The organism is Caulobacter sp. 10L414, from assembly GCF_056395525.1.
In genome coordinates this window covers 1-57,671 of record NZ_JBFTJR010000018.1, presented here as the reverse complement: position 1 = coordinate 57,671, position 57,671 = coordinate 1, and the positions used below count along the sequence as shown (strand labels likewise).

Below are 57,671 nucleotides of genomic sequence, written 5' to 3'. Positions count from 1 at the left end.
GTCGGTGATCGGGCCCGAGATCATGGCGCCCAGGCCGACCTCGTCGTCAGTGGTGGCCAGGGCGCTGACCTTGCCGGTCAACTCGCGGGTCGGGCCCGGCGTGACGATGTTGATCAGGCCGGCCGAGGCCGACTTGCCGTACAGCGTGCTCTGCGGGCCGCGCAGCACCTCGATCCGCTCGACGTCGGCCAGGTCGGCGAAGGCGCGGGCCTGGAAGGCGATCGGCACGTCGTCAACCACCACGGCGACGCTGGGCTCGACCCCCACCCCGAAGGCGAAGGTGCCCACGCCGCGGATCGAGACCGAGGCGTTCACGGGGTTGTCGGCCGGCCGCACGATCAGCGACGGGGCCACCTTGGTCAGGTCGGTGAACTCGCGCACGGCGGCGGCTTCCAGTTGGTCGCCGCCGATCACCTGCACGGCCATCGGCACGTCCTGGACGTTCTGCGAGCGCTTCTGGGCGGTGACGACGATCTCGCCGACGGCAAAGTCAGTGTTTGGCGCGTCATCGACCGTTTCCTGGGCGTGGGCGAGGCCTGCGAAGGCGGCCAGGGCGACCCCAGCCGAGATCCCGCCGAGCGCCGTCGTGTTGAAAAACCGCCGCATACCTGACTCCCACATTTTGAAGGGTTCTTCGACCCGATGGGAGTGCAAATAGAGATTGGTCAGGCCGATTGCAATAGCGGCCTGACCATGCGCCCTGGCCAAACTTGACCAAACCCTCTAGGAAGGTCGCAAGTACGATTTAGGGAGAAAGCCGCCCATGACGCCCAGCCGTCGCCAGCTCCTGGCCGGAGCCGCCCTGACCGCCAGCGCCGCCCTCGCGGTGCAGGCCCATGCACAGGAAAAGGCCGCCTCCCCGCCCCTGGCCGCTAGTGAAGAGCCGCTGCTGCTGTTCGCGCAGCACGACCGTCCGCGCGTCACGCTGGATGGTCTGTGGGCCTACATCCTCGACCAGAACGACTCCGCCTTCCGCAAGCCCAACGCCCGCCGCGCCTTCTGGCTGGACGAGGCCCAGCAGCCCGGCGGCCCCGTCGTCGAATACGACTGGAGCGCCTCGCCGCGCATGGAGATTCCCGGCGACTGGAACACCCGCGATCCGTCGCTGGAGTGGTACGACGGCCCGATCTACTTCCACCGCCGCTTCCAGGCCCCGGCCGACACCGGCGGCCGCCGCTTCCTCAGCTTCGAGGCGGTGAACTACGACGCCGTCGTCTGGCTGAACGGCCAGCAGATCGGCCGCCACGAGGGCGGCTTCACGCCCTTCGTCTTCGAGGTCACCGGCAAGCTGAAGCCGGGCGAGAACGTCGTGGTGCTGCGGGTCGACGACCGGGTGGGTCGCGAGACCCTGCCCTCGCTCGACTTCGACTGGAAGAACTACGGCGGGATCACCCGCTCGGTCTGGCTGGTGGAGACGCCCAAGACCCTCCTGCGCGACGCCTTCCTGCGGCTGGAAGGCGGCCAGATCGTCGCCGACCTGCGCGCCGACGGCCCGGCCGCCGCCGGCCTCGACGTCGCGGTCGCCATCGCCGGCCTGAACCTGACGCTGACCGGCAAGACCGGCCCCGACGGCCGCGCCCGCCTGTCGGCCAAGCCCCCGCGCGGGCTGAAGCTGTGGTCGCCCGAGGCGCCCACCCTCTATGAGGTGACCTTCAAGGCCGGCGAGGACGTGCGCCGCGACCGGATCGGCTTTCGCACGCTCGAGGCCCGCGGTCGCCAGATCCTGGTCAACGGCAAGGCCCGCTTCATCCGCGGCATCGCCCTGCACGAAGAGCCCCTGGGCGCCCAGGGCGGCCGGGTGATGACCCCGCCCGAGGCCCGCGCCCTCTTGGAAGAGGCCAAGGCCCTGGGCTGCGACATGGTCCGCCTGGCGCATTATCCGCACACGGAAAGCACCGTGCGCCTGTGCGATGAACTGGGCCTGCTGGTCTGGTCGGAGATCCCCGTCTACTGGGACGATGTCGCCTATGAGAGCCCCAGGACCCTGGCCCTGGCCCGCGCCATGGCCGCCGAGATGGTGGTGCGCGACCGCAACCGCGCCAGCGTCGCCTTCTGGTCGGTGGCCAACGAGACGCCCACCCACCAGGCCCGCACGACCTTCCTGCGCCACGTGGTCGCCGACATCCGCCGCCTGGATCCGACCCGCCTGCTGACGGCGGCCCTGAACAAGAACATCGACGTCGGCGGCGCCAAGGCCGGCCAGAACCAGTTCGTGGTCGACGACCCGCTGGCCCCCGACCTCGATGTCGTCGCCATCAACCAGTACGAGGGCTGGTACGGCCCGCGCACGCCCGACCAGGCCAAGACCGTGCGGTTCTCGAACCCGCACGACAAGCCGATGATGATGAGCGAGTTCGGCGCCGACGCCCTCTACGGCGAGCGCGGCCCCAAGGAGAACCGCTGGACCGAGGAGTACCAGGCCTGGGTGTTCGAGGAAACGCTGGCCCTGCTCGATCGCGACGGCTTCGTCGGCGTCAGCCCCTGGGTGCTGAAGGACTTCCGCTCGCCGCGCCGCTGGCACGCCCGCTACCAGGACTACTGGAACCGCAAGGGCCTGGTCAGCAACGAGGGCCGCCGCAAGCTGGCCTTCGAGACCCTGCGCCGCTACTACGCGGGCAAGACCTCGTGAGGACCGCCGCCCTTCTCGTCCTGGCCTTGCTGGCGCCCGCAACCGCGCTGGCCCAGGCCTTCGACGTCGCCGTCACGGTCGACGACCTGCCCGTGCACGGCGCCCTGCCGCCGGGCATGACCCGCCTGTCGATCGCCCGCACGCACATCGACCTCTTCAAGGCGCACGGCGTCGCCCAGGCCTTCGGCTTCGTCAATTCGATCAATACGACCGATGCGCAAGGCGACGCGGTGCTCGACGCCTGGCGAGCCGCCGGCCACCCGCTGGGCAACCACACCGCCAGCCACCTCAATCTCGAAAAGGCCGACACGCTGGAGGCCTGGATCGCCGACCTCGAGGCCGGCGAGCCGGCGGTGGCCCAGCGGATGAAGGGCCAGGACTGGCGGTATCTGAGGTTTCCCAACCTCACGGCCGGCACGCGCCCCGAGCGCCACCAGGGCGCGGCCTCCTATCTGGCCGCCCACGGCTACAAGGTCGCCCATGTCAGCCTCGCCTTCGACGACTGGAGCTACAGCGACGCCTACGCCCGCTGCCTGACCAAGGGCGACCATGCCGCCATCGGCCTGATGGAGGAGCAGTACCTGCGCGGCGTCGACGACGGGATCGCCCGCATGCGTGTGGTCTCCCAGGCGGTCTACGGCCGGATGATCCCGCAGGTGCTGCTCACCCACATCGGCGGCTGGTCGGCGCACATGCTCCCCCAGATGATGGACCGCCTGGACGCGGCTGGCGCCCGCTACGTCACGCTGCAGGACGCCCAGAAGGACCCGGCCTATGCGCAGGCGCAGGCCATTCCCGGAGGCGGCGGCATCATGGAGCGCACGGCCAAGGCCCGGGGGATCGCCCTGCCGGCGCCCGCCCCAACCGTCGAGCGCGTGGACCCCAAGAGCCTGTGCCGCTAGCGGCGCGGGCTCAGGCTCCGAACGCCTCGGCCATGCGCGGCCGGTCATAATCGAGCAGCCAGTCGTCGAAGCGGCGATAGAGCTCCAGGATCGGCTCCGGCGAGAGCGCCGTCACGTCCATGCCCCGGTCGTCATAGGCGTTGACGCAGACGCCGCGTTCCAGGTCGACCAGCTTGGACTGCACCGGCGCCTGCGGCGTCACGCCGATATCGTGCGCGATCTGGCTCCACAGCAGGATGTCGGCCTGGTCCCAGGTCAGGCGCACGGCGCGGTGGACCCAGGCCTCGGCCTCGTCGTCGGCCTCGTCGTCGGGCCAGACATAGCCCTTCCAGGTCGCCAGATGGGCCTTGGTCCTGACCCCCATCCTTTTCAGATGGCCAAAGGCGGTTCCCTTCGTCCAGCCGCGCCACTCGGCGCTCAGTTCCGCCCTGGGCTCGGGATTGGCGGCGATCACGCCGATCGGGGCGTCGGTCGGCAGCGCCGCGCGGGCCAGGATCCGTGCGCGGTCATAGCTGCTGGTGAACATCGTCACATGGGACCCGCTCTGGTTCAGCTCGAACCTGAGCCGATAGGGCGAGGCCCACAGTTCGCGTTCCCAGTCGGGGCCAAGAGACAAGGTCATGCCCCCGCTATAGGCGCCGTCGCCTGCGGCCAGCAACAGTCGCGCGCCCCGGTCGACCGCGCAAAAAAAGGCCGACCCGTCGTCTTGGTCGGCCGGAGGGGAACTATGAAGGTTGTGGTCGGCTCGCAGACGCCGAACACCCTCTCCTTCTACCGGAAGCCCCCGGTCGCCGCAACATCGGCCTGACCAATTTTCGCAACCTTCGCGCTAATAGCGCTGTCATCGCGAAATGAAAATCCATGAAACGTAACGACTTTCTATTGATCCATGGGTGATCCTCGCCTTCCTGTATCACCGACATTAGGAGCGCTCGGCGCAACCTGGTCAGACCAGTGAAACCCCTCCCCTTTGGGGAGGTGGCCCGAAGCGCGTGGCTGAGAAGTCGTGCCCGCCCCCAAAGGCACCTCCCCCTCTGGGGGAGGCGGTCGAAGGCCGGTGGGGGCCGTTTTCAGCTTCCGAGGCCATGGCGATCACCCAGCAACTCCCCCCACCGATCGCTGGCGCGATCGCCTCCCCCACAGGGGGAGGTCCGCGGTTCCAAGATCCTCCCCCTCTGGGGGAGGTGGCCCAGAGGGTCGGAGGGGGCAGCGCCGGCGCTAGACCCCCTCAATCGCTCCGCGACAGCTCCCCCAGAGGGGGAGCATCTGGACGCCGACCAAGATCCTCCCCCTTCGGGCGGGCAGCCGCAAAGCGGACGGAGGGGGCCCGCGCCCACAGCAAAAGGCCCTCCCCTGTTTCCAGGGAAGGGCCAGGAGCCGACCGGAACGGAGAGTTTTAGTTCCGGTAGGTGAAGCCGAGGGCGAAGCGCGAGCCGCCGTACTGGACCGACCAGGGATTGGCGCGGCCTTCGAAGCCGCGGTCGTCCGAGCCCACCGACAGGCGGGCGGCCTGCAGCAGGTTGCGGCCTTCCAGGTAGACCTCGAGGTTCTTGTTGATCCTCCGCGAGATCTTGGCGTCCAGGTACTCGTACTGCTCGGAGTAGTAGGGCTCGCTCGGATTGTACGGGAAGCGAACGTAGTTGCCGATGTTGGTGTTGGGCGCATTGGCCACCGGCGAGGCGCTGGTGTTGCCGCACGGCGAGATGCAGGACAGCACGCGGTCGCGGGTCTGGTAGGCGATACGCGCCTTGGTGACGCCGTCGTCATACCAGAACACCAGGTTGGCAAAGTACTTCGACTGGCCTTGCGGATCCAGCGCCTCGGCGGTCAGCGGGTCCATGTAGGTGACCGCATTGCCCGACTTGGTGGTCGAGATGTTGAAGTCCATGCCGGTCTTGCTGAGCTTCCACGGCAGGTAGGTGAAGGCCGTCCGCGCCACGAACTCCCAGCCCGACTGCACGTAGCCGGGGCCGTTCTCGTAGGTGGTCATGCCGAACTCGTAGTCCGAGAACTTCTTGCCGCCGGTGCCCGGGATCTCGATGTCGGTGCCTTCGAAGACGTTGGCGTTCTTGACCGGCACGGCCAGCGGCCCGCCGACCCGCACCTTCTGGCGGTAGTAGGCCAGGCTGAACGAGGTGTCCTTGTTGGGATACCACTCCAGGCTCGTGTTGTTCTTGGTCGCCTGATACGGCTTCAGGTCGGCGTTGCCGAAGGTGCCGCAGGTCATGTCCTGCTCGGAACCGTCGGCGTCGGCCACGCCGTCGCGACGCTCGTCATAGGTGCAGGTGCCGCCCGGCCACAGGTACTTCATCGCCGGCGGGGCGATGGTCTTGGCCCACGAATAGCGCAGCACGACCTTGTCGGGGATCGCCCAGACGGCGGCGTTGTAGGACGGCAGCCAGCCGGTATAGCTCTTGTTGATCGACACCGGACGGACCCGGCTGGTCGTCACGATGCCGGCCGCGAGGTTGGGGTTGTTGGGGTCGAAGGCCGGGGTCTTGAAGGTGGTGGCCAGGGTCACGTAGCCCGACCCCTCGACCTCGGTCTTGAACATCCGCGAACCCAGGTTGCCGCGGAACTCCATGCCGAACGGCAGGTCGTGCGCCAGGTCGGCCATCCAGTACCAGGAGGCCATCTTCTCCTCGGTCTCGTTGAACGGCTGCTGGTAGACCTTGCCGTCGCTGGCCGTGCACTCCTTGAGGCAGTCGAAGTTGTAGTTCACCGCGCCGGCCATCTGCGAAAAGGCCTTCTTGACGTCGATGCTGTCCCACAGCTCCAGGCCCGAGACGCCCTTGTAGCCCGGCATGAACTTGCCGGAGTTATGCTCGATCGAGCTCTGGAAGATGTCGATCAGCTGGGCCTGGGTCAGGGTCTCCAGGCCGTACAGGAAGTTGACGCCGGTGGTCGGGTTGGCGGCGTAGCCGTAGGCGCAGGCGTTGGCCGGCAGGGTCGAGGCCACGTTCGCGCAGGCCCGCACGTCGCCGCGCAGGGTCAGAGTCGGCACGAAGACGCCGGGGTCGGGCGAGTAACCGCCGCCGCCCCACGAATTGGCCGTGCCCTTACGATAGAGGACGCCCGCCTTGAAGCGCGTGAACAGCGGCATGTCGGGCAGGTAGGTGACGTCGAACTTCAGCTGGTCTTCGGCGCTCTCTACCTTCCGCGGATTGAAGACCAGACGATAGGCGTTCGAGTAGGCCGGCTGGCCCACTGCGGTCGGCGCGTTCAGCTGGGCGTAGTTGCGCATGTCGGTGTCATCGAAGGACGACGGCATGTCGATCGTCCAGATGCCGTTCTCCAGCGCCCGCATGGTCGCGTTGCCGTAGGTGTAGCTGCGCGAGAAGCGCAGGTCGGTGCGCGAGTAGTCGCTTTCGTTGCGACCGAAGATCAGGTCCATGGTCAGCGGACCGCGGTTGTAGTTGGCGCCGCCCGAGATGTAGTTCGTCTTCCAGATCTGGTCGTTCTGGATCTGGTCGATGCCCAGCGCGGCGTTGGTGATGTCGAACTGGGTCAGGTGATGGTTGCCGTCCATCTGGATGGAGCCCGGCACGATGTTGGCCGCCACGCCCATCAGCGGGAACGCGTTGTTGGTCACGCTCGAGCCCGGGGTGGTGTCGATCGTGAACGGCGCCGTCGGCATGCCCTGGTTGTAGATGTAGAAGCCGCCGCCCGGGATGGCCGAAAGAACGTTGGGCGTGCCGGCCGGGTAGAAGGTGTTGGTGACCAGCGAGGTCGCCGTCTGGTTCTGCGAGGCGGCGTACAGCGAGGTGATGCCGCCGCGGGTGCGCTGGCGGTTGTTCTCGTTCTGCTCGCGGTTGGCGACCTGGTACTTGGCGAAGATCGTCAGGTCGTCATTGACGCGGTAGTCGAAGCGCAGGTCCCAGGACAGGCGGTCTTCGTACTGGGTCAGGTTCTGGTCGCGCACCAGGTTGGGCGCGTAGTCGTTCCACTGGTTGAGACAGCTGATCTGGGCGTTGATCTGCGCGGCCTGGGCGGCCTGGCGGTTGGCGCCGTTGCTGCCGGCCACGATCGTGCCCAGCTGGGCGTCGGTCAGCGTCGGGAACGCGGCAAGACACTCAGCCTTGGTCTTGGCCGCGGCCGACTTGGTGTAGACGTCCAGCGGCGTGGGCGCGTTGAACGTGCCGCCGCCGACCATGGCCCACGAGGCGATCGGGTCGGTGGCGCCGACGCCGTTGGCGGTGGCCGGGTTGTAGCTGAAGGTCTTGTCCGGCGAATTGTCGAAGTCGGCGAAGCGCGTATAGCCCTGGGCGTTGTTCGAGCCGCCGTTGTTCAGCGCGTGGCTGTCGTTCAGGCGCTTGCTGTAGCTGATGTTGCCGATCACGCCGAGACGGTCGTCCAGGAACTTGCGCGAGGCGACCACGCCCAGTTCGGGCGAGGCCTTGCGCGACAGCGAGTTACCGGCGGCCGCGCCGCGGATCGACAGGTAGGGCTTCTTGAAGTCCAGGCCCGTGCGGGTCTGGATCTGGACGGTGGCGCCCAGGCCGCCCGGGGTCATGTCGGCCGTCTGGCCCTTGATGACGTCCAGGCTCTTGATCATCTCGGCCGGGAATTCGCGCAGGTCGGCGGCGCGACCGCCGCCGTCGCCGACGGCCAGGCTGAAGCCCGAGGCGGCAACGCCCATGCCGTCCAGTTCGACGCGGGTCAGGTCGGCGCCGTTGCCGCGGATCGAGACGCCGTCGCCTTCGCCGAAGCCGTTGCGCTCGATGGCGACGCCGGCGATGCGCGACATGGCTTCGTTGACGTTGCTGTCGGGGAACGAGCCGACGTCGTCGGCGACGATGGAGTCCTGGGCCGTCGCGCTGCGCTTCTTGCGCGCGATCGACGACTGCTGCGAGGCCCGCGCCCCGACGACGATGGCCTCGACTTCGGTCGGGGCTTCCACCGATCCGGAGGTCTTGACGGTTTCGGATTGTGCGACGGCTTGCTGGACCGGCCAGACGGCCGCGCTCAAGGCGATGATCGACACAGCCGCGGCCGTGCGGCCGCGCGCGCTGAAGCGCTTCATTACTTCCTCTCCCAAAGTCTTCTTATTCTCGCGGGGGGCGTCTTTGGCCGCCCGCCAGGCTCATGGACTGCAATCGGCGACGTCGCCCGGACGACCCCGCGTGGGGCTCGGCCGGGCCGTCGCTATGCGCCGGCCGGTACTGTCGTGATCATCGTTTCCTCCCGCCCTCCCTGACGGTCGAAGCCGTCAGGCCTTGCCATTTTTGGCCTGACCACTTTGTTGCATAACCGAGATACTCAGACAAGTTATTGTTATGATCAATGCGATAAGCAGGCTGTCAGGTATCGAGCTATGACAGCGTTGACATAGGCGGAGAGGAATTCCGTTCGAAAGCTCAAAAACTTCGACGAAACAACGAACAACGCTCGCTCAGGCGCCTTGGCCGGAGCGAGCGGTATGGCCACCCGCGGGAGCCATAAAAACTCCTACAAGTGGCCGATGTTTTTCTGAAAGCGACCTGAAACGGTCGAATCGATATGTCAGGCCTTGGCCCGGCCGGCGCTCGCATAGCCGCCGACCTCGGCCTCGTCGTCGATCACCCGGCCGGTTCCATCCTTCACCTGGCCAAGGATGCGAAGGTCGACGGCGTCGCGGTCCCAGGGCCGCGCGCCGGCGCCCGCCAGGACGTGACGCTCGATGGCCGAGGCCGGCAGGGCCTTCAGCCCTTCAGGCCACAGCGGCGCGGCCGACAGGCGCCGAACCCGCGGCAGCGGCGTCGTCGGCAGGACCCGCAGGTCCGGCATCGCCGCCCCGCCGGCATAGGCCGCACGGTTGTCATGGGCGTAGAGGTCGAGATCGCCCTGCCCCTCCACGATCAGGAACGGCAGGTCGGGTCTGGTGGAGGCGCCGCCGCGCACCACGTTGCCGACCAGCGCCAGCTGGCCGACCTGCCAGGCCCGCCCCTCCCATTCAGGAGCGTTCAGCGCGTAATGCATGGCCCGCGTGCCGGGGTCGTAGACCAGGTTGTTGACCGACACGGCGTGCACCGCGCCCTTGAACAGCTGGTTGCGCTCCAGATTGTGGGCGTAGAGGTTGCCCGCGATCAGCACCTGCGTGGCGTTGTCGTGGATCAGCGTGCCCTTGGAGTGCTCGCCCTTGACGTGGCTGGCGTGCGACAGCCCCTCGGAGACGATGTTGTTGCTGAAGGTGATCCGGTGCGAGGTCCCGGCGCGCCAGGACTCGACCGTGTCGCCGCCGTCGAACCGCGGCCCCGAGGCCGACAGGTTCTCGTCGGTGGCCCAGGCGATCGAGCAGTGGTCGACGATGACGTCGCGGGCCTTCCAGCAGGTGATCCCGTCCACCTCCCAGCCGCTGCGGTCCGCCGCCCCGTCGCGGCCCGCCCGCACCCGCAGGTGGCGCAGCACGACGTCGTGGCTCTCGACCTGGACGCCCCCGCGGATGAACGTGATCCCCGGAGACGGCGCGGTCTCGCCGGCCACGGTCAGGAACGGCTCGCGGATGCGGATGCTCTTGCGGCCCAGATCGATGACGCCGGCGACGTCGAACACCACCTTGCGCGGCCCCGAAGCCTCGACGGCGGCGCGGAACGAGCCGGGTCCGTCGGCGGCCAGGGTGGTGACGCGCAAGGTTCGCCCGCCCTCCCCGCCCTTGGCGCTTGCCCAGCCCAGGGCGACGAAGTCGGGCGCGGCCGCCCGCGTCGCCGTCGGCGCCAGCAGCACCGCTCCGGCGCCGGCCAGCACCGTCCGGCGATCCATCGGCATCAGCTTGGACATCTTCATCGCCAGCTCCTGGTCGACATGAAAAAGAAGCGGCGGAGGACCGCGAGATCCTCCGCCGAGGCCGCCTTCGAGCCCTGGGGAAAGCCGAAGGGGGTGGCCGCCGCGCGGAGGGGCGCGGCGACCAGTCTCGCGGCGCGCTAGTACTTGTAGCGCACGCCGATCCGGTAGTTGGGGCCGCTGCCGCCGTACGAGAGGATGACCGGGTCGTTGTAGACGAACCGCTCGGACTTCTCGTCGGTGATGTTCAGCGCCTCGAAGGTGATGCTGACCTGCTTCATCGGCTGGTAGCGCATCGAGAAGTCGACGTTCATCGTCGACTTGGCCCCTTCGAACTCGTTGATCAGCGGACCGTCGCAGGCCGAACCGTTGGCCTGCAGGCCCGGGTCGCAGTTGCCCGAGGCGATCGGATACTTGGTGTAGTACTGGTCGCGCTGGGCCATCGAGACCCGGGCGTTGAACTTCTTGGTCTCGTAATAGACGGTGAAGTTGATCCCCTTGGGCGAGGAGCCCAGCCACGGACCGGTGCCGTAGACCGGAGCCTTGGTCACCACGCCCGTCGTGGCGTTCACCGCGCCCGGGTCGAGGATGTACTTCAGCTCGGTGTCCAGCTTGGTCATGTTGAACTGGACGCCGAGGTTCTTGAAGTACCAGGGCAGGAAGGTGAAGTCCTGCTGGTAGCTGAACTCCCAGCCCTGCAGCACGCCGCCGGGCGCGTCGCGCACCTGGCGGGCCAGCATCACGTTGTCGGCGTCGATATAGGCGCGACGGAAGACGTCGCCGCCGGTCTCGCCTGGGAACTGCAGGCGCAGCTGGGCGATGGCGTCGGCGTCGAGGAATTCCGACAGCGGGGCCTCGTAGAAGACCGTCTGCGGGTAGGAGTCGATGTCCTTGCGGAAGTAGCCCAGGCTGATCAGGCCGCCTTCGGTGAAATACCATTCGGCGGCGACGTCGAAGGCCTTGCCGCGGAACGGCGAGAGCTTCGGGTTGCCGACGGTCAGGGTGCCGCCGGTGACCGAGCCGTCGCCCGGAATGCTGACGCCGGTGACGGCCGGCGACAGGTTGCCCAGCAGCGGACGGGCCATGACCTTGGCCGCCGCGACGCGGATATAGAGGTTGTCCAGCGCCTCCCAGGTCAGGTTACCGGACGGCAGGGTGTCGGTGTACTTGTTCTCGCCGCGGATCGGGCGGCCGGCCGTGGTCTCGCCCAGCGACTCCACTTCGGTCTCGGCCTGGCGGACGCCGAAATTGCCGAACAGGCGACGCCCGCCCCAGACCTGATAGTTGAAGCCGAACTGGGCGTAGTAGGCGAGGTTCTTCTCGGCCACCTCGAACGAGGCCGAGCGGTTGCGCTTCCGGGTGATGCGGAAGTCGCCGTACTTGTTGATGCAGTCGCAGTCGAAGCCGAACACGCTGCTGAAGGCCTCCAGGTTCGGCGCATAGAAGCGCGTGGTCGAGCCTTGCGGCACGTCCAGCCCCTGGCCGAACTCGATGACCTGGCCCAGCGAGGCGCTGGTCACGCCGGCCTCCTTCTCGGTCGGGTTCAGCAGGTCGTTGTTGCGCTCGTACTGGTCGGTCGAGAACTCGTACTTGCGGCCGGTGATCCCGAACTTGATCGTCCAGTTGTCGTCCAGCTCGTAGGCGACGTCGATCTTGCCGCCGTTATAGGTGTTCAGGGTGTTGCGCTTGTAGTGGCGCATCCCCGAGAAGCCCTTGACGATGCCCCACTTGTTGGGATCGGCCGCATCGAACCCGGCGTCGAAGCGCGGCATGCCCGAGGCCCCGCGCTCGTCGAAGATGAAGGGCTCCTGAGCGTCCATGTAGTTGAACTCGACCAGGGTGCCGGTGTTCTTGTTCTCCGACCGCGAGGCCCCGTACGAAGCGGTGGCCTTGAGCTTGTCGCTGAACTCGTGGGTCAGCTCGGCCGACACCTGGCGGAAGTCGGTGGTGTAGGCGCCGCGGTCGGCGCCCGAGCGCCAGTCGACGTTGCCCAGCTTCAGGTACTCGGCGTTCTGGCCCACCACCTCAGCGTCGAGCAGCTTCACCGACGGGCGGCCGATCAGGTCGCCGCGGAACGGCAGGCTGGCCGCGGGCCCCGCGTAACCGGGCGAGGACGGGTTGGTGTAGTACTCGTACGGATCCAGGTTGTAGGGGTTGTAGCTGTAGGTGTAGCCGCTGACCGGGTTCTGGCCGTAGAGTTGCTGGCCGCAGTCCTGGCCCGGGTTCAGGTCGGTCTCGGCCGTGAAGGTGCAGCCGCCGGGATAGAGCGCGCGACGCTGGGCGTCGGTCATGGCGCTGCCGTTGCGCGCCGTCGCGGTGGGCGTGTTGGCTCCGTACGAATAGCTGGCGTTGGTGTTGTTGCGGTTCAGCCCCACCGGCGACAGCTGGTAGTTGGTGCTGACGCTCTCGAACCGCGAATAAAGGCCATCGACCGTCAGCTTGGTGCGCGGGCCGATCTCGAACTGGAACGCGCCGGTCAGGCCCAGGCGCTCGGTTTCGACGTCGCGCTGGGCGATCGACGGCAAGGCCGGAAAGCGGATCTGGCTGTCGTTGCAGCCCGGCGAGGTCGGAGTCAGGCCGGTCACCGGCTGTCCGCTGGTCGCCGCGCAGTTGGGGTAGAGCTTGGCGTAGGCGGCCGGATCCGATCCCGTCATCTCCGCATAGGCCAGCGGATTGGCCAGCGGGTTGTAGTAGTTGGCCGGATTGGCCTTGTAGGCGTCCAGCGCCGCCCCCGTCAGGGTGGTCGGGATCAGGGCGGTGAACACCGTGCCGGTCGGCGCCGCGAAACCCGCCCGACCCGGCAGTTCGTCGCCGGTCCAGGTCGAGCCGCGATAGACGTAGTCGGACGAGCCGCCGCCGCGGGCGTAGGTGTCGTCCTCGGAGGTGCGCTTGGCGTAGGCGGCCGACAGCAGCAGGCCCACGCGCCCGTCGAACCAGCGGTTGGAAACCAGGCCCGTGATGCGCGGGCTGTGCTTCTTGCCGTTCTCGTAATAGCTGTCCTCGGCCGACAGGGCGAAGGCGCCCTTCTTGTAGTCGAACGGGCGGCCGGTGATCAGGTCGACGGTGGCGCCCAGCGAGCCCTCGTCGGCCTCGGCGGACGACGACTTGCGCACCCGCACCGAGCTGAACAGTTCCGAGGCGAAGGCGTTGAAGTCAAAGGCGCGCGAGCGGTTGGGGCTGGAGCCGGAATCGTTGCTGGCGCCCGTCGACAGGGCCTCCATATTGTTGATCCGCACCCGGCTGAAGTCGCCCGACAGGCCGCGCACGCTGATGGTGCGGCCCTCGCCGTTGTCGCGATCGATCGAGATGCCCGGCAGGCGCTGGAGCGACTCCGCCAGGTTGCTGTCGGGGAAGTCGGCGATGTCCTCGGCGTTGATGGCGTCGAGCATCACGTCCGAGTTCTTCTTGGTGTCGATGGCGCTGCGCAGGGCGGCGCGATAGCCGGTGACGACCACCTCGCTGACCGCATTGTCGGTGATCGGCTGGTCGGCCGGCGGCGGCGACGCGGCCTGGGCCAGCGCGACGGCCGGCGTCAGCAGCGCGGCCACCGTCAGGCTCGAAATTCCGGCCAGCAGCCGTGTGCGCGGCGGCGCCTTGCCCGTCTTGTGATTGGTCATCCCTATTTCCCTCCCAATTGTTGAGCGCGTCGCTCCGGACGCGTCGGCTTTGGCGCAAGCGCTCCCGTTCGCCGCGCCAGGGGCGCGGCGGCGAGAAAGCCCGCACTGATCTCTTGGTCTTCACGGACGGCGGCTGGCCGCCGTCCTGGTCTCGGCTCTAGGCGCTAGACATCGTCGCTCACCCTCCAGGGCTAGTGATCGGATCGGCCGCCAGCCAGTCCAGCGCATTGCTCAGCCAGCGCGTCTGGAGCGGGGCGACCATGTCGGGCAGGCGATGGACCAGCACCCGCGCCGCGCCCTTGCGCGCGGTGAAACTGGCCGCGCCGTTGTGGCGGTCGTGGTCGCGGCTGTAGGCGGCGATCACCTCGACGCCCTCCCCGTCGACCAGCAGGCCGTTCGAGGGCTGGCCCTCCACCTGGTGCAGCACGCTCATGGCCATGTCGGACGGGATGCCGGCGAAGGTCGGATGGCGCCGCACATAGTTCCAGTTGCCCATCCAGGGCGCCCGCAGGCCGCCGACCTGGCCGGCGTAGGTGAAGAGGCCAAGACCAGCCAGTTGCCTGGCCACGCCCTCGGCCAGGCCGTCCTCCTGCACCACCGCCAGCAGCGGCGTTCCGCTCGACACCGCGGCCAGCACCTCGGGGGGAAGCTCGCCCAGGACCAGTTGCGGCTTCTCGCCCTTCTTGGGCTGTGCCTCCAGGCCCGTCTGCTCGCCGACCTGGCGGCGGACGATCTCGTCGGCCTTCAGGCCCGAGGCGACGATCCCGTCGTAGCGGACGCCGGCTTTGAAGTCCTCGACCGCGACCCCGGCCTGCTTCTCCAGTTGGCTGCGCAGGCTCCTGGCGACGCCGGAGACGGCGATCTTCAACTTGCGACGCGAGCCACCGACCGGCGCGGCAATCCAGACCTCGCGATCGGACACCACCTCGCCCTTGCCGGCAAGGGCCACGCGGATCACATGCCGCCCTTCCCGCTCGAAGGCCGGCGCGCGCACGCTCTCGGCCACCAGCCACGACATCCGGTCGGCCTCGTGCGGGGGCGCCGGCCAGCGCCCCGCCGCTCGCGCCGCGCCATCCGGCCCGACGATGCTGAGCACCAGATCGCCGACAACCGGCCTGCCGGTGTCGTTGAACAGCCAGAGATCCAGTTCCGCCGCCTCGCCGGGCGCATAGGCCAGCTTGCGGGGCTTGGCCACGGCCAGGACCGGCCGCAGGCTCTGACTCATCAGAACCGGGTCAGCCTTGAAGCCGCGCAGGGCGTCGACGATCCCCGAATGGTTCTCGATCGCCGTGCTTTCCCAGCCCGAGATGGCCGCGACGTCGACCGTTTCACCCAGCCGGATGTTCTCCAGGTAGTTGCGCCAGGCCTCGTAGGCCTTGCGCCCCACCGACAGGAACAGCGCCTCGGTGGTCGGGAACGCCTTGCGGAAACCCCAGCGATCCAGATAGGCGCTGGTGGCCTCGACGATGACCTTGTGGTCCTCCAGGTCGTAGCTCTTGCCGCCCTTGGCCAGGATCTCGGCGACCATGGCCACGTGGTTGTCGGCCACGGCGCAGCCCTGCATCTCGCCGAACTCGACGATGAAGAGCTTGCCCTTCTGCATGTGGATGTAGTCGTCCTTGGACGCGTAGAACTTGTCGTACCACTGGTCGCCGGCGCCCTGGTGCTCGACCCACCAGCCGCCCCATTCCTCGACGTCCGAACGCAAGTAGTGGTCGTTGTACGGCAGGTACATCGCCTGGGCCGCGCCGCGCTTGACGAAGCCATCGTTGAGGATCACCGCCCGGCTGGGATCCAGGTCATGCATGGCCTTGAGCACGAACTGCACGTCGGGATTGGCCAGGTTCGCGCCGATCTCGTTCTGCAGGGTGTAGTGGGCCAGCGACGGATGCGACCGGAACGCCCGCACCATCGCCTGGCACTTCTCGACCATGAACTGGCGGCTGAATGCGTCGGCGGGATTGAGGCTCTCGCCCGGCTTGAGGTCGCGACCGATGGCGTGGCGGCCGCCGCCGGGCTCCATCACCCGCAGCAGGCCCATCTCGTCCATCGCCTGGAAGACCTCGGGCTTGCCGACGTTGCGGTGGAAGTGCAGCGCGTTCAGGCCCAGCGCATGGGCGGCGGCGACCTCGCGACGCGCCAGCTCCTTGGTCGGCCACAGGCCGTTGAAACCCCAGTAGCCCCAGGAGATCGCCGAATAGAGCCGGATGCGACGGCCGTTGAGGCGCAACAGGGCGTCGGTTCCAACGCCTTCGACGCCGAACCAGCGGAAGCCGAAGCGCACCTCACGCGTATCAACCTCGCCCCTGGCCTGCGCCCACGACAGGCGCAGCCGGTGCAGGCGCGGCGTATCGAGGTCCCAGAGCTCGGCCTTGGGCGCGGTGACCAAGAACCGGACCCGCAGGCGGCGGCCGCCCTCCAGGGCCTCCAGCCCTTCCAGCTTGATGTCGGCGGCGACGCTCACGCCCTTGTCGTCGACGAGGGTCGCCGAAGCCTTTGCGCGCAAGCCTTGCGGGTCGGCGGCCGGCTGCTCCAGCACCACGTCCATGAAGGCCGTGATCGTGCGCGGCTGCGGGGTGTTGAGCACCCAGGCATCGTCGATCCGGGCGGCCAGCGGATGCACGCTCAGCGTCATGCCGCGATCGAGACCACCAAAACCGTGCGAGGCGAACAGCTTGACCTTGCCCCAGACCATGGTGGTGCTGTCACGCCAGTCGAAGCGACCGCCGGGATTGGTGATGCGGATGGAAAGACGGTTGGCCTCGCCCGGCTTCATCGCCGCCGTCAGGTCGCAGGCGAACGGCAGTTCCGACATGATCGAGTAGCCGACCAGCCGCTCGTTGAGGAACACCTCGGCCCGCAGCCGCGCGCCGCGCAGGTTCAGCAGGACCCGCTTGCCCTTGGCGCCGGCGGGAATGTCGATCGTCCGCGACCACCAGGAAACGCCCTTGTAGGCGCCGTAGCGGGGCACGTCGTCGTCCTCGGCGTAGCGGTATTCGTCGGCGCCGTAGGGGCGCGAGGCGAACCTGCCCCAGAAGTGCTCTTCGACCGTGGTCGGCAGGCTGACGGTGATGGCGTCGGATGATCCGAGCGCGCCCCAGCCGCCGGTCGGCGGCTTGACCGGCAGGGCCGTCAGGTCGACGGCGCTGGGCAGGTGCAGCGCATCGTCCTTCCAGGACGCAGCCTGGTCGATCCAGAGACTCCAGCCCTCGTCGGGCACGGCCAGCAGGTCGGCGGCCGACGCCGGCGCGACCATGCCGGCCGCGGCCAGACCCGCGCCGCCGGCGGCCAGGAAGGAACGGCGATCCAGCTTCACGGCAGCACCTTCCGGCCCGAGACGTCGAAGCGGGCGGAAACCCCGGCGGGCTTGGCGAGGCCATGGCGCGACACCGGCTGTCCGCCGCCGATCCAGAGGTCGACCGGCCCCGCCTCGACGGCGCGCACGCCAGTGGCGTCGACGACGCTGAGCGCCGAAGGGTCGAGCTCGAAGGTCAGGGTCTTGGTCTCGCCGGCCTTGAGAGCGATCCGCTGAAAGCCCTTCAGCGAACGGATGGGCGCGCCGGCCGCGCCGCGCGAGACATAGAGCTGCGCGACCTCGTCGCCGTCGCTGCCGCCGGTGTTGGCGACATCGACACTGATCTTCATCGCTTCGCCGGCCTTCACCGACTTGGCCAACTTCGGCTGGCCGTAGGTGAAGCGGGTGAAGCTCAGCCCATGGCCGAACGGATAGAGCGCCTCGCCGCCGAAGTAGCGATAGGTGCGCCCGGCCATGCCGTAGTCCTTGAACGGCGGCAGCTGGTCGGCCGAGCGATAGAAGGTCAGCGGCAGACGGCCGGACGGGCTGAAGTCGCCGGCGATCAGGCCGGCGACGGCGTGTCCGCCCTCCCCGCCCGGATACCAGGCCTCGACGATGGCCGGCAGCTTCTCGTCGGCCCAGTTCACGGCCATGGCCGAACCGTTCATCAGCACCAGCACCACGGGCTTGCCGGTAGCGTGCAGGCCTTCCAGCAGGCTCTGCTGCGGCGCGGGCAGGTCGATGCGGGTGCGATCGCCGCCGGCGAAGCCCGGAGCGCGGACCGACATCTCCTCGCCTTCCAGCTTGGCGGTCAGGCCGCCGACGAACAGCACCAGATCCGCGTTCTTGGCCGCGGCGATCGCGGCCTCGGCGCCCTGGCTGGGCTTGCTCCAGGTCAGGCGCTGGTCACCGCGATCGCCATCCTGCCAGGCCTCGACGGTGATGGCGTGCGACCGGCCCGCGGTCAGGGCGACGGCGCCCTCGGGCGTGGCGTCGGCGGGGCGCTTCCAGGCGTCGACCACGACCTTGCCGTCGACGATCACCCGATAGCCGCCTTCGCCGCGCAGGGTGAAGCGATGGACGCCCGTCTCGGTCGGCTTGAGGAAGCCCGTCCAGCGGGTCGAGGTCTGGCGCTTTTCGCGCTGGGGGCGCCCCCACCCGACCTGGACGTTGGCGGCGCTTTCGACCTTGGCCTCACCGGCCAGGTCCAGACCCTGAAAGGTCTCGAGCTTCACGCCCTTGGCGGCGCAGGCCGCGTCAGAGCAGAGCGCGTCATTGGGCAGGGTGTTCATCGGCGCGCCGACCAGCCCCGTCCCCTCGACGAAGGTCACCTCGGCATCCGGATAGCGCGCGCGGATCCCGGCCAGCACCGTCACCGGCCTGGAGGGCGTGCCGTTGTAGTTGCCGACCAGGGCGTCGAGGCTGTCGGCGTTCGGACCGATCACCGCGATGCGCCTGGGCGCGGCCCTCAGCGGCAGCAGGCCGTCGTTCTTCAGCAGCACCATCGAGGCCTGGGCCGTCTTCAGCGACAGGGCGCGGTTGGCGGGCGTGTCGTTGTCGGCGGGCGTGATCTTCGAATAGGCGACATTGGCCGGCGGATCGAAGAGACCCAGCTTGATGCGGGCGACGAACAGGCGACGAACGGCCTGGTCGAGTTCCGCCTCGGTCAGCAGCCCTTTCTGCACAGCCTCCACGATCGGACCGATCTCGGCGCTCTTGTTGAGCCCGAACTCGGCGCAGATCAGGTCGGTGCCGGCCTTCAGGCTCACGGCCACGCCTTCGGCCGGCGTCTTGGCGTAGTTGTGCGAGGTCGGCAGGAAGACGTCGGCGATGGCGGCGCAGTCCGAGACCACGTGGCCCTTGAAGCCCCACTTGCCGCGCAGCGTGTCCTTCAGCAGGAAGTCGCTGGCGCAGGCCGGCACGCCGTCGACGGCGTTGTAGGCGCACATCACGGACTCGACCTTGCCGCGCTTCACCAGCGCCTCGAAGGCCGGCAGGTAGGTGTCGGCCAGATCGTGCTTGCTGGGATGGATGTCGTCGTGGTGCCGGTCGGCCTCAGGGCCGCTGTGCACGGCGAAGTGCTTGGCGGTGGCGGCGGTCTTGTAGTGCTTGGGATCTTCGCCCTGCAGGCCGTGGACGAAGGCGACGCCGAACTCGGCGGTCAGGTGCGGGTCCTCGCCCCAGGTCTCCTGCCCTCGACCCCAGCGCGGATCACGGAAGATATTGATGTTGGGCGACCAGACGGTCAGCCCCCGATACTGGCCGGAGCTTCCGTCGGCGCCGCGCTTTTCGACGTACTTGGCGCGAAACTCGGTGGCGATGGTGTCGGCCACGTTCTGGATCAGCGGAACGTCCCAGGTGGCGGCCATGCCGATGGCCTGCGGAAACACCGTGGCCTCGCCGGCCCGGGCCACGCCGTGCAAACCCTCGCTCCACCAGTTGAAGGCGGGCACGGAAAGGCGCGGAATACCCGGCGCGGCATGCTTCAGCTGGCCGGCCTTCTCCTCCAGCGTCATGCGCGAGACCAGATCGGCGGCGCGGGCCTCCGGCGACAGCGTCACGTCATGGAACGCGTCGGCGCCCGCCAGAGCGACGGCCGGCGCCGACGCCAGGGCCAACGCCAGAAACGAAACCACGCCGAAGCGACGGCTGCGGACGGATACGCTCATCAAACATCGCCTCGGGAAGAGTTCAGGTCGCGCAACAGCTTGCGATCGGGTCGGTAGACGACGGCGCGCTCGCCGCCGAGATCGGCGCGAACCCCGCTCATCGGATTGACGAGGCCGTAGCGGCGCTTGTCGCGGATTTCGAAACGCCCGACGCCGGGCAGGTCGACCACCTTGCCCTCCAGCAGGGCCTCGCGGATCTGGCGGCAGAGAGAACGGGTCAGCATGTCGCCGACATCCGCCTGGAAGGCCCGGGCGATATCGAGGACGGGCTCTTCGGCGGGCCGCTCGCCGCCGGCGGATCGGCCGTGCGATGTCGCGCTTGAGTCGCGCACAGAGCTGTTCATCGAACCGCCTCCCCTTCCCATGCCGCGGCCTTGTCGACCGTCTCGCCCGGTTAGCCACCGGTGTCATGATTGAAATAAGCATGTCGCAATCGACACGAAAAGAGAAAAAGGTACCGGTAACTTAAATAAATGCGGAGAATTTATCCGCTTTTCTTCCCGACACTAAACGACGCCTGGCAAGCAGCCATCCGCACAAGAAAAGCGTCAGGGACGCATAATTTTTCGCAGTCCATTGATCGTGCGGACTTTCGCCAGCATCGTCCGGCCAACCGGCGAGACCGGATGTTTGGGGAGACCCCGTGTCGAGGGCGGAGCGGCCAGAGGCTCGCGGCGACGATGCTGAGCATTGGGCCGAGCAGTGGAAAGACCGATCGGCCTATCGGCGCACCTATGCCCAGGACTGGGGCGACCTGTGCGCCTTCCTGCGCGCGCGGTTCGGCGCGGGCCCGCCCGACCCGGAGGATGTCGCCCAGCAGGCCTTCCTCAAGCTGGGGGAGCGCCCCTCCGACCGATCGCTGGAAAGCCCGCGCGCCTTCGTGTTCCGCGTCGCCATCAACCTGACCCTCGATGGCCGCCGTCGCCGCCAGCGCGCGGCGCGTCTGCTGGACGCCTCCACCCAGGCCCTGGAGCCGGACGACGCGCCCGACGTCGAGCGCGCCCTGATCGCGCGGGACGACCTGAAACTGCTTGAGAAGGTGGTCGCCGGCCTGCCGGATCGGCACCGCCGCTATCTGGCGGCCAGCCGCATCGAGGGCCTCAGCTTCGCCGAGATCGGGCGGCGCGAGGGCGTCTCCGAAGCCCTGGTGCGCAAGACCATCGACGAGACCACCGTCGTCTGCCAGCGCGCCCTGGCGCGCGGCGCCATCGACTACAAAGCCGACTACAGGGGCCTGTCGCGTGAACGCAACCGTCGATCCTGACTCGCCGATCGGCCAGGAGGCCCGGGCCTGGGCCCTGGCGGTGTTCGGCGAGCCGTTCCCGCCGGAGCGCTCGGCCGCGCTGCGCCGCTGGCTGGACGCCGACGAGACGCACCAGCGCGCCTACCGGGAAGCCGAAGCCGTCCTCCTGGCGCTGAGCGACCTGAACCTCATGGCGCGGCCGACCGAGGCCGCCCGACGCCTCGCCCCCAAGCGGACAGCGGCCTGGATCGGCGGGGTGACAGCGCTGGCCGCCTGCCTGGTCGCCGCGATCTTCGTCGCCGGCCCGCCGGCCCCGCTGGAAAGCGGCGTCCAGGCCCGACAGGTCGCCCTCAGGGACGGCAGCACGGCCGTCCTGGCCCCCGGCAGTCGCCTGGCCCAACCGTCGCGCTGGAACGACCGCCGCTACGTGCTGGAACGCGGCGAGGCCTTCTTCAGCGTGCGCAAGGCCGACGGCCGGCGTTTCCAGGTCGCGGTGGGCCAGGCCGAGATCGAGGTGCTGGGCACCCGCTTCGACGCCCGGCAAAGCGCGAGCGGCCAGGTCCGCGTGGCGGTCGAGGAAGGGCGCGTCGCCGTCTACGAAGGCAAGGCCCGGCGACAGGTCGCGCGCCTGGGCGCGGGCGACTACGTGATCGTCGAGAAGGGCCAGGCCGAAACGGGCCGACTGCCTGCACCCAACCAGGCCGCCGCCTGGCGCGCCGGGCGGCTGGCCTATGCCGACGCCCCGCTGGGCGACGTGATCGCCGACCTCGCCGCCAGGGGACACGGCGACCTCACGGTCACGCCGCGCGCCGCGGCGCTGCGCGTCACCGCCAGCTTCCAGCTCGAACAGGCCGACCGCTTCATCGCCAGCCTGCCTGAGATCCTGCCGGTCAGCGTCAGGACCGCCGACGGCCGGCGAACCATCGACGTTCGCCCCGAAAGCCCGTCTCGGCCGCGATGAAGGTCGTCCCCGCGATCGGGGTCATGGCCGCCGCCTGGTTGGCGACCGCGCCGGCCCTGGCGGCCGCGCCCGAACGGCGTTTCGCCTTCGACCAGCCGGCCCAGCCGCTGGCCACCGCGCTGCTGGCGGTGTCGGCCCGGACCGGCGCGGTGATCGCCGCCCCCGCGGCGATGACGGCCGGCCGCCGCGCGCCGGGCCTTTCGGGATCGATGCCGCTCGGCCAGGCCCTGCGAACCCTGCTGGCCGGCTCGGACCTGGACTTCTCGATCTCGGCTTCGGGCGTCGTGACCCTCAAACGCCGGACCGAGGCGATCTCCACCGCCCCGCCCTCGCCCGTTCGCCTCCCAGCCCCGCAGCCTGACGAGCCCACCCTCGTCACGCCGATCAGCGTGCTGGCCCGCCCCCTGGCCGAGCCCACGACGGAACAGGCGCGCGACGCGCCGGCCCAGGTCGACGTGCTGCTGGAGGATCAGCTTCGCGGCGCCGGCGCGCTCGGCCTCGGCGACGCCCTGCGGCAGATGCCGGGCGTGACGGCCGGACCGGAAGCCGGCGAGGCGCGCCAGATCGCCGTACGGGGCGTCGGCGGCCGCTTCACGCGGGTGCGGGTCAACGGCATGGAGACCCTGGCCACCTTCGGGGCCAGCAACGCCGTGGGCGGCACCAATCGCGGGCGAGCGTTCGACTACAACATCTTCGCCGCCGACCTGTTCAAGCAGGTGCGCCTGCAGAAGACCGCCTCGGCCGACGTCGACGAAGGCTCGCTCGGCGCGACGATCGACATGCGCACCCGCTCGCCCCTGGAACTGCCCGACCGCCATGCGGTGTTGATCGTCGAGGGCGGCTACCAGACCCTGTCGCGCGAGGCCCAGCCGCGACTGTCGGCGGTGCTGTCGCGCAGGGACGCCGCCGGCAGGCTGGGCGTGCTGGTCTCGGCCGCCTATTCGGGCCGCTCGGTGGTAGAGGCGGGCGCCAGCGCCGGCCAATGGGAGACCGGTCTCGCCGTCGCCCCGGGGTTCGGATCGGTGGCCGCGCCGCTCGACCTGGCGAGCGTCAACGCCGCCCTGCACGCCCGCATCCCCCGGCTGGAACTGATGGACATCGATCAGGATCGCCTGGGCCTGACGGGATCCCTAGAATGGCGCCCGGACGACGCCACCCGCATCGCCCTGGACACGATCTACGCCGAGCTCCGCTCCAGCCGCCGCGAGAACCTGCTGGAAAGCTTCACCTTCCGCACGCCTGGCGTCTGCGCGACGCCGCCGGATCCGCGCTGCGGCATCAACGCCGTCAAGGTCACACAGGCGGACATCGCCCTGTTCGGCGGCCGCAAGCCCGTGCTGATCGCCGGCAGGTTCGACGATGTCGACGTGCGCTCCGAGGCTCGCCGAGACGCATTGAACACGATCTTCCGCCAGACCACCCTGGCGGCCACCCATCGGTTCCGCGACGGCCTGGAAGGCCGGCTGCTGGCCGGGTTCAGCCGCTCGGACTTCAGCAATCCGGTCCAGCAGACGCTCTACCTGGAACAATTCGACGTCGACGGCTTCGCCTACGACTTCTCGGACAAGGATCGCCCCGCGCTCGATTTCGGCGACGCGGCCCTCGCTTCACCCGACGCCTGGACCATCAGCGAGTTCCGCTCCGATCCCAACTGGGTCGACAACAGCTATCGGTCGCTGGCGCTGGACCTGGAAAACCGCTCGGGTCCGCTGGACTGGCGCGTGGGCCTGCTGGCCAAGACCTACCGCAACGTCGGCTCGGCGCGCATGCGGTCCGACGGCGGCATCGGCAACATCAACGCCCAGCTTCCCGCCGGCCTGCAGGCCCTGCCCCTGGCCGACTATGTCCGGCTCGTCGGCCAGGGCGTCGACTTCGGCGTCGTCGGCGCGCCGGAGCGATGGCTGGCGATCGACACGACCGCGGCGCTGGCGGCCGCCTGCGCGCGGGACGGATGCTCGGGCTTCACGCTCGGCCCAGGCCCGGTCGCCGGGTTGAACTATGACGTCACCGAGCGTTCCGACGCGGGCTTCCTGCAACTGGCCCTTCCCCGCTCGCCTTCCCGCAGCTTCTGGGGCGAGGCGGGCCTGCGCGTGATCCACACCCGGCTGGAAGCCGCCAGCCTCGATGTCGGGCAGGACGCGGCGGCACGCTGGACCCGTGCGTCGAGCGACTACTGGTCCACCCTGCCGTCGCTGAACCTCGCCTGGAGCCCCTCGTCCGACGTGGTCCTTAGGTTTGGCGCGGCAAGAGTGATGGTGCGGCCCGACCTGATCAGCCTGCGCCCCGGCGTCAGCGTATCGACCACCGGCGCCAAGTCGGCCTCGTCGGGCAATCCCGACCTGCGCCCCACGCGCGCCGACGCCTTCGATCTGTCGGTGGACTGGCGCCCGCGTCCGGGCGTCCAGCTTTCGGCGGCGATCTACCGCAAGGCCATCGCCACCACGGTGCAGGGCACCAGCACCCGGCCCGCGCCCTTTTCGGCCAATCCGTTCGGGTTGCCCGACAGCGTCGCGGCCGCCGCCTGCGGCGCGGCGCCCGATTGCTCGCCCGGCTTGCCGATCTGGCAGTTCTCGCGGCCGATCAATTCGGGCCCGGGTCGGCTGACCGGCATGGAGGTCTCGTTCCGCGCCCCGCTCGGCCAGGCCTGGAGCGTGCAGGGTGCGGCGGCCTACACCCGAACGGTGGTGCGGCTGCTGGATCAGGCCGGCGTCTGGGTCGACATGCAGGACGCCCTGGGCGCACCGCGCGTGGCGGCCAATATCGGCCTCGCCTATCAGCGGCCCGGCCTGGAAGCGCGCGCCGCGCTCAGCCATCGCAGCCGCTATCTCGCCACCATCCCGGCCCCCAACGGCGGCGACGTCGACGGGGTCGACCCGCTCACCACCCTGGACGCCGCCGCGCGCCTGACGCTGTCGCCGCGCCTGACCCTGACCGCCGAGGCCGCCAACCTGACCGACGCCTACCAGCGCCAGTTCAGCGACCGCACGCTCATTCCGACCTATCGCCACCACACCGGGCGCGAGTTCCGACTGGGCCTGCGCTGGACGATGTAGTTCCGGGGCTCATCGGCGCAGATGACGGCAGCTCAACGACCAGCGCCTCATAGAGTGCTGCAGAATTACTCATAAGCGCCAGCCAGCGCCGTCGCGCGCGCGCAGACGATCTGAATATCCATCAAATTCAATGCACAAACAAATCTTCCATCAGCACTGGAAGACGAGCCTAAAGCGAACGCAGTTTTTCTGAATACCCACAGAGGCCGAGGCGGCACCCGAATACCACTCGGAGGCGACGCGATGCGCCGCTCTCCTTCTTTGGCGACTTCCCCGCGTTCACTTCCGGCCGCCGCCTCGGCGGCGGCCGCTTCTTGGGGAGGTCCTGGTACAGGGCGTTCTCAAACTTGGTCAGCCGTCGCTCGTTCATCACTCGCGCCTTCGCTCTCGGAGGCTTCGCCGCCGGCCATGCCGCCCTTCAGGGCCTGGGCCTGACATCCGCCGCCTTCGCGCAGGACGCGCCGGACCTGCCGCGCGACTTCGGCAAGGGCCGCTCGGCCATCGTGCTGGGCGCCGGGATCGCCGGCCTGGTCGCCGCCTACGAACTGGAGCGCGCCGGCTTTTCCGTCACCGTGGTCGAGGCCCGCGATCGCGTCGGCGGCCGCAACTGGACCATCCGCGGCGGCGACCGGGTGGAGACGCTGGAGCGCCCCGGCCAGACGGCCGGCTTCTCACCCGGCCTCTATTTCAACGCCGGCCCTGCCCGCCTGCCCAGCCATCACCAGGGCGTGCTGTCCTACGCCAAGGCCCTGGGCGTGCCGCTGGAGGTCGAGGTCAATTCCAGCCGCAGCAGCCTCCTGCAGTCCGACGCGGCGTTCGGCGGCAAGCCGATCCAGCAGCGCCAGGCGATCAACGACCTGCGTGGCGGCCTGTCCGAACTGCTGGCCAAGGCCACGCGCGGCGGCGGCCTGGACCAGGAACTGACCCCCGCCGACAGGGAGCGCCTGCTGGCCTTCCTGAAGACCTATGGCGATCTCGACGCCGGCGGCGCCTACAGGGGCTCCGAACGGTCCGGCTATGTCACCGCGCCCGGCGCGGCCGACCAGAAGGGCGTCGCCCGGCCGCCCCTGGCTCTGCGCGAACTGCTGTCCGACGAGACCCTGCCCTACGCCCTGTTCGAGGAGAACATCCTCATGCAGGCCACCATGCTGGAGCCGACCGGCGGCATGGACGCCATCCCCAAGGCGCTCGCCGAGGCGCTGAAGGGACCTGTGCTGCTGGGGACCGAGGTCACGGGCTTTCGCCAGACGCCGCAGGTCGCCGAAGTCGCCGTCCGTGATCGGAGGAACGGCGCCGCGCGCAAGCTGACCGCCGACTACCTCGTCGTCACCGTGCCGCTGCCGGTCCTGGCCAGGATCGCCAACGACCTGCCGGGCGAAGTCCAGGCCGCCGTCGCCGAGGTCAAGTATGACAACGCCACCAAGGTGGCTTTCGACGCGCCGCGCTTCTGGGAGGCCGAGCAGATCTATGGCGGCCTGTCGTTCGTCGGCGGCGAGACGACCCTGGTCTGGTACCCCAGCGGCGGCTTCCACCAGCCGCGCGGCCTGCTGGTCGGCGCCTATACCGTCGGCGCGGCGGCAAGGGCCTTCCAGGCGCGAGGCTTCGATGACCAGGTCGCCGTCACCCGCGCGGCGATCGACAAGCTTCACCCCGGCAAGGGTCGCGAGCTCGCCGCGCCGCTGGTGATCGACTGGAACCGCCAGGCCTTCACCCTCGGCCCGTGGATCCACTGGGAGGCCGACGGCAACGACCCGGCCGCCTATCGCCTGCTGAACCAGCCCCAGGGCCGGATCTTCCTGTCCGGCGCCCACCTCTCGCAACTGCCCAGCTGGCAGGAGGGCGGCGTCGCCGCCGCCCGTCGCACGGTCGGCCTGATCGCCCAGCGCGTCCGCGCCGATCGCCTCACCCTTTCCCGAACGGAGACCCGTCCATGATCCGCAAGCTCGCCTTCGCCCTCGTTCTGACCGCCGCCTTCGCGGCGGGCTCGGCAAACGCCGCCGAAATCCGCCGCGCGCCGTCATCGGGCGCGATCGCCATCACCCCTTCGGTGGCCGTGCCGGCCGGAACCGAGCTCGTCTTCCTCAGCGGGGCCCTGCCGGCGATCGCCGACAAGACCAGGCCCGGCACGGCCGAGGAACAGACCCGCTCGGTGCTGGCCAGGCTGGAAGCCGCGCTGAAGGCCGAGGGGCTTGGCCATGGCGACGTGGTCAAGGCCACCGTCTTCCTGGTCGGCGATCCGGCCAAGAACGGCGAGATCGACTTCGCGGGTCTCAACAAGGCCTGGGCCGAGGCCTTCGGCACGGCCGCCCAGCCCAACAAGCCGGCGCGCAGCACGGTGAAGGTGGCGGGCCTCGTCCTGCCCGGCGCCCTGGTCGAGATCGAGTTCGTCGCCGCCAAGACCCGCTGACGGGCCGCGCGACCACCAAACCCGCCGCGCGACGGGGCCGCTTCCCCGGCCGATCGCGCATCCCAACAATCTGAAGCTTTCATCGGGGGATAGGATGAAAACCCAAATTCTGGGCGCGTCGGCGCTCGCCTTGACCACGGCCCTGTGGGGCGGGATCGCGGTCGCCGATCCTGCGCCGGAACCGGCCTCGCCGGACATCGCCTCGGTCGAGGCCGTGATCGTCACCGGCACGCGCCAGAGCGGCGTCCGCGCCGTCGACAGCGCAGCGCCCGTGCAGGTCATCGGCGACGAAGCCCTGGCCCGCACCGGCCAGACCGACCTGCGCCTGGCGATCAGCAACCTCGTGCCCTCGTTCACCGCCCAGGCCTTCGGCGGCGATGCGGCCAACCTGACCCTGTCGGCGCGCCTGCGCGGGGTCAGCGCCAACCAGACCCTGGTTCTGATCAACGGCAAGCGCCGCCACGGCACCGCCAATCTCGCCGTGCTGGCCGGGGCCTATCAGGGCTCGGCGGCGGCCGACCTCAACTTCATCCCGACCGCGTCGATCGCCCGCATCGAGGTGCTGACCGACGGCGCGGCCGCCCAGTACGGCACCGACGCCATCGCCGGCGTCATCAACATCATCCTCAAGGACGACGACCACGGCGGCAGCGCCTCGGCGACCGGCGGCGCCTACTACGAAAGCGACGGCGAGACCTACAGCCTGTCGGCCAACGCCGGGTTCGCGCCCGCGCCGGGCGCGTACGTCAACGTCACGCTGGAGAACCGCTTCCACGACTTCAGCTTTCGCGGCGCCCCGGACGCGCGGGTGATCTCGACCTCAGCGGTCGCGGCCAATCCTGGCTGGCCCTCGGCCCTGCCCGGCTATCCGTACGTGAACCGCATCGCCGGCGACGCGCGCTACCAGCTGACGTCGGGCACGGTGTCGGCCGGGTGGAAGACCAGCGACCGGCTCGAAGTCTACGGTTTCGGCACCTACGGCGTGAAGAAGGCCACCGCCTACGAGAACTATCGCCTGCCCAACCGCCTGCCGGCGATCTATCCGAAGGGCTTCAGCCCGATGCTGGAGACGCTGGAGACCGATTACGCCCTGACCGGCGGGATCAAGGGCCAGGCCTTCGACGGCTGGCGTTACGACCTCTCCAGCACCTACGGCCGCGACGACAACGAGGTGCGGGTGCGCAAGTCGGCCAACCTGCAGCTCTACGCCGACACCGGCGCCACCCCGACCGAGTTCCACGCCGGCGACTTCGTCTCGACCCAGTGGACCAACAATCTGGACGTCAGCCGCGAGTTCGAGGTGGGCTGGGCCTCGCCGCTCACCCTGGCCCTGGGGGCCGAGCAGCGCAGCGAGACCTACCGGATCGGGGCCGGCGACGCGGCCGCGCGCTACAAGTCCGGCTCGCAATCCTATCCCGGCTTCGCGCTGACCGACGCCGGCAAGCACGAGCGCGACAGCTGGGCGGTCTATGCCGACCTGGCCGCCTCGCCGATCGAGAACCTGAAGCTGGACTTCGCCGTCCGCCATGAAGACTTCAGTGACTTCGGCTCGGCCGACATCGCCAAGCTGACCGGCCGCTATGACTTCACCCCGGCCTTCGCCGTGCGCGGCACGGTCAGCAGCGGCTTCCGCGCCCCGACCCTGGCCGAGCTCTACTACTCTGCCACCAACGTCTCGCCGACCACCGCCTTCGTGCAACTGCCGCCGGGCTCGGCCGGCGCCAGGCTGCTGGGCCTGGACGGGCTGGATCCCGAGAAGTCGACCAACCTCAGCTTCGGGATCGTGGCCGAGCCCCTTCCACGGGTCTCGCTGACCATCGACGCCTATCAGATCAAGATCGAGGACCGCATCGTCGGCAGCGGCGCCCTCTACGGCAAGATCGGCGGGACGGTGGTCAATGCGGCCATCACCAACGCCATCACCGCCAACGGCAATGTGCTCGACCCCACCGTCGGCACCACCGGCATCAACCTGTTCTCCAACGGCCTGGACACCCGCACGCGCGGCGTCGAGATCCTGGCCACAACCTGGACCGATCTCGGGGACCTCGGGAAGATCGACTGGACCCTGGGCGTCAACGTCAACCAGACCGAGGTGACCCGCATCGCCACGCCGCCTTCGGGCCTGGGCAGCGCGGTGCTCTACGATCGGGCGGCGATCGCGTTCCTCGAGCACGCCTCGCCGCGCTACAAGGCCAACCTGACGGGGGTCTACGCCAAGGACCGCTGGACGGTGAGCCTGACCAACACCCTCTATGGCCCCGCCTGGGCCTATACCAACGTCAACGGGACCTACTTCAAGGACCGCATCAAGACCCACCTGATCACCGACCTCGAACTGACCTACGCGGTCACCGAGGCGGTGAAGACGTCGATCGGGGCCAACAACCTGTTCGACATCTATCCCGAGAACCTGAACCCGGCGGGCACAGCCGCCTCGATCGCGGCCGGCAATCCGGGCGTGGCCCTTTATCCCAGCTTCTCGCCCTTCGGGATCAACGGCGGTTACTACTACGCCCGCGTGACCTACAGCTTCTGACGGCGCGGGACCTCCGGAGCGATCCGGAGGTCCCGTCTCGATCAGCGATAGCGATAGAACTTCACCCGCTGGATCTGGAACTGGTCGGGCGACAGGCGGATGTGCCGGCCCTGGTGGGTCTGATCGCCGTTGAGCAGGCGGCCGGCGACCCAGCGCCCGTCCGCGCCGAACACCCCCTCCTCGGCCTTGTCGATCCCGGCCAGCGCCGGCCCCTTGCCAGCCCCGGCGAAGGTGACGACGATCCCACGGCCGGCGATCAGGTACTCTTCGGGACCGGTCTGGATGATCAGCCCGCCATGGGTGGCGGGCTTCTGCGAGGCCTTCGGCGTCCAGGGATCGATGAAGCCGACCTCGAAACGATAGTCGCCCATCACCTGGGCAACCGGCGCGTCCTGCACGGTTCCGTCTTCCAGCACCCGGGGCTTGAAGCCGGCCATCGTCGCCTTGCCCTGGGCGGCCAGCAGCGCCGGCGTCAGCTGATGCAGCACGCCGTAGGCGTCGGCGATGGCCTTGTGCTCCTCAGCGTTGACGCTCTCGATGGCGAAGGGCGAGAAGCCCAGGGCGTCCAGCTTGCCGAAGGCGTAGAACGCGTTGGCCGGGGTCTCGGGCGCGCTGGCGTTGTTGGCCTCGGGCACGAACAGCGCGTTGTCGGGCCGTACGAACCGCGCGGCCAGATCGTTGAAGTTCGGGAAGTAGATGTCGGGCGACAGCAGATCCAGGCTCGGCGCGCCGGCCTTCCACACATCCAGCAGGTGCGGCAGCGGCCCGCCGCTGGGATACTCGCCAGGCTTCTTGCCGGTGCGGTTCAGCGCGGCGTTGACGTACATCGGCAGCGGATAGGCCGCCTTGCCCGCAGCGGTGACCGCCTCGGTGTAGCGGGCGTAGGACCAGGCGGTGAACACCTCCTGCCCGGCCTCGTCGGCGCCGAACACGGCGGCCCAGGAGCCCTTCTCCTTGGCGCCGTTGCGTCGCCACAGATCCCGCAGCTCCGGCTCGATCGCCTCACCGCCGGTCTTCAGCTTCTGGACCAGGGCCGTCGGAACCTGGGCGCCATAGGCCGCGTCGGCGGCGGCGCCATGCTCCCGGGCCGAGGGCAGCATGCCGATCTCGTTCTCGACCTGGACCATCAGGACGGTGCTGCGCTCGCCGTCGACCTTCTTCAGGTGCGCCAGCAGCGAGGCGTAGGCTTTTGCGTCGGCGGCGCGGGTGTTGTCGGAGAACGCCGACAGGATCTCGACCGTCGAACCGTCCTGCGCCCTCACGCGCGGAAAGCGGGCCTGGTCGCGCTTCACCCACGCCGGAACGTAGGTCGACATGCTGTTCTTCCAGGCCCCGAACCACAGCAGGACGAGCTTCATGTCCTGGGCGCGGGCGTCGGCCAGCAGGTCGTCGACGCTGGAGAAGTCGTAAACGCCTTCCCTGGGCTCGATCAGCTCCCAGGAGACCGGCGCCAGCACGGTGTTGAGGTTCATCGCCTTCAGGCGCGGCCAGTGCTTGGCCATGTAGGCGCGGCTGGAGGCGCTGGAATTGCCTAGTTCGCCGCCCAGGATCAGCATCGGCTTGCCGTCGACGACCAGCCGGGCCGAGGTTCCGTGCTTTTCGAGACGCGGAATCTCAGCCGCAGCGACGCTCGCCACAAGCAGGGCCGCCGTCGCGACGCTCGCACCGAGCCAGGCGCCGAAACCTCTCATCGAAAACCTCCCGACCAACGCCTGCGCGCTTGTTACCGCTAGCATTCGCGGGATCGGGGGCGATTTGTCAAACTGGAAGTCATACCAATTCGACAAATGGTCGGACCAATCAGGCAGGCACGCGCCTGCTGGCCAGGGCGGCGGCGCCGAGCAGGCCCGCCTTGTCGAGATAGAGGTCGTGCGGCGGCATGCCGGCCACGCGCTCGTTGATCGCCGCCCGGATACGACCCATCCGCAGGCGCAGCTCCTCCGACGAAATGGTGTCGGCGACCGCATGATAATCGTCGGGCGTCAGCCCCTGCCCCAGCAGGATGGCGAACCAGTTGGTCTCCTTGAAGAGCTCCTTCTGGTCGATCAGCACCTCGCCGCGCGTGCGGAAGACCTCCAGCCGCTGAGCCAGGCTGTCGGGCGGAACCATGTCCCGGCACCAGCGCCAGAACGGCGTGTCGTCACGTTCGCCGACCTTGTAGTGGGCGATGATGAAGTCGCGGACCTGCTCGTACTCCAGGGCCATCTCGCGATTGAACTTGTCGACCACGAAGGGATCGAAGCCGGTCTTGGGGAACAGCGTCAGCAGCTTGGCGATGGCGGCCTGGATCAGGTGGATGCTGGTCGACTCCAGCGGCTCCAGGAAACCGCTCGACAGCCCGATGGCCAGGACGTTGCCGATCCAGCTCTTGCGACGGCGCCCGGCGGTGAACTTCAAGACCTTGGCGTCGGCCATGGCCGCGCCGTCCAGCCGCTCGCCCAGCCGGCGCACCGCTTCGTCCTCGCTGATGAAGGCGTCGCAGAACACGTAGCCGTTGCCGGTGCGATGCTGCAGCGGGATTCGCCATTGCCAGCCGGCCTCGCGCGCTGTGGCCCGCGTATAGGGGGTCAGTTCGCCAGCGCGTTCGCAAGGCATGGCCGCGGCGCGGTTACAGGGCAGCCAGCGGCTCCAATCGTCATAGCCCGCGCCCATCGTCTCCTCGATGAGCAGGCCCCTGAAGCCCGAGCAGTCGACGAAGAAGTCGCCGGAGACGGATCGGCCGTCGTCCAGCACCAGCCGCGAGACATGGCCGCTCTCGCCGTTCCGTTCCACGCCAGCGATCTTGCCCTCGACGCGGACGACGCCTCTGGCCTCGGCGTATCGCCTGAGGAAGGCCGCGTAGAGCGCGGCGTCGAACTGGAAGGCGTAGTTGATCTTGGGCAGGTTCGGCGTCGGCGGCGTCCGCATGAACCGCCCGTCCGCCGCCGCCAGGGTCTCGGCGTTGAAGCCGTCGTAGCCCAGGTCGCCGCTCTCGCGCGCCCAGCGCAGCCAGAAATGCTGGAAGCCGACGCCGTCCATGTCGGCGCCGTAGAGGCCGAACGGGTGGAAGTAGCTGTGCCCCAGCCGCCGCCAGTCGACGAACTCGATGCCCAGCTTGAAGGTGGCGTTGGTCTCGCGGATGAAGACGTCCTCATCCAGGCCCAGCACCTTGTTGAACAGCAGGATCATCGGGATGGTCGCCTCGCCCACCCCCACGGTTCCGATCTGTTCGGACTCGACGACCGTGATCGAGTAGCGACGCGTCCCGACCGTCTGGGACAGCGCCGCGGCGGTCATCCAGCCGGCCGTGCCGCCCCCGACGACGACGATGTTGCGGATCGCCTCGCTCACGTGAACCGCAGGGGCGCGGGAGCCGGCGCAGCGGGTCGTTGCGTCATCGACGCGAGCTTGGCCTCCAGCGGACGCATCCGGCCCACATCGGCGGCGATGCGGCCAAGGATCTTCTGGAAGATCTGGATCTGCTCGCCCTCGCTGACGCCCTCGGCCAGCGGATCGTGGGCCTGCGGGATGACGCCATGGCCGATCAGGCAGGCCGCCCAGTTGGCGGGCTGGAAGGCCTCGTCCTCACGGGTCGGCACGACGCCGCGAGCGCCGAACAGACGCAGCTTGTAGGCCAGGTCCGGCGGCGGCGGGGCGGTTCGCGCGGCTTCCCAAGGCGCGCCGGTCCGACGGTTGAGGTGGTAGTGCATGGCCTGGAAGTCGCGCAGGCCGCGGCCGTGCGCCGCCATCGCCGCGCCGTAGGCCCGCGCCTCGGGACCGCCGTCGATATCGCTCGGGAACAGCGTCACCAGATGCGACAGCCCGGCTTGCAGGGCGTGCATGGGCGCGGCGTCCGAAGGATCCAGCGCGATCGCGGCCGCCCCCAGCGCCACGCAGTTGCCGATCCAGGGGCGCGTCTGCATCCCCGGCTTCACGACCAGGGCCTCGCCCTGCCGCCAGTCCAGGGGCGAAACGCCTTCCGCCTGCCGGACCATGGCCGCCTCGTCCGTAGCGCGGGAGTCGTAGACCGCCAGGCCCGCGGTGCGATCCTGCAGCGGATAGAGCCCGATCCAGCCGCCATCCACGGCCTCGACATGGGCGTAGGCCGGCAGGGCGCCCAAGCGCCGTCCGGCCAACGGCAGAACGCGGTCGAACGGCAGCCAGGCGCTCCAGGTTTCGAAGGCCGCGCCGGGCATCTGCCCGATCAGCGAACCGTCGCCGACGTCGAGGAAGAGATCTCCTTCGACCCGCGCCCCGCCGTCCAGAACCAAGGCGTCGATGCGGTCGCCCGACTGCTCGACGTCCGCGACGGCGCCCTGCTGGACGGACACGCCGTCGGCCAGGGCGCGCTGGCGCAGCAAGTCCGCATAGGCCGTCGCCTCGACATGCAGGCCTACGCCCGGCGAGGACAGCCGCTCTGGATCGTCACCCTCGACGATGCGCCCCTGCTTGGCGGCGGCCGCCCCCAGGGAGAAGTCCTCCAGCGCGGCCTTCAAGCCCCGGCGGCGCGCCAGCACCCAGTGATGGACGAAGTCCACATAGTCCACCGAGTGCCCATGGGTGTCGTAGGGATGCAGGAAGGCCGAGCCGTCGCCGGAAAAGCCGGCGAAACGCTGCCCCAGGGAAGGCACCGCGCCGCAGCGCCTCGCCAGTTCCACCTCGGACAGGCCCAGCAGTTGATGCAGGTTGCCCATGGCCGGCAGGCCTGCGTGCGAAAGGCCAGGCGTCGGCGGCGCGGTCTCGGCCGCCCGCACGACGAGCCCGCCCGCGCCGAAGGCCTTGCGCAGGGCCAGAACCGTCAGCCAAAGCGGCGCGCCGAAACCTGCCGCCACGACGGTTTGAACCGGGCGGCTCATGCCATGACCTCCGCGACCGTCCGCCCGGCGATGGCGCAGTGACTGGCGATGAAGTCGGCATGGGTCGGCATCGAGCCGATCCGCCGCGCGATCGCCGAGCGCTGGCGCTCCATCTCGGCCAGCGCCTGGGGCAGCGGCACATTATCGACCATCCGGTCGTAGCCGCCGGGCAAGACCCCCTGCCCCAGCAGCACCGAAATCCAGCTGGGCAGCGCGAACAGACCGTCATGATAGTTGGGCGCCACGCCGCGGTGCCTGAACAGCTCCAGCTTGTGCTGCAGGCTTTCGGGGATCTGCATCTCGCGACAGTGCTTCCACAGCTCGCCGTCGGTGCGGGTGTTGGCGTGATAGTGCAGGATCAGGAAATCGCGCACCCGGTCGTACTCCATGTCGACCCGGCGGTTGAAGTCGTCGACGAGCGCCGGCTCGATCCGCTTGCCCGGAAACAGCTTGAGCAGGTTCATGACCGCGATCTGGATCAGGTAGATGCTGGTCGACTCCAGGGGCTCCAGGAAGCCGCTCGCCAGACCCGCGGCCATGACGTTGCCCGTCCACGAGGCCGTGCGGCGACCGGCCTTGAAGCGGATCTGGCGGGGCTCGTCCAAGGCCTCGCCATCCAGATTGGCCATCAGGGTGGCGGCCGCCTCGTCGTCGCTGATGTAGCGGCTGGAATAGACATAGCCGTTGCCGGTGCGGTGCTGCAGCGGGATGCGCCACTGCCAGCCGGCCTCGCGCGCGATCGAGCGCGTGAAGGGCGTGAAGCGGCCGGCGCGAGCGCAGGGCACGGCCCAGGCCCGGTCGCAGGGCAGCCAGTCGGTCCAGTCCTCGAAGGGGCTGTTCAGCGTCTGGCCGATCAGCAGGCCGCGGAACCCCGTGCAGTCGACGAAGAAGTCGCCCTTGATCACCTCGCCCGAGGCCAGGGTGATCGAGGCGACGTCGCCCGAAAGCGGATCGCGCGTGACCTCGACCACCTTGCCCTCGGTGCGCTTCAGCCCCCGCCCGACCGCCACCTTGCGCAGGTACTTGGCGTAGAGGCTGGCGTCGAAGTGATAGGCGTAGCTGTAGGTGGAATCGATCTTGTCGGGATCGGGATTGGGAAACTCGAAGCGGTCGGCCCGCGCCGCGGCGATGGCGTACGAGAACTGCTCGATATCGACGTCGTGACCCGCCAGGCGCGCCCGGTTCCAGTGATGGTGGAAGCCGGCGCCGCCGATGGCCGCGCCGTGAACCCCGAACGGATGGTGATAGGACGAGCCCTTGAAACCCCAGTCGAGGAACTCGATGCCCAGTTTGAACGTGCCGTTCGTCTCGCGCATCATCTCGACTTCGTCGATGCCGACGAAGCGGTTGTAGTCGCGCATGGCCGGGATGGTGGCCTCGCCCACGCCGACCGTGGCGATCTCGTCGGACTCGACCAGCCTGACCCGGGCCTGGTGGGGACGCAGGCCGCTGACCAGCGCCGTGCCGACCATCCAGCCGGCCGTTCCCCCGCCGACGATGACGATATCCAGGGGCGCGCTTGTTTCCATGCCGCCGTTCCCACCCATTTTCGAGCGCCGATCGAGCGGGCCCGTCTTCTTGTGACGAAGGGGCGGACCAGCGGCCCGCCCCTTCTGGGATCGATCAGTACTTGAAGCGGAACGTCAACAGGTAACGCTTGTCCGTACGGTTCCAGGCGTTGTCCTTCAGGAGGCCGCCGGCCGACGCGTCAGTCACCTGCTGCTTGAGCACGGACTCGGTGTTCAGCAGGTTGCTGCCTTGCAGGCTGATCTCGAGGTTGTCGCTCGCCCGATAGCGGACCGAAGCGTCGAGATAGCCCGCGTCGTCCTGCCAGATCGGGAAGGCCAGACAGCAGTCCATGGCGGTCAGCAGATACTTCGAACGCCAGTTGTAGGCCGCCCGCACCGCCCAGCGGCCTTTCTCGTACATGCCCACGAGGTTGTAGGCGTACTTCGAGAGGCCTTCGAGCGAGTCGACCTGCACCGCCCCGTCGGCCTGGCTGAGGCCGCCGCCGCTGGTGTTGGAGCCGCCGCCGCCCGAGGCGTTGCTCAGGTTGCTGTTCGTGATCCCCTTGTTCTCGACATAGGTGAAGTTGGCCTGAATCCCGAGGCCGTCGAACGGCGCGGGCAGGAAGTCGAAGTAGCGCTGGTAGGCCGCTTCAGCGCCGCGGATCTTGGCGCCGTCGCCGTTCACCGGACCACGGGTGAACACCGTGCGGGTGACGCCGTTGACCGTGACGTCCTGGTTGAAGCCGCCGTACTGAATGTAGTCGTTGAACTTCTTGTAGAAGACCGCCAGCGAGAACGAGCCGACCTCGGCGAAGTAGTGCTCGAGACTGATGTCGATCTGGTCGGCCGTCATCGGCTTCAGGTACGGATTGTAGGACTCCGCCGTGTAGCGGAGGTTGGCCCCGGTGATGTTGCCCGCGCTGTCCTTGACCCACAGCGGGTCATTGACGTTGTTCATGTCGGGCCCGGCCATGTTCACCTGAACATAGTTCTTCAGGTAGCCGATATCGGGACGCGACATGGCGCGCGACGCCGCCAGGCGCAGCTGCCACTCGTCGTTGAGGTCGATCTTCAGGTTGAAGCTCGGCAGGACGTTGTGGTGCTTCTGGCGAACGGTGCTGGCCGAGGCCAGGCCGTCGGTGAACGCCTTGTCTTCCGCCGACAGGTAGCACCACAGGCTCTGGGGCACGTAGGCGCCGGTGATCGGCAGACCGTCGGGTCCCATCGGACGCCCGCGCGGCTGGCAGACCCGCACGTCGTTCTTGCCGAAGTCGGCATGGACCAGCGAACCGCTGCTTTCGTTCTGCGTCTCGACATAGCGCAGGCCGATGTTGCCGCTGATCCCGAAGCCGCCGATCGTGTGATCGCGCCCGCCGAACTTCAGCATGAAGTAGGCCGCGTTGGTCTTCTCCGAGACGTCGGTGATTTCCTGCGGCAGGAAGCAGTTGGTCTCGCCGGCGCGATAGCAGACCGCCTCCCAGCGCGAAGACCCGACGCCGGTGTTGGAGTAGCCGAAAGCCTTCTGGAACTGCTCCAGGTCCTTGACGAAGTCCATGCTGGCGAAGGTCAGCATGCCGGACTTCAGCACGTCGCCGCTGAAGATGTCGTTGAACGAGCGCACGTCCGGCAGGTTGCGATCCCAGCCGCTGAAGGTCGTGGTGGCGTTGCCGGTGGCGCAGTCGCCGTTGACGTTGGAAGCCGGCGCGGTGCGGTCGACATTGTACCAGAGGTAGTCGGTGCTGTTGACGCCGCCGCCGCCCTGGTCGCAGCCCCAGGCGTTGGCGATGCCGCCCCAGTTGTAGACGCTCCAGCGGACCGTCTGTTCGCGGTCGGCGTGGCGCGCGCCCACCTTCAGCGAGTCCAGCCAGCCGTCGCCCAGGTCGTACTGCACGTCGATCCGCGCGGCGAACTGGTCGCCCTCGCTGCGTTCGAGGTGGTTGTTGACGTTGTTGAAGCGCCAGGCGTTGGGGTTGGCCAGGCCGCCCGGGGCGTAGTTGATGTTGGTGCCCGGCAGCACCGTCATGACCGGATGGTCGCCCGTCGCGTCGATGTTGAGATTGGCGTAGGAAACCAGGCCGACGTCGGCGTCGTAGTTGGACAGCTTGGCCTTCACCTTCTGGACGTCGAAGTTGAAACGCAGGCGGTCGGTCGCATCCCACTTCAGATTGAAGCCCAGGTCCTGGGTGGTCTGCTTGTTGTAGTTGTAGCGCGTGGTGGCGGACAGTTCGCCGCCGCGCTGCTCGGGCGCGCAGTCGGTCCGGCCGGTCCAGCCATAGCAAGGCTCGATGACCGGCTGGCCCGTCGAGGTCTGACCGATCAGGTAACCGGCCCAGTCGTTGCTGGCCGAGGTGGTGTTGCCGACCCAGCCGAGCGGCGAGGTCATGATGCCGCTCTCGAAGTTGCCTTCGTCGTCGAACTTGAAGGTCGTGCCAGGCGCCGGCAGCACGTAGGTGCTCGCGTCGGCGTTGGTGACCTCGAAGTGCGGACCGCGGTTATAGAGGCTGAAGGCGCTGCCCTGCACCGAGCGCTCGTGCCAGATGTTCTCGTAGCTCGACTTGTTGAACTGCACCGTAGCCAGGAACTTCTGGTCGTTGTCGCGCCACTGGCCGGCGGCGGCGACGCCGTTGCGGGTGCGGTCGAACTCGGTGTGCGCCAGGCGATACCAGGCCGGGATGTACTTGGTGCCCCCGCCGAACATGGTGACATCCTTGAAGATGCCCATGCGGCCGAACTGAGAGCTTTCCGAGATCGTGTTCAGCTCCGAATGGGCGCCGTTCACCATCAGACCGAACTCGCCGATCTCGCTGTCCCAGCGATTGGCGTAGATGGCCGAGACCTCCGGCGTCACCTGTTCGGACAGGTTGCCGTAGTTCAGCGAAGTGGTGATGCCGATCACCCTGCCAGCGCTGTCGAACGGCAGGCGCGTCTTCAGATCGACGGTGCCGGCGATGCCGCCTTCGATCAGTTCGGCGGTCTGGTTCTTGTAGGTGTCGACCCCTCCCATCAGTTCGGGCGAGACGTCGCCCCACGACAGGCCGCGCGAGGAGTTGGCGCTGAAGGTGTCGCGGCCGTTGAACTCCGAGCGGACCTGCGACAGGCCGCGGACGATGACGCCCGAGGGCTCGGCCGAGAAGTGGGTGGTGTCGCTGGTCGAGGCGTAGCGGTTGACGGTGACGCCGGGTACGCGCTGCAGGGCCTCGGCGACCGATTTGTCGGGGAACGAACCGATGTCGCTGGCGGTGATGGAGTCGACGATGGTGTCGGCGCTGCGCTTGATCTGCTGGGCCGACTTCAGCGCCGCGCGCTGGCCGGTGACGATCACGGTGTCGACCTCGTTGTCGGCGATCACGTCCGACGGTGAAGCCTGCGAGGCGGCCGGCGCGGTCGAAACCGTCTCCTGCGCCAGGGCCGGCGCGGCGCTCAGCAAGGCCGCGACCGAAGCGCAGCCCATCCATCCGGCCATGCGAATTCGCGTGGTTCTCATAGGTCGTCCCCTCCCAAGGCCGCGCTTGCTCACGCAGCCCCTTCAAGTGTCCGGCGCGGACGCCGGAGATGAGCGGTCGTGCCGCCGATTGCGTGGGAAGCCTTGGCCGGACGATGTCCGGCGTCGCGCCTCCTCCCGTCGCGCCCGTCTCGACGCGGGCGCTTGATGTTTCATAGCCGTAGCAAACACCGGTACGCCAGCATTTTATAAAATTATTTTGTTTAATCCTTGAGCCTTGCCAACCGCTGTTGCCTGGCGGACACAATCACCCTTCAGTACGCCCCGTTCGAAGGGTGACGACCTTTCGGGGGGAGCCTGTCCGGTGAAGGAAATCCGCGAATCCACGGCGACTTCGCCCGAGGCGCTCGCCGCGCTGACGGCCGCCTCCGAACCGGTCGTGATCCGGGGCCTCGTCTCACACTGGCCGGTGGTGGAAGCCGGTCGAACCGGACACGCGGCCCTGTTCGAGTACCTGTCGCGCTTTGACGCCGGCCAGTCGGTGGCCACCGTCTTCGCCCCGGCCGAGGCGGGCGGGCGGTTCTTCTACGGCGACGACCTTGCCGGCATGAACTTCCGCGGCGGCCGGGCCCGACTGCAGAAGACCTTCGACTTCCTCGCGCAGCACGCCGGCGACGCCGAGCAGACGGCGCTGGCCGCCCAGTCCGTTCCGACCTGGAACGCCCTGCCCGGCTTCGCCGAAGACAATCCCATGCCCCTGCTGGATCCGGCGATCGAGCCCCGGGCCTGGATCGGCAACCGGGTGATCGTGGCGGCCCACCACGACCCGTTCGAGAACATCGCCTGCGTGGTCGCCGGCCGCCGGCGCTTCACCCTGTTTCCGCCCGACCAGGTGGAGAACCTCTACATGGGGCCGTTCGAGCGCACGCCGGCCGGGGCGACGATCAGCCTGGTGTCGTTCGAAGAGCCCGACCTGGAGCGCTTCCCGCGCTTCGCCCAGGCGCTGGAAGCGGCCCAGACGACCGAACTGGAACCCGGCGACGCGATCTACGTGCCCTATCTGTGGTGGCACCACGTCCGTTCGCTGGAAACGGTCAACATGCTGGTGAACTACTGGTGGAACCCGCCCAACCAGGGACGAGGCCTGGCCCGCGACGCCTTCATGCACGCCATGCTGACCCTGCGCGCCCTGCCCGCCGCCCATCGCCAGGCCTGGAAGGCGATGTTCGACCACTACGTCTTCCGCACCGAAGGCGACGCCAACGAGCACCTGCCGCCTCAAGCGCGAGGCATCCTGGGCGACGTGGACGAAGGCGCGGCCCGGGAGCTGCTGACCATCCTATCGCGCGTGCTGGCCGAGTCCGCCGCCGCCAAGCGCAGCTAGCGGCAGCCCGCGAACACGCGCGAGCGCCGGGCCGTCTCGCGCACGCCGCCGGCGCTGTTGAAGAAGCGCTCGCCCCACGGGGTCAGGCGCCGGCCGTCGAAGCCCTCGACCAGGTCCAGGTCGGCGACCTCGGGCGCGTTGCCTGACCACGACCAGGCCAGATAGCCCACGCCGAGCGCAGCTGAGAGACGAAAGATCGCGTCTTCGTCGACCGGCTCGCCGCGATGGTCGGGACCGAACTCGCCGACGATCAGCGGCAGGCGCGCCGTCGCGAAGGCTTGCAGATAGCGTTCGACGTCCCGCGCCTGGCCATAGGCTTCGTACATGTGGACGTCGAAGATCAGGTTGCGCTGCGGATCGGCCGCGAACAGCTCGGCCGCCCGGTCGCGCATGGTCCCCGAACGGTCCTGGCCGTAGTCGTGGGCGTCGATCACCAGGGTGTGGCGCAGCCCCAGCGCGCGCAGGGCGACGATGGCCGTGCGGTGCGCCTCGAACCATTGCTCCGGCGTCGTCGTTCCGGCGGTCGGCTCGTTGCCGATGTTGACGAGGACGAAGTCCTCCTGGCCGCGAAGAACGGGCTCCAGCCTGGCCCAATAGGCCAGCGCCGCGCCGATGTGGGCCGCCTTCGGCTCCAGGCCGTAGCCTGTGGTGTCGTGCACCTCGAGGATCACGACCTGCCCGGCGCGACGGGCCTGGGCGAGAATCCTGCGGACGGCGGCCGGCGAGGTGCGCCGCCAGCGTGTTCCGTCGCTGAGCACCACGCGCACCGTGTTCGAGCCGAGCGCCGCCGTCTCGCGGATGGATCTGCTGGTGGCCCCCGGCTTCCAGGCGTGCGGAAGATTGACCCCGCGGGCGACGAAGGGCTCGCCGCAGGCGTCGATCAGGCGGCCGTCGCGCACCGAGAAGCCGGCCAAAGCCGGCGAGGCGAGCAGAGCCGATGCAAGTCCGAGGCTCGCGGCCAATGTTCGAACGGCGCGCCCCATCGCTGCCTCCCCTTGCGAGCGCCGGACGGTGACAATGGCGCGGAGTCGGCGCAAGACATAAAGGAAAGCAAGTTTCTTTATTTCACCCCGCAGGCCTGTCGGTCGCCGACACCGACCTATCGCGGGCCACGCCGCAGGTGCTAAGCCAGAGCACAGATGAGCCAGTCGCCCAAAAGCCCCGCCCGCAAGACCTCGCAAGCCGGTCCGAGCCTGTCCGGCACGAATCTGGAACGAGCCGGCGACTACAACCAGCGGGTCACCCTGCAGTCGATCCGCATCGGCGGCGCCAAGACCAAGCCCGAGATCGCCGCCCTGACCGGCCTGACCGTGCCGGCCATCACCAACATCACCAAGCGCCTGCTGGACGACGGCCTGATCGTCGAGGCGGGCAAGCTGCACGGCGGCCGCGGCCAGCCGGCCATGACGCTGGCGGTCAATCCCGACGGCTGCTTCTCGATCGGCCTCAACATCGACCGCGACCACGTCACCATCCTGCTGCTGGATTTCGCCGGTCAGGTGCGGGCGCGCTCGACCTGGGAGGTCGCCTTCGCCGGCCCCGACGCGGTGGCCGAGTTCTTCGAGACCAACTGGAAGAGCTTCCTGAAGACCAAGGGCGTCGAGGCCGAGCGGATCATCGGCGTGGGCGTGGCGATGCCCGACGACATGGCTCGCGTCGACCTGCCCCATCGCCCCGCCGAATACGGGGCCTGGAACACCACCGACGTGCGCGAGCTGCTGTCGCGCCGCCACGACCTGCCGGTGACCGTCGAGAACGACGCCGCCGCCGCCGCGCTGGGCGAACTGCATTTCGGCCACGGCATGAACGCGCCCAGCTTCTTCTACGTGCTGGTCACCTCGGGCCTGGGCGGCGGGCTGGTGGTCGAGGGCGAATACTTCCGCGGCGCCCAGGGCCGCAGCGGCGAGCTCGGCTTCCTGCCGGTGAACTCGCCGCGCATCGACGTGGCCACCCTGCAGGAAGCGGTGTCGCTGTCGGCGCTCGCCCAGTTCCTCGAGAACAACGGCTTCTCGATCGCCGCTCCGGGCGACCTGGAAACCCTCCCGCCCAAGGGCCTGGACGCCGTCGAGGCCTGGATTGACCTGGCCGCCGACCTGCTGGCCGGACCGATGGTGGCCGTCAGCTGCCTGATCAATCCGCAGGCGGTTTATATCGGCGGCCGCCTGCCCGAGAGCCTGGTCGACCGCCTGGCCGCCGCGCTGGAGACCAAGCTGGCCGCCATTCCCGGCGTGCCCGCCCTCGCCCCGGTGCAGCGCGCGGCCCTCGCCGCCGACGCGCCGGCCATGGGCGCGGCCATCCTGCCGATCATCGAACGCCTGCTGCCCTCGCGCGCGGCCCTGCAGAAGACCTGAGACATGACTGTCGAAATCGACGACCGCCTCGCCGCCGCCGCCTTCCGTCGCCTGGTCGAGCACCTGCGCCTGCGCACCGACGCCCAGAACGTCGACCTGATGGGCCTGGCCGGCTTCTGCCGCAACTGCCTGGCCGACTGGGTCAGCGAAGCCTCCGACGGCGCGGTCGATCGCGACCAGGCCCGCGAGGCGATCTACGGCATGCCCCAGTCGGAGTGGAAGGCAAAGCACCAGGCGCCGGCCAGCCCCGAGCAACTGGCGCGCATGGACGCCAGCGTGGCGCTGAACAGGAAGCTGCGCGGCCAAGACTAGGTCAGGGCCGCACGTATCGCAGCCAGGGCCACGGGCTCCATCACCGCATAGCCTTCCTGGGTCGGATGCACCTGGTCGTAGGCCAGGCCCGGCTTCATGCCCGCCCGGCCGTCGTCCATCACCGCGGCGTAGTCGGCAAACACGCAGCCCTGCTCAGCCGCGAAGGCCTTGATCCAAGCGTTGAGGCGCGGGATCTCGATCTCGGGGCGCAGCTCCAGCTTCCAGGGATAGGTCGCCGCGGGCGTCACCGAGCCCAGCACCACGCGCACGCCTGCCGCATTGGCCAGCACGACCATGGCCGAGAGGTTGTTGCGGGTCGCGGCCGGATCATAGGGACCGGTGTTGCCGGCGATGTCGTTGGTCCCGGCCAGGATATGCACGGCCGCCGGCTTCAGGGACACGACGTCGGTCATGAACCGCAGCAGCATCTGCGGGCTTGTCTGCCCGCCGATGCCGCGCCCGATGAAGCCGTTCGCCTCGAAGAAGGCCGGACGCGCGTCGCGCCAGCCCTGGGTGATCGAGTCGCCGATGAACACGCAGCGCCGACGCTCGGGCGGCAGAACGGCGTCGACAGCATCGGCCTCTCGGTAACGCGCCAGCCAGGGCCAGTCGGTGCGCAGGCGAGCCTCCTCGTCGCTCGGCGCGGGCGCTCCGGCCTGGGCGGCCGCGAGGTTCGGCAAGGCCAGGCCCGCCAGGGCCAGCAGCGACCGGCGTCTCATCGCACCGTCTCGACGCGAGGCGTGACGTTCCAGCCGCGCAGGGCGACCCTCGCCCCCTTCCCCGCCCCGGCCGGATGGCGGATCTCCACCGTCCGCGTCTCGCCCGGCAGCAGCGAGACGTAGTTGTCCGAATAGTAGGCAGGCAGGACGCGTTCGCCCTTGGCGTCGACGAGGGTCAGCTTGGCGTTCAGGGCCGGAGCCGAACCCGTGTTGGCGAGGGTGACGGCGACGACGCCTTCGCCCTTGCCCGTCTTTCCGGACCTGGCCGACAGCGTCACCGACTGGGCCGTCATCGCCGACAGCCGCCGCTCGCCCGCGTCGTCGGCGCCGACCCAGTAGAGGTTGCGCGACAGCACCGCGCCGTCAGGGCCGGTCAGGTCGAGCCGCACCACAGCCGCCTCACCGGCCTTAAGGCCCAGATCCAGCGCCCGTCCGGCGGTCACGGCGTTGGCGGCCGCGTCCACGGCGTCGGTCTGGTCGGAAAGCACCTTGCCCGACAGGTCCAGGACGCGCGTCCGCAACCTGGCTCCGGTCACCGGCGCGGTCGTGTTGTTGACCACCGCCAGCGCGTGGTCGGCCAGGCTCATCTGCGCGTGGACGGGCTCAGCCGCGGCCTTGGTCCCGTAGAAGGCGCCGTGGGTGTCGTAGTCGTGGCTGAGGATCTGCCACATGGTCGAGGGCCAGGCGGGCTGGGTCATCCACAGCAGCCGGCCCGAAGACTTCGTCCAGAGTTCCTGGTTCATGCCCTCGAAGATCGCGCGATGCGTCTCGTAGTTCATCAGCTGGGCCTTGCGTTCGAAGTCCTCCAGGCTGACGGGCGCCCCGAGCTTGCGGGCCATGGCGTCTGTGAAGGTCTTGGTCGCGCCGTTCCCGGTGGGATGCCAGTCGTGATAGGCCCACGTGTCGCTGATCGGCCAGCGGTCGGGCGCGGGCACTGCGGCCGAAAACGCCTCAAGGGTCGGGAACGACGGCGTGCCGACCTCGACCGAAAAGCCCTTGGCGTGCTCGGTGAAGTAGGTTTCCGGCTCACGGTAGTTGTAGGGCCCGCTGTTCTGCAGGTTCACGCGGTTCGAGCTGCCGGTGTACCAGCGCGTGCCGTCCAGGTCGTGGACCAGGGCCTCCAGGCCCTCGTTGAGGATCGGGTGCGGCACCCCCTCGTTGCGGCCGAACCACAGCACGATCGAGGGATGGTTGCGATAGCGCCTGACGACGTCGGCGGCGTTGGCCAGGAACAGCGGCACGTCCTGGGGTTCGAGCTGGTAGTCCTGGGTCGAGGCCCAGAAGTCGTTGAGCACCAGCAGGCCGTACTCGTCGGCCAGGTCGTAGAACGGCTCCTCGGTGTTCTGGCCCACCCAGTTGCGGATGGTGTTGAGGCCCGCCTCCTTGTGCAGCCGGAAATAGGGCTCCAGCCGCTCGCGCTCGATGCGCTTGCGCCAGTCGTCCGTGCCCCAGTTGCCGCCCCGCGCGGCGATCTTCACGCCGTTGACCTTCAGCACCAGGTGCGGCGCCAGGCCCGTCTCCGCGACGTCGCGCACCGCCGGCGAGGCGTCGCCCTGCGCCGTCAGCGAGGTCGCCCAGCCGTCGACCACCTTGCGGATGCCCTCGTGGCTGCCGTCGGTGATGTCCTGGCCCAGCTGCCTGGCCTTGGAGAAATCGACCTCGACGCGCCGCAGATGACCGGCCGGGTTCATCAGGGAAAGCTCGTAGGTCACCTGGCGAATGCCGAACCGCAGGCGCTTTTCGTCCGAGGCCCGGCCGTCCACCGTCGCCGTCAGGGTCAGATCGTGCAGGGCCTGCTCGCCATAGCCATTGGGCCACCAGAGCCTGGGATTGGCGATCGCCAGCTGCGGGAACTCGGCCGGCGTCATTCGGATGCTCGAAGCGCCGGGCGCCGCGGTCGCCGTCTTGGACACCGTGACGCCGTCGAATGCGGCCGTAACCGTGACCTCCACCGGACGGTCCGACAGGTTCTCGACCGGCGCCAGGATCTCGACCTCGGCCAGGCTGTTCTCGGCCTTGCCAGCCACGTGGGGCAAGGTGGTGACCACCTGCGGGTCGCCCAGGCGCGCGTCGCCGGAGGCCTCCAGCACCACGTCCTGCCACAGGCCGGTGTTGCGATCGCGGACGCTGGGGATCCAGTCCCAGCCCTCGCTGGCCACGAAGGTCGGACCGTCCAGCGCCATCATGCCGCCGTTCTCGCCCACGCCGGCGGTCAGCGACTCCTCGTGCGCCAGGCCCGGATGCGGCGGCGGCGAGACCTTCACGGCCAGCACGTTGCCGACGGGCCGGAGCTTGCCGGCGACCTCGAAGCGGCCCCGTACGAAGGCGCCCTTCATGTCACCCAGCTTTTCGCCGTTCAGCCAGACCTCGGCCGCGTAGTTCACACCCTTGAACGTCAGGCGCGGCCGCTTGCCGGCCATCGCCGAGGGCGCGTCGAAGGTCGTCCGGTACCAGTAGGCCTGCCGGTTGAGGCTCTCGGGGATGGCGGTGTTGTTGAGGCCGTAGTCAGGATCGGGATAGACGCCGCGGTCAACCAGGGTGGTCAGAACGGTGCCGGGCACGGTGGCGGCGTACCAGCCCTTGGCGTCAAAGCCGGCCGACGAGATCGCCGCACCCTCTCCGACCACCTTGGGCGCCTCGGCCAGGGTCCAGCGCTTCAGCGTCCAGGTGCCGGGTCCGGCCTCGACCAGCGCCGGACCGGCATAGGGCGGCTTGGCGACGGGCGCCGAGATCGCGCCCTTGCCCTCCGGGCGCGTCCAGGCCTCCTGCGGCGTGACCTGGCCGGCCTGCTGGCGCACCTGCACCGGCCAGGTCGGACTGCCGGTCTCGAACACGGTCAGGGGATCGGGCCGGCGAGCCGCCAGTGCTCCAACCTCCCGCTCGGAGAGCGCTCGGGCTTCGGCGCGGAAACCCGCCACCTGTCCGGCGAAGGGCGCGAACCCCGGCGCCTTTCGCAGCCCGAGGACGACCATGGCCGGCGTCGCGGCGGCGGGCGCGGCGCCCTGGGCCTCGGCCTTGCCGTCGACATAGAGGGTCACCCTGGCGCCGTCGGAAACAGCGGCGACAAACCGCCAGTCGCCGGGTTGAGGCGCGTTCCCGCTCCTTATCGTGGTCCCGGCGCTGACGACGGCGTAGCCATCGGGCCCGACGGCGAGGAGCCGGCCGCTGGCCAGGTCGCCGATCCCGGCCACCAGCGCTTGGCCCGACTGCGTCTCGGAGGTCTTGATCCAGGCCGACAGCGACCAGGGCGCGCCGGCCGGCAAGGTCTGGCCTTCCGCGGCGCCGGCCAGCGGACGTGAGAGACCGTCGCCGCCGGCTGGAAACTCGGCGTTGTAGGGGCCCCAGGCCTGACCGACGGCCGTCAACGGCGCCAGCAGGGCCAGGGCGCAACCGGCGACCAGGACGGATTTGGAGCGGGTCTTCATCCTCTTCGTTTCCTCCGCGCGCGGCTTGGTCGCCGCTTGTTGCTGATGGTCTAGGGTCGTGTGTGGAACCGGCAGGCGGGCTCCTCGCCCGTCTCGGCCCTCGGCCCGGAGGCGGCGAAGACCAGCCGCTCGCCCGCGCCGCGCTCGGCCGGCCACGGCGGCGCGCCCGGCGTGCTGGGATCACCCGTTCGAGCAAACGCGGCCCAATAGGCCTGGATGGGCGGGCGCCCCTCCGTGGGGCGATCGAAGACGTAGGCCAGCTCCGAACCGTGCCCCACGGCCGCCTGGCCGGGCGCGGGAACCTCCAGCTCGTAACGCCAGACCTTGCCGCCGGCCTTCTGGCGCAGGCGCGCCGTCTCGCCGGCCGGACAACGGAACATCCTGTCGGTCGCCAGCCGCAGCACGGCGTCGCCCCGCACCGGATCAGCGGCGGGCGGCGAGGCGCCGTCCAGGCCATAGACGGCTAGAACCTCCGAGGCGCGCGACCCGAAAGCCTGACGGGTCCAGGCCCGGGCGCGCTCGGGCTCGCCGCCGAACAGGCCGATCTCGCGGGCGCTGGAGCCGACGATCATCGGCCTGACCGCCGGGTCCTTGAGCAGGACCTCAGGCGCCTCGGGCAGCACGCGCCCGTCGATCACCGCCTGGGTCCAGATGAAGCCCTGGTCGTCGATGGGAGCCGTCAGGGCTTCCGCCGCTTTCAGCAGTTCGTCCCCGGAGACACGCCTGAGGTCGTCAAGCGAGCTTGCGCCGACATGACGCGCCAGGTCTTCGCCGATCGCCTCGTTCTGCTTCAGCGAGCGCGGCGGAAAGCCGAAGCCCGGCGTTCCGCTCTGCAAAATCCCCCGTGCGAACAGGTCCCGCGCCTCCGGGCTCAGCATCACGAGACCGACGTCCTGGCCGCCGGCCGAATGGCCAAACAGGGTGACATTGGCCGGATCGCCGCCAAAGCCGCCGATGTTGTCGCGCACCCATCGCAGGGCCGCGATGATGTCCATCAGGGCGTAATTGCCCGAAGCCCCGCCCTGCTCGGCGCTCAGGCCAGGATGCGACAGGAAGCCGAAGACGCCCAGGCGGTACTGCACGCTGACCAGCACCACCCCCTGGTCGACCAGGGCGGACTCCACCGTACCCGCGCCCGAACCGGCGTGGTTGGCGCCGCCGTGGATCCAGACCATCACGGGCAGGCGCGCGCCCGGCGCATGGCGCGGCGAGCGGATGTCGAGGTAGAGGCAGTCCTCGCTGGAGCGCGCGGCGTCCGCCGCGTTCCATCCGCGCGAGGTCTGCAGGCAGGCGGGCCCCGAAGCGCGCGCTGCTCGCTCGCCTTCCCAAGACGGCATCGGTTGCGGGGGCTTCCAGCGCAGATCGCTCACCGGGGGGCGAGCGAAGGGAACGCCCAGGAAGGCCTGGCTGCCATCCGCTCGTTCCTCGCCGATCAGCAGGCCGCCGACCGTATGCACGCGTACGGGATCGGCCGCCGCCGGCGCCGCCACAGCCAGGAAAGCCGTCAGGAGAACGCCCGAAGCCCTCTTCACGAGGCCACGCGAAGCCGGGTGTCAGCGCGAGCCAGGGCCGTGCTCAAGGCCTCGATGGCGCAGACGATGTGGTAGAACGAACTGGCCGGCGCCGCCTCGTCGATCATCCGGCCCTCCGGCGTCAGGCGATCGAACCAGAGACCGGGCGTCGGCGTCGCCAGATAGGCCTCCAGCCCACGGACGGCTTGGGCCGCCAGCGCCCAATGCTCGGCCTTGCCGGTCTCGATCGCGGCCAGGGCGTGGGCCTTGATGCGTTCGGTCTGCGGCCACAGGCGCGCCTGCGCGTCATGCGGCGAGAAATCGTCGAGCAAGGCGTTGATCGCGACGTTGCGCCCCTTGTCGACGCCATGCCGCTCGCCGATCTCGATCAGCCGCAGCGCGGCCTTGCGGCAGGCCTGGGCGTCGGCCGGGTCATCGGCCAGCCCCGCCCAGCGCAGCAGCAGCCAGGCCCATTCGAACTGATGCCCGGGTTCGACGATGCGCCCCGCCAGGCCCGGCGCCGGGCGCCAGGCGTCATCGAACGTCTCTCGCAACGCGCCCTCATCGTCGATGAAGACCTCGAGGGCCAGCGCCTTGATCTCCATGGCCAGGTCGCGCCACTCGCCGTCGCCGTCAGCCTCGATCCAGGCCAGCGCGGCCTCGAACAGGTGCATGTGCGGATTGGACAGCAGCACTCCGTCGGGCGGAAAGGTCGAGTGGAAGCCGGCCACGGGATGTCGGAACGCGGTCAGAACCGCGTGTCGCAAGGCCTCGGCGCTGACCTCGGCGGCCGGCCCCAGCACGACGTCCATGTCCGCCAGGGCGAACAGGGCGAAGGCCTGATCATAGAGCACGGCGCTGTCGTCCAGCACCCTTCCGTCGTCGTCGACCGCCGCCCGGATCAGGCCGCTGGCCTTGACGTAGCGGGTGAGAAAGGCCGCCAGACCGCGACGCACGGTCCGTTGGTGGACAACGGCTCCCAACCGCTCGGCGCCGACCAGGGCGTAGAGTTGCCTGGGCTGCACCCTGGCCCGGCGGAGGCTCGTGATCGGACGACCGTCCTGGCCGAGCTTTTCCTCGAAAGCCCCCGAGGCGTCGACGCCGGCCTGGCTCCAGAGCGGGATCGCCGCCTCGGCCAGCCAGCGCTTCAGCCGGCCGCAGGCGACGCGGGCCTCGTCAAGCGGCGACATCGCCGGCCCAGTCGGCCTGGCTCCACAGGCGCGCGGCCCCGCGCACGCCCGAGGAGTCGCCCCAGCGGGCCTTTACGATGCGGCTCTCCCAATTGTCGGTGAAGACGTGCGGGCCGACCAGCGCCGGCAGGCGCTCGTAAAGCAGTTCGACGTTCGACATGCCGCCGCCCAGCACGAAGACGTCCGGATCGACGATGTCGGCGATGACCCCCAGCCCGCGGGCCAGGCGGTCGAGATAGCGGTCGAGCGCCCCCTGGGCGACAGGGTCGCCCGAGGCGGCGGCCTCGACGATGGCCGCGCCGCTGAGATCGGCGCCGCCGTGCTCGCGGAAGTCGCGGCGGAAGCCGGTGCCGGAAATCCAGGTCTCAAGGCAGCCGTGGCGGCCGCACCAGCATTGCGGGCCGGGGCTCTCCTCGGCCTTGGGCCAGGGCAGCGGCACATGGCCCCACTCTCCCGCCACGCCGTTGGCGCCCTCGACCAGCTTGCCGTCGATGGCCAGACCGCCGCCGCAGCCGGTGCCGATGATGACCGCGAAGGTCACGCGCGCGCCGGCCGCCGCGCCGTCGACCGCTTCCGACAGGGCCAGGCAGTTGGCGTCGTTGGCCAGGCGGATGGGGCGCTCGAGGACAGCCTCCAGATCCTCCCGGAACCGGCGGCCGTTCAGATAGGTGGTGTTGGCGTTGCGGATCAGACCCGTGCGGGGCGACACCGAGCCCGGCGCGCCCACGCCCACCGTGCCCTTGCCCCCGACCGCCTGCTCGGTGCGCTCGACGAGATCGCGCACCACCTTCAGCGCTGCGTCGTAGTCGCCGGGCGTGGCGGCGCGGAGCGTCGACAGCACGCGCCCCTCCGGCGAGAGGGCCGCGGCCTCGATCTTGGTTCCGCCGAAATCGACCCCGATCTGGATCACCCGATACTCCCTCGTCGCACGCGTCATCACCGGACGCCGCAACCTCCAGCGGTCAGAGGCTTACCTTGGGTCCGCCAACCGCGCCAGATTAAAAAAAGACTTTTTATTTATTCATACTACAAGTCAGGGCGTGACCTTGATCATCACGACGCCATGGGCCGGCGCCTCGGCCGAATAGCCGCCCTTGCGAACGCCCAGGTCCTTGCCCGCCCACAGATCACGCACCTTGGCCGGAAGGGTTTCGGGGTAGTCGAGCATCGCCCAGTCCACGCCGATCGTCGCCGGCGCCTGGCCGCGGTTCAGCAGCACGACCGCCCGGCCGCCGCCCTTCAGGGGCCGCGCCCAGACCTCCAGGTCGCCCTGCTTGGACACCCGCCGCGCCTGGGCGCCGAGCGGATCCTGATCGACGGCGATGACTTCCTTGTTCGTCAGGATGGCCTTGGTGTCGGCGTCCATGTGGCCGATGTCGTTGCCGGCGACCAGCGGGGCGGCCAGCATCGCCCAGAGGCTGAAGTGCGCCCGGTACTCCTGCGTGGTCATGCCGCCGTTGCCGACCTCCAGCATGTCCGGATCGTTCCAGTGGCCGGGCCTGGCGTGCGGGTAGAGCTCGACCTGCTTGTCGAGGATGTTCATGACGCCCAGGCTGTAGCCCTTCACGCCTTCCCAGGCGTCGTAGATGTCGCCGGTGGTGCGCCAGAGGTTTCCGACCGACGCGCCCCAGGTCCAGGGCTTGGAATTGCCCCACTCGCAGATCGAGAAGACGATGTCCCGGCCCGAGGCCTGAAGGGCCGCCGACATGATGTAGTAGGACGACGGCGCGTCCTGCGTGCCGGCCATGCACCAGTCGTATTTCAGGTAGTCGACGCCCCAGGCGGCGTACTGGCGGGCGTCCTGGTACTCGTAGCCGCGGCTGCCGGGACGACCGGCGCAGGTCTTCAGGCCGGCGTCGGAATAGATGCCGAACTTCAGCCCCTTGGAATGGATGTAGTCGCCCAGCGCCTTCATGCCGCTGGGAAAGCGCTTGGGATCGGGCTGGATGTCGCCGCGGGCGTCGCGCTCGCCGTGCCAGCAGTCGTCGATGACGACGTATTCGTAGCCGGCGTCCTTCATGCCCGAGGCGACCATGGCGTCGGCCATCCGCCTGATCAGGGTCTCGTCGACGTTGCAGCCGAACTTGTTCCAGCTGTTCCAGCCCATCGGCGGGGTGCGGGCCAGGCCGTTGTCGGGCAGAGGCGGCGGCGGATCGTCGGCCAGGGCCGGAGCGGCGGACGCGAGCAGGGACGCGGCCGCCAGGGTCGAGACGAGGCGCTTCATGGGTTCACGCTGGCGATGGGGTGAAGAGAAGGACGGTCCGCCGGTCCCTTGGCTCCCGCTTGCAGGAATCTTGGGAAAGGCGCGGGTGAACCGGCGGACCGCGAGGCGACGAGGGCCTCAGTCGATCAGGCGGGGAAGAAAGCGGTTGGAGGGCGCGAAAGCGCGCCGGGGCCGTGCCCGAAAATCATGTTTGCCTCCCCAAGTCCTGCGCCGCGTCCTTGGTGGCGCGGGCGGTTGGCTTGAGACGGAGGTGACCACGGCGGCCCGGCGGCCGTCAATAGAATAAATAAATTTGTTTTTCTTTTTACCGCTACCTCAATGGATCCAGGTGACGCCCACCCTCAGGCTGCGCGGCGCGTCGTAGCTGGTGATGCCGTCGCCGGTGCGGCCGGTGGCGACCTCGGCGTCGAGCGCGTTGCGCAGGTCGAGCTCCAGGCGCGTCGAGGCGCCCAGGGCGTAGCGGGCCGACAGGTTCAGGGTCGTGGCCGCCGCCAGCCGGCGCGTGTTGAGGTCGTCGTCGAAGCGCGCGCCCTCGTGGCGGGCGGCGAGGAACAGGTCCAGGTGCTGACCCGCGCGCCATTCCAGGCCGGCCGAAGCGGCCACGCGCGGCGCCTGGGCCGGACGCTTGCCGGTCAGTTGCCGGGCCTGCGCGCCGCCATCGACCTCGGCGTCGGTCGCCATCGCCGAGCCGGTCAGCACAAGGCGCTCGTCGAGGCTGGCGCGGCCTTCGATCTCCAGCCCGGCCGCATCGATGCGGCCGACGTTCCGGCGCTGGCGCAGCACGCCGCCGGCCGGGATGAAGCCCGCCGTCGGGAAGGTCGCCGGCCCCTGCCCGATCGTGACGTTCGCCACCGGATCCTCCAGCCGGTTGAGAAACAGGGTGGCGGTCAGGCTCGCCCCCTTCCCTTCCAAGCCGGCCCCGGCCTCGACGCCGTAGAGCCGCTCGGGCTTCAGGGCGGCGTTGGCCTCGGTGACGTCGTTGCCCACCCGGAACGGCCGGTGCAGTTCGTTGAGGCTGGGTGGGCGGAAGCCGGCATAGGCGGCCGTGCGCACGAAGCCCGCCCCTACATCGCGGCGCAGGCCGATGCGGCCTGTCGGCGTGGTCGTCGAGCGCCCCGCGGGGGTTTCGTCCAGCGTCGCGACGCCCGTCTGCAGGTCGAACTCGCGGCGACGCGCGTCGAAGGCCCGCCAGTGGTCCAGGCGCAGGTCGCCAGTCAGCAGCCACGGCCCGGCCGTCCAGCTGGCGTCGGCATAGGCGCCCAGGGTCGCGGTCCGCCCGCCCGCCTCGCGCAGGCGGGTGAACTGGCCGCCCATGTAGCGGAAACGCTCGTGGGTCTCGCCTTCGGCGGCGCGCAGGTCGGCGCCGACCTCCCATTCCAGCGGCCCGCGCACGCCGCGCAGGGCGGCGTTGAAGCCATAGCCGTAGGCCGGCGTCTCGAACTGGTCGTTGGCCGGCGTCGTGAAAGCCCGGCCCGCGCCGACGGCGACCGAACGGTTCTGCAGGTCGCTGACCACGCTCCAGGCCTGCAGCCGCCAGCCGTTGCGCCCCTCGGCCGGCGCCTGCGCCAGCGTGAGGCTGGCCTGGGCGCCGCGCGAGCGGGAGTCGGCGCCGACCAGGCCCGAGCGACGGTTCTCGTCATAGGCGGCGATGCGGGCGGCCACGGCCGGGCCGGCCGCAAGGCGGGCGTCGTAGCGCAGCGCCGCCGACCAAGTGTCGAGGGCCAGCGGCTCGTCCGCCGCGCCCCTACCCTCGCGCACCGGCGTCCAGCCGTCGGAACGCTCGGCCGTCACGCTGGCCAGCAGACCGCCGCCGCCCGCATTGACCGCCGCGCGGCGATAGCCCAGGCCGCCGCCCTCGACGCCGGCCTCCAGCACCGGCCCGCCGCCGTCGCGCCCGGTCAGGGCGACGACGCCGGTCAGGGCGCCCGCGCCATAGGCCTGGGCCCCGGCGCCGCGCACGATGCGCAACGACTGGATGGTCTCGGACGGCAGGCCGCTCCAGATCACCCAGCCGCCGAAGGGATCGTTCTGCGGCACGCCATCCAGCGTGATCAGCGCCCGCCCGGCCCCCGAGGGCGCGATGGCCCGCAGCGACAGTCCCTGCGTCGTCGGATTGGCGGCCAGGCTGGACGTCCGCCGAAACAGCGACACCCCCGGCGCGCGCGCCAGTTGCTCGTCGAGACGCGGCGAGCGGGCCCAGGCCGGATCGGCCAGGGCGGTGATGGAGAACGCCCCCTCGCCGGCCGAGGGCGGCAGGCGGGCGCCGGTGACGACGACTTCCGAGACCGGGGCTTCTGGCGCGGGCGCGGTCTCGAAGGGGGCGTCGAACATGGCGGCTCCGGAGGATTGAGAGTCGGCGCAGCCTATCGTCGCCCCGCCGCAAGGGAACACCCGGCCGGGCAAAAGCCGTCGACCGTCATCAATCCGTTTTGAAATCGTCGCATAAGCCCTCGCGCGCGGCCGCACGGCTTGCGCGCGGTATCCCGGGGGACAAGTCGGATGACCCATCTTCGCGCCAGCGCCGCCATCGGCGTGCTCGCCTTCCTGCTCGGCGCCGGATCGGCCCTGGCCCAGGCCCCGGCGGTCGCCCCCGTCGTCGCCACCGCGCCGACGGTCGAGGGCGGCGCCAACGGCGTGGCCCTGATGCGCAATCCGGCCGCGCCGGAAAAGAGCCTGATCGCCGCGACCGGCGAAGGCGGCGGACTGGAGCTCTACGGCCTCGACGGCAAGAAGGTCGGCGCGATCCCCGGCGGCGAGGTCTATGGCGTCGACGTGCGCGACCTGGACGGCAAGCCGCTGCTGGCGCTGCTGGACCGCAAGGGCGCCCGCCTGCGCCTGGCCGCCTACGACTTCGCCGCCGGAACCTCCGCGAGCCTCGACGCCAAGCCCCTGACGCTGGACTACGCCGGCGAAGGCGTGTGCCTGCATCGCTCGCCCCGCGACGGCTCGCTCTACGCCTTCACCCTGGGCGTGGCCGGCCAGATGGACCAGTGGCTGCTGTTCCCCACCACCGAGGGCAAGCTGGATGGACGTATCGTGCGCCGCCTGCACCTGTCGTCCGAGGCCAAGTACTGCGTCAGCGACGACGCCGCCGGCGCGCTCTACGTCGCCCAGGAAGCGGTCGGGATCTGGCGCTACGACGCCGATCCCGAGGCCGAACCCGTGCCGACCCTGGTCGACGCCAACCGCCTGGGCCACGTCGCCGGCGAGGTCGCGGGCCTGACCCTGGTCGACGGGGGACCGAGCGCCCGTTTCCTGGTGGCCGCCAACGCGACCGCCGGCGACTACAACGTCTATGACCGCGGCCGCGACGACGCCTTCGTCGGGACCTTCCGCATCCAGGCGGGCGACCAGAACGCGGTCGAGAACCCCTCGGGCCTGTTCGCCCTGCGCGCGCCCCTCGGCGATCGCCTGCCGGCCGGCGCCCTGCTGGTCGCCGACGACCGCAAGGCCGACGCGAACATGAAGGCGATCTCGTGGGCCGACGTCGCCGCCGGACTGAAGCTGGCCGTCGGCGACGCGGCCGGGTCCAAGCCCGCCAAGGACTTCGCCGCCGTGCAGCCGATCATGGAGACCAGGCCCGTCGACCATGACGGCGACGCCGCCGACGATCCGGCGATCTGGGCCAACCCGGCCGATCCGGCCAAGAGCGCCATCATCGCCACCGACAAGAAGGGCGGCCTCCTGGTCTACGACCTGTCGGGCCAGCCGCTGCAGTACCTGGCCGACGGCAAGATGAACAATGTCGACCTGCGGGCCGGCTTCAAGCTGGCCGGCCGCGAGACGATCCTGGTCGCCGCCAGCGACCGCACCCACAAGTCGATCGCGCTGTACACGCTGGACCCGGCGACGCGACAGCTGACCTCGGTCGCCGACGGCGTGCAGGCCACCGGGCTTTCCGATCCCTACGGCCTTTGCATGTATCGCGGCCGCAAGGGAGAGACCTACGTGTTCGTCGGCGATCCCGACGGCCTGGTGCGCCAGTGGAAGCTGGTCGCCCAGGCCAACGGCAAGGTCCGCGCCGTTGCGGTGCGCGACGTCAGGTTCGACACCCAGACCGAAGGCTGCGTCGCCGACGACGAGACCGGCGCCCTGTACGTGGCCGAGGAGGACGTCGCCCTGTGGAAGCTCGGCGCCGAGCCGTCCGACCGCAAGGCGCCCAAGGCGATCGACCGCGTGGCGTCCAACCCGGCCCTGAAGGACGACCTGGAAGGGATCGGTCTCTACCGGCAGGCGGGCGGCAAGGGCTATCTGGTGGTCTCCAGCCAGGGCAACAACAGCTACGCCGTCTATCGCCGCGAGGGCGACAACGCCTATGTCGGCAGCTTCTCGGTCACCGCCGACGGGGCAAAGGGGATCGACGGGATCTCCGAGACCGACGGCCTGGACGTCACCAGCGCCTCGCTGGGCGCAGGCCTGGAAACCGGCGGCTTCGTCGCCCAGGACGGCCGCAACGTCTTCCCGCCCGAGCACCAGAACTTCAAGCTCGTGCCCTGGTCGGCGATCGCCGGGGCGCTGGGCCTGAAGTGAGACTTAAGGCGCGCTCGCTGAAGGGGGAGCTGTCGCGGAGGTCTAGACATCGGCGCTGACCCCCTCCGGCCCTCCGGGCCACCTCCCCCAGAGGGGGAGGATCTATTGGCGCCGGCGCTCTTCGAGATGCTCCCCCTCTGGGGGAGCTGTCGCGGAGCGACTGAGG

33 protein-coding genes (1 of these 33 running past the window's edge) are annotated in these 57,671 nt (G+C 69.4%); 12 read left to right on the top strand and 21 right to left on the bottom strand.

The genetic code is table 11. The features are described 5' to 3' along the window. Positions 1-606, bottom strand: the 5' end (the start) of a protein-coding gene (locus AC1DCG_RS09655) for a TonB-dependent receptor (protein ID WP_477030033.1). 1,647 nt of this gene lie to the left of the window's left edge; the window shows 606 of its 2,253 coding nt (coding positions 1-606); it begins with the start codon at positions 604-606; the stop codon falls past the left edge of the window. Between the two features lie 157 nt (positions 607-763). On the opposite strand from AC1DCG_RS09655, the gene AC1DCG_RS09650 reads away from it, so the two are divergent. Together AC1DCG_RS09650 and AC1DCG_RS09645 are read left to right on the top strand one after the other, a co-directional pair. Continuing rightward, a complete protein-coding gene (locus AC1DCG_RS09650) occupies positions 764-2,629 on the top strand; it encodes a glycoside hydrolase family 2 protein (protein ID WP_477036522.1) in 1,866 nt (621 codons plus the stop codon). Further along, a complete protein-coding gene (locus tag AC1DCG_RS09645) occupies positions 2,626-3,531 on the top strand; it encodes a polysaccharide deacetylase family protein (RefSeq protein ID WP_477030031.1) in 906 nt (301 codons plus the stop codon). The genes AC1DCG_RS09650 and AC1DCG_RS09645 overlap by 4 nt, the downstream gene beginning before the upstream one ends. Before the next feature lie 10 nt (positions 3,532-3,541). On the opposite strand, the gene AC1DCG_RS09640 is transcribed toward AC1DCG_RS09645, so the two are convergent. The 7 genes from AC1DCG_RS09640 to AC1DCG_RS09610 form a co-directional block, all read right to left on the bottom strand. Continuing rightward, entirely contained in the window at positions 3,542-4,153 is a 612-nt protein-coding gene (locus AC1DCG_RS09640; protein WP_477036520.1) for a DUF3885 domain-containing protein, read from the bottom strand. A gap of 774 nt (positions 4,154-4,927) precedes the next feature. Then, on the bottom strand, positions 4,928-8,554 hold the full coding sequence (locus AC1DCG_RS09635; protein ID WP_477036519.1) for a TonB-dependent receptor: 3,627 nt from the start codon (positions 8,552-8,554) through the stop codon (positions 4,928-4,930). A gap of 479 nt (positions 8,555-9,033) precedes the next feature. Next, complete coding sequence (locus AC1DCG_RS09630) at positions 9,034-10,293, bottom strand: pectate lyase family protein (RefSeq protein ID WP_477036518.1); 1,260 nt, start codon at positions 10,291-10,293, stop codon at positions 9,034-9,036. Between the two features lie 137 nt (positions 10,294-10,430). Further along, a complete protein-coding gene (locus AC1DCG_RS09625; protein WP_477036517.1) occupies positions 10,431-13,907 on the bottom strand; it encodes a TonB-dependent receptor domain-containing protein in 3,477 nt (1,158 codons plus the stop codon). 178 nt (positions 13,908-14,085) lie between these two features. Next, entirely contained in the window at positions 14,086-17,223 is a 3,138-nt protein-coding gene (locus AC1DCG_RS09620) for a sugar-binding domain-containing protein (RefSeq protein ID WP_477041467.1), read from the bottom strand. Beyond that, positions 17,220-19,871: a glycoside hydrolase family 3 C-terminal domain-containing protein gene (locus tag AC1DCG_RS09615; protein WP_477030025.1), complete on the bottom strand. Its 2,652-nt coding sequence runs from the start codon at positions 19,869-19,871 to the stop codon at positions 17,220-17,222. Before AC1DCG_RS09615 ends, AC1DCG_RS09620 begins: the two co-directional genes overlap by 4 nt. Then, positions 19,871-20,215 (bottom strand): HU family DNA-binding protein, encoded by a 345-nt coding sequence (locus AC1DCG_RS09610; RefSeq protein WP_477036514.1) that lies wholly within the window; start codon positions 20,213-20,215, stop codon positions 19,871-19,873. The genes AC1DCG_RS09615 and AC1DCG_RS09610 overlap by 1 nt, the downstream gene beginning before the upstream one ends. Positions 20,216-20,514: 299 nt before the next feature. Here AC1DCG_RS09610 and AC1DCG_RS09605 point away from each other — a divergent pair, with 299 nt between their 5' ends. The 6 genes from AC1DCG_RS09605 to AC1DCG_RS09580 all read left to right on the top strand — a co-directional run bounded on the left by AC1DCG_RS09605 (position 20,515) and on the right by AC1DCG_RS09580 (position 30,074). Then, entirely contained in the window at positions 20,515-21,135 is a 621-nt protein-coding gene (locus tag AC1DCG_RS09605) for an RNA polymerase sigma factor (protein ID WP_477030023.1), read from the top strand. Beyond that, on the top strand, positions 21,113-22,075 hold the full coding sequence (locus tag AC1DCG_RS09600) for a FecR family protein (RefSeq protein WP_477030022.1): 963 nt from the start codon (positions 21,113-21,115) through the stop codon (positions 22,073-22,075). The genes AC1DCG_RS09605 and AC1DCG_RS09600 overlap by 23 nt, the downstream gene beginning before the upstream one ends. Then, positions 22,072-25,128 (top strand): TonB-dependent receptor, encoded by a 3,057-nt coding sequence (locus tag AC1DCG_RS09595; RefSeq protein WP_477030021.1) that lies wholly within the window; start codon positions 22,072-22,074, stop codon positions 25,126-25,128. The genes AC1DCG_RS09600 and AC1DCG_RS09595 overlap by 4 nt, the downstream gene beginning before the upstream one ends. Before the next feature lie 347 nt (positions 25,129-25,475). Then, positions 25,476-27,062, top strand: a complete 1,587-nt coding sequence (locus tag AC1DCG_RS09590; RefSeq protein WP_477030020.1) for a flavin monoamine oxidase family protein — start codon at positions 25,476-25,478, stop codon at positions 27,060-27,062. Beyond that, positions 27,059-27,535 carry a Rid family hydrolase gene (locus tag AC1DCG_RS09585; RefSeq protein WP_477030019.1) on the top strand — a complete coding sequence of 159 codons (477 nt, stop codon included), beginning with the start codon at positions 27,059-27,061 and terminating at the stop codon, positions 27,533-27,535. Before AC1DCG_RS09590 ends, AC1DCG_RS09585 begins: the two co-directional genes overlap by 4 nt. 94 nt (positions 27,536-27,629) lie before the next feature. Continuing rightward, positions 27,630-30,074 carry a TonB-dependent receptor plug domain-containing protein gene (locus AC1DCG_RS09580; protein ID WP_477030018.1) on the top strand — a complete coding sequence of 815 codons (2,445 nt, stop codon included), beginning with the start codon at positions 27,630-27,632 and terminating at the stop codon, positions 30,072-30,074. Positions 30,075-30,115: 41 nt separating this feature from the next. Here the strand turns inward: AC1DCG_RS09580 and AC1DCG_RS09575 are convergent, their stop codons facing one another. The 5 genes from AC1DCG_RS09575 to AC1DCG_RS09555 all read right to left on the bottom strand — a co-directional run bounded on the left by AC1DCG_RS09575 (position 30,116) and on the right by AC1DCG_RS09555 (position 39,880). Further along, positions 30,116-31,765, bottom strand: coding sequence for a GH35 family beta-galactosidase (locus AC1DCG_RS09575; RefSeq protein ID WP_477036513.1), 1,650 nt, complete (start codon positions 31,763-31,765; stop codon positions 30,116-30,118). A gap of 109 nt (positions 31,766-31,874) precedes the next feature. Continuing rightward, complete coding sequence (locus AC1DCG_RS09570) at positions 31,875-33,404, bottom strand: tryptophan halogenase family protein (protein ID WP_477030016.1); 1,530 nt, start codon at positions 33,402-33,404, stop codon at positions 31,875-31,877. Continuing rightward, positions 33,401-34,909 (bottom strand): tryptophan 7-halogenase, encoded by a 1,509-nt coding sequence (locus tag AC1DCG_RS09565; RefSeq protein WP_477030015.1) that lies wholly within the window; start codon positions 34,907-34,909, stop codon positions 33,401-33,403. Before AC1DCG_RS09565 ends, AC1DCG_RS09570 begins: the two co-directional genes overlap by 4 nt. Beyond that, positions 34,906-36,438: a tryptophan halogenase family protein gene (locus tag AC1DCG_RS09560; RefSeq protein ID WP_477030014.1), complete on the bottom strand. Its 1,533-nt coding sequence runs from the start codon at positions 36,436-36,438 to the stop codon at positions 34,906-34,908. The genes AC1DCG_RS09565 and AC1DCG_RS09560 overlap by 4 nt, the downstream gene beginning before the upstream one ends. Before the next feature lie 94 nt (positions 36,439-36,532). Beyond that, a complete protein-coding gene (locus tag AC1DCG_RS09555; RefSeq protein WP_477036511.1) occupies positions 36,533-39,880 on the bottom strand; it encodes a TonB-dependent receptor in 3,348 nt (1,115 codons plus the stop codon). 343 nt (positions 39,881-40,223) lie between these two features. Here AC1DCG_RS09555 and AC1DCG_RS09550 point away from each other — a divergent pair, with 343 nt between their 5' ends. Continuing rightward, positions 40,224-41,243, top strand: coding sequence for a cupin-like domain-containing protein (locus AC1DCG_RS09550; RefSeq protein WP_477030012.1), 1,020 nt, complete (start codon positions 40,224-40,226; stop codon positions 41,241-41,243). Here AC1DCG_RS09550 and AC1DCG_RS09545 read toward each other — a convergent pair. Next, the gene (locus AC1DCG_RS09545; RefSeq protein WP_477041466.1) at positions 41,240-42,205 is read right to left on the bottom strand and encodes a cellulase family glycosylhydrolase; all 966 of its coding nucleotides are present in this window, start codon (positions 42,203-42,205) and stop codon (positions 41,240-41,242) included. The genes AC1DCG_RS09550 and AC1DCG_RS09545 overlap by 4 nt on opposite strands. Positions 42,206-42,382: 177 nt before the next feature. On the opposite strand from AC1DCG_RS09545, the gene AC1DCG_RS09540 reads away from it, so the two are divergent. Together AC1DCG_RS09540 and AC1DCG_RS09535 are read left to right on the top strand one after the other, a co-directional pair. After that, on the top strand, positions 42,383-43,594 hold the full coding sequence (locus tag AC1DCG_RS09540; protein WP_477030010.1) for an ROK family transcriptional regulator: 1,212 nt from the start codon (positions 42,383-42,385) through the stop codon (positions 43,592-43,594). Between the two features lie 3 nt (positions 43,595-43,597). Beyond that, positions 43,598-43,906: a DUF1244 domain-containing protein gene (locus AC1DCG_RS09535; RefSeq protein ID WP_477030009.1), complete on the top strand. Its 309-nt coding sequence runs from the start codon at positions 43,598-43,600 to the stop codon at positions 43,904-43,906. On the opposite strand, the gene AC1DCG_RS09530 is transcribed toward AC1DCG_RS09535, so the two are convergent. From AC1DCG_RS09530 to AC1DCG_RS09500, 7 genes are all read right to left on the bottom strand, one after another. Next, complete coding sequence (locus tag AC1DCG_RS09530) at positions 43,903-44,625, bottom strand: SGNH/GDSL hydrolase family protein (RefSeq protein ID WP_477030008.1); 723 nt, start codon at positions 44,623-44,625, stop codon at positions 43,903-43,905. The genes AC1DCG_RS09535 and AC1DCG_RS09530 overlap by 4 nt on opposite strands. After that, entirely contained in the window at positions 44,622-48,050 is a 3,429-nt protein-coding gene (locus tag AC1DCG_RS09525) for a glycosyl hydrolase 2 galactose-binding domain-containing protein (RefSeq protein ID WP_477030007.1), read from the bottom strand. Before AC1DCG_RS09525 ends, AC1DCG_RS09530 begins: the two co-directional genes overlap by 4 nt. 50 nt (positions 48,051-48,100) lie before the next feature. Beyond that, positions 48,101-49,582: a carboxylesterase/lipase family protein gene (locus tag AC1DCG_RS09520; protein WP_477030006.1), complete on the bottom strand. Its 1,482-nt coding sequence runs from the start codon at positions 49,580-49,582 to the stop codon at positions 48,101-48,103. Next, positions 49,579-50,751 (bottom strand): AGE family epimerase/isomerase, encoded by a 1,173-nt coding sequence (locus AC1DCG_RS09515; RefSeq protein ID WP_477036510.1) that lies wholly within the window; start codon positions 50,749-50,751, stop codon positions 49,579-49,581. Before AC1DCG_RS09515 ends, AC1DCG_RS09520 begins: the two co-directional genes overlap by 4 nt. Then, entirely contained in the window at positions 50,738-51,661 is a 924-nt protein-coding gene (locus AC1DCG_RS09510; RefSeq protein WP_477030004.1) for an ROK family protein, read from the bottom strand. Before AC1DCG_RS09510 ends, AC1DCG_RS09515 begins: the two co-directional genes overlap by 14 nt. A 123-nt stretch (positions 51,662-51,784) precedes the next feature. Continuing rightward, positions 51,785-52,975: a glycoside hydrolase family 27 protein gene (locus AC1DCG_RS09505; RefSeq protein WP_477030003.1), complete on the bottom strand. Its 1,191-nt coding sequence runs from the start codon at positions 52,973-52,975 to the stop codon at positions 51,785-51,787. Between the two features lie 315 nt (positions 52,976-53,290). Next, positions 53,291-55,306, bottom strand: coding sequence for a TonB-dependent receptor (locus AC1DCG_RS09500; protein ID WP_477030002.1), 2,016 nt, complete (start codon positions 55,304-55,306; stop codon positions 53,291-53,293). Positions 55,307-55,474: 168 nt separating this feature from the next. On the opposite strand from AC1DCG_RS09500, the gene AC1DCG_RS09495 reads away from it, so the two are divergent. Beyond that, the gene (locus AC1DCG_RS09495; protein WP_477030001.1) at positions 55,475-57,505 is read left to right on the top strand and encodes a phytase; all 2,031 of its coding nucleotides are present in this window, start codon (positions 55,475-55,477) and stop codon (positions 57,503-57,505) included. The last annotated feature ends 166 nt before the right edge of the window (positions 57,506-57,671 follow it).

What these genes read in the sequence shown, in the direction of transcription:
- AC1DCG_RS09650 (WP_477036522.1), top strand. Translation starts at nt 764, where the DNA reads ATGACGCCCAGCCGTCGCCAGCTCCTGGCCGGAGCCGCCCTGACCGCC.
- AC1DCG_RS09640 (WP_477036520.1), bottom strand. Translation starts at nt 4,153, where the DNA reads ATGACCTTGTCTCTTGGCCCCGACTGGGAACGCGAACTGTGGGCCTCG.
- AC1DCG_RS09635 (WP_477036519.1), bottom strand. Translation starts at nt 8,554, where the DNA reads ATGAAGCGCTTCAGCGCGCGCGGCCGCACGGCCGCGGCTGTGTCGATC.
- AC1DCG_RS09630 (WP_477036518.1), bottom strand. Translation starts at nt 10,293, where the DNA reads ATGAAGATGTCCAAGCTGATGCCGATGGATCGCCGGACGGTGCTGGCC.
- AC1DCG_RS09625 (WP_477036517.1), bottom strand. Translation starts at nt 13,907, where the DNA reads ATGACCAATCACAAGACGGGCAAGGCGCCGCCGCGCACACGGCTGCTG.
- AC1DCG_RS09615 (WP_477030025.1), bottom strand. Translation starts at nt 19,871, where the DNA reads ATGAGCGTATCCGTCCGCAGCCGTCGCTTCGGCGTGGTTTCGTTTCTG.
- AC1DCG_RS09610 (WP_477036514.1), bottom strand. Translation starts at nt 20,215, where the DNA reads ATGAACAGCTCTGTGCGCGACTCAAGCGCGACATCGCACGGCCGATCC.
- AC1DCG_RS09595 (WP_477030021.1), top strand. Translation starts at nt 22,072, where the DNA reads ATGAAGGTCGTCCCCGCGATCGGGGTCATGGCCGCCGCCTGGTTGGCG.
- AC1DCG_RS09585 (WP_477030019.1), top strand. Translation starts at nt 27,059, where the DNA reads ATGATCCGCAAGCTCGCCTTCGCCCTCGTTCTGACCGCCGCCTTCGCG.
- AC1DCG_RS09580 (WP_477030018.1), top strand. Translation starts at nt 27,630, where the DNA reads ATGAAAACCCAAATTCTGGGCGCGTCGGCGCTCGCCTTGACCACGGCC.
- AC1DCG_RS09575 (WP_477036513.1), bottom strand. Translation starts at nt 31,765, where the DNA reads ATGAGAGGTTTCGGCGCCTGGCTCGGTGCGAGCGTCGCGACGGCGGCC.
- AC1DCG_RS09565 (WP_477030015.1), bottom strand. Translation starts at nt 34,909, where the DNA reads ATGAGCCGCCCGGTTCAAACCGTCGTGGCGGCAGGTTTCGGCGCGCCG.
- AC1DCG_RS09560 (WP_477030014.1), bottom strand. Translation starts at nt 36,438, where the DNA reads ATGGAAACAAGCGCGCCCCTGGATATCGTCATCGTCGGCGGGGGAACG.
- AC1DCG_RS09555 (WP_477036511.1), bottom strand. Translation starts at nt 39,880, where the DNA reads ATGGCCGGATGGATGGGCTGCGCTTCGGTCGCGGCCTTGCTGAGCGCC.
- AC1DCG_RS09540 (WP_477030010.1), top strand. Translation starts at nt 42,383, where the DNA reads ATGAGCCAGTCGCCCAAAAGCCCCGCCCGCAAGACCTCGCAAGCCGGT.
- AC1DCG_RS09535 (WP_477030009.1), top strand. Translation starts at nt 43,598, where the DNA reads ATGACTGTCGAAATCGACGACCGCCTCGCCGCCGCCGCCTTCCGTCGC.
- AC1DCG_RS09530 (WP_477030008.1), bottom strand. Translation starts at nt 44,625, where the DNA reads ATGAGACGCCGGTCGCTGCTGGCCCTGGCGGGCCTGGCCTTGCCGAAC.
- AC1DCG_RS09525 (WP_477030007.1), bottom strand. Translation starts at nt 48,050, where the DNA reads ATGAAGACCCGCTCCAAATCCGTCCTGGTCGCCGGTTGCGCCCTGGCC.
- AC1DCG_RS09515 (WP_477036510.1), bottom strand. Translation starts at nt 50,751, where the DNA reads ATGTCGCCGCTTGACGAGGCCCGCGTCGCCTGCGGCCGGCTGAAGCGC.
- AC1DCG_RS09505 (WP_477030003.1), bottom strand. Translation starts at nt 52,975, where the DNA reads ATGAAGCGCCTCGTCTCGACCCTGGCGGCCGCGTCCCTGCTCGCGTCC.
- AC1DCG_RS09500 (WP_477030002.1), bottom strand. Translation starts at nt 55,306, where the DNA reads ATGTTCGACGCCCCCTTCGAGACCGCGCCCGCGCCAGAAGCCCCGGTC.
- AC1DCG_RS09495 (WP_477030001.1), top strand. Translation starts at nt 55,475, where the DNA reads ATGACCCATCTTCGCGCCAGCGCCGCCATCGGCGTGCTCGCCTTCCTG.